The sequence below is a fragment of the Chitinophaga oryziterrae genome (assembly GCF_009758125.1).
In the GTDB taxonomy this organism is placed as follows: Bacteria; Bacteroidota; Bacteroidia; order Chitinophagales; family Chitinophagaceae; genus Chitinophaga; species Chitinophaga oryziterrae.
Genome location: NZ_WRXO01000003.1, coordinates 461374 through 519044 on the forward strand (window position 1 = coordinate 461374; position 57671 = coordinate 519044).

Consider the following 57671-nt stretch of genomic DNA (forward strand, 5'->3'; position numbering starts at 1 on the left):
CAGGTCACTCAGGTAGTTCGGCGACAGGTTCATCTGCGCAGCAATATATTGTACCGTGAGCAAACCCTGTACGTCGCTGTTAAAGTAGTCATCGATCAACTGCTCGAACCTGGTCAGCAGCGCTGAATTATTATTCTTGCGGGTCAAAAACTGCCGCTCATAAAAACGGTTGGAGTATTTTAGCAGGCTCTCGATCTGCGTCAGAATGATCTCCTGGGTATGCTTATCGATATGCTGGCACTCCTTATCAATTTTATGGAGGATCGTGATCAGGTCATCTTCTTCCTCGACCGACAGGTGCAGCGCTTCGTTAACCGCGTAATCGAAAAAACTGTAGTGATGAATGCTGTTTGCCAGAGTATGCTGTAAGAGGAAGTCCGGGTGAAAGATCAGGAGATAACCGGACCCGCATTCCATATTTTGCAGGTCCAGTTGTTGCACCTGGTTAGGCGCGGTAAAACTCAATACTCCTTTATCGTAATCATAATGCTGCTGTCCGTACCTGATCTTGCCTTTGGCTTCGCGTTTGAGCGCCACGCAATAAAAGCGGTTAACGAAACCTTTCCAGATCTCGTCTTCCAAAAAAACACTTTCCGCCAGATTGATCACGCTCACCAGCGGGTGGCGAGGTTCCGTTAAAGACAGCAAACGGTGAAATTCCGATATGGAGTTAATAGCGTTCATAAACAAAATTAATCAATTAAGCCCATACTGAACTCATCATAAGGTGCGCCGGTATCCGTGCCTAAAGGCACGATGCTTTCCAGTTGTGATAGATCCGCCTGAGTTAATACAATAGTTGTTGCTGCAATGTTTTGCTCCAGGTACTTCCGGCGTTTCGTTCCCGGGATCGGCAGGATGCCTTTGCTCATGATCCAGGCCAAAGCCAGTTGCGAAGAAGTGACGTGCCTGGCTTCAGCCATTACTTCGATAGCTTTCACCAATTCAATATTCTTGTTGAACTGTACGCCCTGGAAACGCGGGATTGCCCTGCGGAAATCATTCTCAGGCAGGTCATCGATGCTTTTGATCTGTCCGGATAAGAATCCACGGCCCAGCGGTGAGTAAGCTACAAAACCAATACCCAGTTCCTTTAAGGTTGCCAAAACCCCACGTTCTTCCACCGTCCGCTCGAACAAAGAGTACTCGCTTTGTACGGCAGTGATCGGGTGCACGGCATGCGCCCGCTTAACCGTTTCGGACGAAACTTCCGACAATCCGATATACCCCACTTTACCTTCTTGAACCAGTTCAGCCATCGCCTCAACCGTTTCCTCGATCGGCGTATTTTTATCCAGGCGGTGCAGGTAATACAGATCGATGTAATCCGTATTCAGATTTTTGAGCGAACGCTCCAAAGATTTCTTTACATAATCTTTCTTACCATTGATGGCCCAGGTTACCTTATTGTTATCATCGATCTCCCAGCCAAACTTGCTCGCCAAAATATACTGATCACGTTTACCACTGATCGCTTTAGCGATCAACTGCTCATTCTTCAGTGGTCCGTACAGATCGGCGGTATCTAAAAAATTACCACCTAACTCAAGCGAACGTTGGATCGTCGCGATGGCTTCCTGCTCATCTGCAGGACCATACATATGCGCTTCTTCAAAACCTGTCATGCCCATACAGCCCAGGCCGATTACCGGTACAACCAAACCCTGGCTGCCCAATGCTATTTGTTTTATTTCCATGGTCCAAAGGTCGGTAAGCCAAATCGCGCGCATGTATGCAAACCCCTGAAGCTTGTAAGCAAATCAAGGAATGATTTTTTAAACGTCTATAAACGTTTTGACTTACGGGAGGATCTGACTTACTATGAAATAGAGTTATCTCAATATCCTGAGGGTAAAATTGGGTTAGAGATAATATTGATAAACGTGAGCGGTATGCCTTTCTAAAGCAAATTGAGCTGGATGAAAAAAGAACGACCACCTTCTCTCCGCAAGCTTTAAGTCTTCAAGTCGAAAGATTTGGAGGCTTTGTAGTTATATTACCGTCAAATTTTATGATTTTACCGGAGGAAATACTTTGGGCTTCTTCATCCTTGTGTTGCTGCTGAAATACTGGATCTGAATCCATTTACGTTGAAACCAAAAATGAATTAATCGTGTTAAGTGAATCTCTCAGGTGGGGCCTTCATTTTCTTACTGACGTTTTGCTTATCTTCGTTACAATACGTAAATAATTCATACATATGAAAGTAGTTGCCTTATTGCTGGTAATGGCTTTTGCCGTTGTAGCCCGTTCACAGAATACCATTAATAATTACAAGTATGTTTTAGTACCTGAACGATTTGATATTTTTAAACAGGATGATCAGTATGGGATAAACACGCTTACAAAAGATTTGCTGGAAAATGTAGGGTTTAAGTGTTTCATGACTAATGATGTATTGCCGGCGGATGTTGCCAACAATAAGTGTAATGCATTAAGAGCAGAGCTTGTAGCGAAAAAGAAATTCTTAGCCACTGATTTAAGCCTGGTGCTAAAAGATTGTCAGGGCCAGATTATCTATAAAAGCGAGGAAGGGATAAGCAGGGAGAAGGAGTGGAATACAGCGTATACAGAGGCGTTAAAAAATGCATTTGTGTCTCTAAGGGGTGCACACTACAAATACGATAGTACCGGGGCTATTCAGGCTACACAATCGACTGAGAGCACTACACCTGTGCCGGTTGCTGCCATCCCCGCTACGATTACTGAGAATAAGGACGTTTTATATGCACAGCCTAATGCCATTGGCTACCAATTGATTGATACCTCTCCTAAAAAGGTAATGACATTACTGAAAACTTCAATGCCGAACTATTTTATTGCAGAAAATGGTGTAGAAAAAGGTGTTGTTTTTAGTAAAAACAATGAATGGTATTTTGAGTATTATAAAGATGATAAACTTGTTTCACTGAAACTTAGTATTAAATTTTGACAGGCCTTAATGATTCCAGGTCCGTTGTCTCTTTACTAGCCATGCATCTATATATTCCGAATGTCAGCAGTAATTATTTTTACTAATGAATTCCTGAATTTCAGATAAATCATCTTCATATCGGTTCGAACTTCGTCTCCGGTAGCCCGCTAAAAAAAACGCGGGGTTTAGCAAGAAAATAGAAGCCCTTAGATGTAAAAATCCAAGGGCTTTCCGTTTTGATACCGGGATGGGAGGTGGTGTGGATGACCAGGGAAAATTTTCTTCAGAGCGCCAGTTTTTTATTAAATAAAACATATATATCATAATGAATAAATTCCAATCACCGATACTTTCTAGTATGCTCACCCGCTTTTTCTTGTGTGGCCACCCACTTTTTTGTTTTCGCATAATGGAAACCTGCTAATTTCCATTAAAAAGAACTATGGCAAAATTTAACAACTCCATTCTTGCAGCAACAAAGGGCATGAGGGGAGCAATCGGTAAGCAGATAGTATTCAGAAACCGTGGAGATAACACCTTCGCGAGTAAGTATCCTGATATGAGCAATGTGATACCGAGTGAACTGCAACTGGAATCAAATGACATATTTGGAGATGCAGTCAGATTTGCACTGGAGATCATACATGATCCGGCTAAAAAAGCGGCTTATAAGCATCCAAAGGGTAGATCAGTTTACCATACAGCTATCAAAGATTATATGAATCTTCATAGAAAAAAGGAATGAGATAGGTTGTAGACAGGCTTATCCTCCGTTTATCCTCCGTTCAAAGACGGAGGATAAACGGAGGATAAGCCTGTCTACAACCTGTTCGTAAGCTGTTTAACCATACTTCCTATAGTAGTATAAGCTGTTCTATTTGATCTTTTTTGCTTCCTGCTGTTGCCCGTTTTGATAAAGTATTAAGGCATTTACTTTACCTGTGGTGTCTTTTGTGAACTCCAGGTATGCGGGAAATTCTCTTGGGAAAAACTTAGTCTGTGTTTCGGGGACCATTTCAAAACTCCCCTGCCTGGTGGCTTGCGCATATATCACTTTACCTTCTTTGTAAATTGTTATAATAAAAGCAGGGGACAGCGCATATTGTCCAATATAGGTTTGTAGTACTGAATCTGGTACGGTCACTGATTTTTTAATAGTGGAATGATACAACCCTTTAAATCCATAGACCTTTGAGACGCTATTTATCACTTCCGGTAAAATGCTACTGTTGTCAGAGTTCACCATCACCACTACGCCATTCCCGTCTTTCAGGCTTCCGTAATACTGACAGCGAAATCCTTCATTCGCGCCTCCATGCTGAAAGTATCCGGTACTATCAAGGTCAATAAATACACCTAAAGCCGCGCTTTTATCGAGGTAAGGTGTTAGTCTGAGTGTGGTTGTTGCCTGGTTTAACACTTTGGCAGATTTGCCTTCATAAGCCAGCTGTGTTTCGATGATATATTTTGCAAGGTCAGTTGGATTTGTCCATAAACCTGCAGGAGCTTCTTCGGGATAGACATGGTAATTTCCCTCTATTGGTTTCCCATCTCCACGATGACCAGTAGCGAGGAGTGCCGGATTAATATCCACAGGTGGTTGGGAAAAGGTGCTGGCAGTCATGCCTAAAGGCTGTAATACTTCTTTTTTCATGTAATCAGCATATGGCAGATGTGTTACATCCATTACAATCAGCTGGGATATCGTGGTGCCACCGCCTGAATATTCCGATTTTATGCCCGGTTCATACATGGAACGTACAGGTGCCGAATTTGCCGGTTTCACACCATCCAGAATCTGTACTACCGTCGGTAAGGGAGCTCCTTGCCTGTAGCCTTCAAAACCATGTACTGTCAATCCTGCGGTATGGCTTAACAGGTTGGCCACGGTGATCTTTTTCCCTTTAGCCAGGCTGTCATAAGGGAAGTGCCAGCTGGTGAGGTAAGTATTGATATCCGTATACAAATCCAGTTTTTTATCCTGTACCAGTTTGAGTACACCTACCCCATTCAGGGATTTACTGATAGAGGCTGCCTGGAAAAGAGTTTGTGTTGTAACTGGTACTTTCAAACTATCATTTGCCCAACCATAACCTTTTGCCCAGATTAGCTTATAATTCTGTATAACGGCTATACTTAGCCCGGGTATTTTGTAATGAGCCATTCGTTCAGCTATCGTCCAGGGTCTTTCGCCGGTTAATTGTATCGTGCCGACCAGGTTCTTTTCCACCTGTAGTATTTTTTCTTTGTCGGATTGAGCGTAAATGGTTAACTGAATTAACAGGAGTAAGGGTAAAAGGAATCGTTTCATTATTGGGAATTTAGGTTAATTGTATGGATCCTCTAAGATATGGCAAAGGTTGGCATTTTTGGGAAGAACTTGCCTAAGTTCCTTTTTAGATTCTATTTTGGTGGGTCTTCTCCAGCGGGGGCATAAATTTAGAAAGGAGTTTGTTTTAAAAGACTACAAAACCACGCATGTTCCCGATTACATTTAAATGCTGTACCTTGTATTCAAAGATATAATATGAATAAAAATGGCCCCTTGGTAGTGATTGAGGATGATGAAGATGACAGGGAGCTGTTTACCAGCGTTTTTAATGAACTTGGTTATTCTAATGAGATTGTATTTTTTGAAGATGGCCAGGCGGCACTTGCGTATATTCAAGGTGAGGATATCTTTCCGTTTCTTATCTTATCCGATATTAACCTGCCTAAACTGAACGGTTTTGAGTTGAGGAAAATGGTCCATACAAATGAAGGACTCAGTTCAAAATGTATTCCCTATCTTTTCTTTTCCACGTCTGTAGAGAAGGAGGCTGTATATGATGCCTATACAATGTCTGTTCAGGGCTTCTTTAAGAAGCCTTCAAGTTATGAACATCTCAAAAGTACCATAAGAATTATAATAGAATATTGGCGGGAATGTTATTCTCCTAATCATTTCGAAGACTTGTAACAGATTTCCGGCGATAAAAATGAAGGCAATCAAAGCTCTATTGCAATATCATTGATGTTTTTGGTTGAGTCAAATATGGGAAACCCGGTCGCCCAACGGCAAAACTAAGCCTTCAAACCGAAAGATTTGAAGGCTTAGTTTTGATAGTCTTTCATGATTTTATTTGGTGAGGCTCAGATTTTTCTCGTTCTCTGTTTGTGGTTTGCCGGTTGCATTGGGCTTTCCTATACCGGTAGTAATTAAACCGCGTAAACTATTTTGAATATAGCCCGTCCAGGCATCCCGGCAGATCTCATAACATTCGTATTGAGGCACCAGCCCCTGGTGAGTAAAACGAATTTCCGTTTGTTTACCATTTTGAGCGATCTCAAAAATGATCCTGGTCCCGATCCATTCACTTTTATCGCTGGTGAATTTAAAGTAGTTGTCCATCACCAGCCAAACCACTTTTTTGTCCGGAATAAATTCTACGATTTTCATCTGGCAGCGATGCACATCCTCGAAATGATACTTAAACACGGCGTTGAGTTCGTTCGTACTGCCTTCTATTTCTTCCGACCACCAGCCGCGCACATTATTGATAGCATCGAAGGCCTGTTTTGGAGTTTGGTCTGCTAATAGTATTGTCGTAAAATCAAGCGTAGTCATTTTTGTATGTTTTTAATGATCATTGATCAAAATTACCGTCTCTAAACCAGAGTTAATGGGGGTGAAATAGACATTGTTGCGGGTTGATTTGGACAATACTATCGCGTATCTTTATAAAAAAAACATGAAACAGGTGACGATTTTAGTTCCTTCGGGATACGCTAATCTGGCCAGCATCGTGGGTACGTTTCAAATCCTGACCCGGGCCAATGAATATTGGCAAAAGATAGGGAACAAGTCTATGATGGAGGTCCGGATCGCCGGTTTCGTAAGTGAGCTGAAACTGGATGGTGGTTTCTTTTCCATTTTTCCCATTGATCTCAACGAAGTGGAAAGTACTGATCTGGTGATCATACCTTCTGTTTCTCATGAGTACGATCGTGTGATTAGGGAAAATGCAGCACTGATTAGCTGGATCCGCGGACAGTATAAAGACGGTGCTGAAATAGCGAGTATTTGCACAGGTGCATTTTTACTGGCTGCTACCGGGTTACTGGAAGGAAAAGCCTGTTCAACACATTGGAATGCGGCGGCGGCTTTCCGGCGATTGTTCCCCAATGTAACCCTCCATACGGATCAACTGCTTACTGCCGGTCTGGGTATCTATACAAATGGCGGAGCCTATTCATTCTTAAATCTGGTGCTTTTCCTGGTTGAAAAATATTTTGACAGGGCTACAGCTGTGTTCTGCTCAAAAGTTTTTCAGATTGATATGGACAGAACTTCCCAATCACCCTTTTTTATTTTTCAGGCGCAGAAAGCCCATGGTGATGAACTGATCAGCAAAGCACAAACGTATATCGAAGAAAACCTGACCCAAAAGATCTCTTTCGAGCAAATCGCCTCAGAGCTGGCGATCAGCAGACGCAATTTTGACCGCCGTTTCATTAAAGCTACCGGTAATACTCCGCTGGAATACATGCAGCGGGTTAAAGTGGAAGTGGCCAAAAGTAACCTGGAAAAAGGCAGAAAAAGTGTTTTTGAGATAATGGACGAAGTGGGCTATGCCGATGACAAGTCATTCCGGGAAGTTTTTAAAAAGATATCCGGTTTGTCGCCCCTGGAGTACAGGGCAAAGTATAACAAAAATGCTTCACAAATGAGTGACCCGTCAAGGCTTGATTGAATTTGCCACGATATTCCAGTGGCCTTTGACTCGGAAAATAGTTTTTAATGGAAAGTCAGAACCCCCTCTTTCCTTATTTCTATAATATACAAGTTATATGTTAATCAATAGTTAAGATATGAGTTCGCACGCTACAAATAGTCATAAACAGGAACAATTGGGATTGCTTGTATGTTATAACATGTAAACAACTGTTATGAAAGCTTCTCTTTTTTTCAGGAAACAATCGCTGGTTTACAGTTTCCTGATAATAACCGCATTGCTGGCCTCCTGTAGTAAAAATGACGGGTATGGCGGCGGCGGTACTACACCTACCACTTATACCGTTAGCGCCACTCTTAACAGCGGGTCGGAGGTTCCTTCGAATACTACCACAGGTACGGGTACGCTTACAGGTAGTTATAATTCATCCACTTATATGATTACTTACAAAATTACCTGGACAGGCCTTACCGGGGTAGCCACTGCGATGCATTTCCACGGTCCTGCCATTGTCGGACAAAGTGCCGGTGTTGAGGTAGGTATTACAGGGTTTACTTCAGCCGCAGCAGGGAGCTATTCAGGCTCAGCAACATTTACCCCAAGTCAGGGTACCGACTTAACAGAAGGGAAAATGTATGTAAATATTCATACTGCTGCCTATCCGAATGGTGAAATAAGAGGGCAGCTATCGGCCACAAAATAAAATTGTTTACAAGGCATAAGTCGCCTGCTTATTACTGAACTAAGGTAATAAGCAGGCGACTTATACCTTGTATGGAATAATAGCATTAATTTAATATAGAAAGAAGCTATTTTATTATAAACTTGCGGCTATTGATAATTGAAGACTATGAGGAGCATTCTTATTATTCTTATTGCATTATTACCTTTTGCAGACAGTTTTGCCCAAACCACAGCACAGCTCGAAGCCAGCCGTATTCATTTGCCCAATGGCTGGTCACTGACGCCTGTAGGTGAACACCTGCCACTCGGAGATCTCCCATTGAATATAGCCGTTTCATCTTCTAAAAGATATATCGCAGTAACCAATAACGGACAAAGTATACAAAATATCCAGCTCATTGATGTGAAGGCACAAAAGGTGCTGGATGAAGTGATAATCCCGAAAAGCTGGTTTGGCCTGAAGTTCAGTGCAGATGAAAAATTCCTGTATGCTTCAGGTGGAAATGATAACAGGATCCTGCAATATGCTGTGCAGCAAAACAAGCTGATACTGAAAGATAGCATCAGACTGGGTGATAAATGGCCGGTAAGGATCTCTCCTTCAGGTATCGAGATCGATGATAAGAAGCAAATCATGTATGTATTGACAAAGGAGAATGATTCACTTTACATCATCGACCTTACTACAAAAAAGATTAAACAACAATTGTCCTTAGGCGGAGAAGGTTACAATTGTTTATTGTCATCCAATAAAAAAGAATTGTATATCACCTGCTGGGGATGTGATAAGGTGCTGATCTTCGATACACAGCATAACAGCTTCAGCGGAGAGATAAAAGCAGGGGACAACCCGAACGATCTGTGCCTCTCAAAGAATGGGAAATACCTGTATGTTGCCAACGCGAATGATAATTCTGTTTCCGTGATAGATCTTCCGCAAAAGAAGGTAATCGAAACATTGAATACCGCACTTTATCCGGATGCACCGAATGGTTCTACTACAAATGGGGTGGCATTAAGTGAGGACCAGAAAACTTTATACACCGCCAATGCCGACAACAATTGCCTGGCCGTATTCGATGTAAGCAAACCAGGTTTCAGCAGGAGTAAAGGATTTATTCCGGTAGGATGGTATCCTACAAATGTGAAAGTGATCGGTAAGAAGATATATGTGGCTAATGGCAAGGGATTCTCATCCATGGCCAATCCTTACGGTCCTAATCCTTTGAAGAAAAAGGAAGAGGTGGAATACCAGGCAGGAGATAAGAACAGGCCCAAAGACGTACAATATATAGCCGGATTGTTTAAAGGTAAGCTCAGTATTATCAAAGAACCCACTGAAGAACAACTGGCGATATTCTCACAGCAGGTATATAAAAATACACCTTACACCAAAGAAAAAGAAAGTATCACGGCAGGAGAAACCGGCAATCCTGTTCCGATGAAAACGGGAGCGCCTTCTCCTATCAAATATGTATTTTATATTATCAAGGAGAACCGCACTTACGACCAGGTACTGGGAGATATGAAAGAAGGGAATGGGGATACCAGTCTTGTGCTCTTCGGTGAGCAGGTGACCCCCAACTTACATAAACTCTCAAGAGAATTCGTACTGCTGGATAATTTTTATGTAGATGCAGAAGTGAGTGCGGATGGTCATAACTGGAGTACCGCTGCTTATGCTACCGATTATCTTGAAAAGACATGGCCTACCAGTTATGGCGGACGTGGAGGTGTTTACGATGGAGAAGGCAACCGCGCCATTGCCAATGCGCCTAAAGGGTTCATCTGGGACCATTGTAAGCGGGCAGGCATATCTTATCGTACTTACGGGGAATTTGCAGATAATTCCAAACCGAATATACCTGTGTTGAAAGATCATGTTTGCCCGTATTATAGCGGATGGAACCTGAGCATCTACGACACTACCCGTTTTACGCAATGGAAGCATGAATTTGATTCGTTACTTTCCATCAATATGGTTCCGCATTTTAACTCCCTGCGAATGGGAAATGATCATACGGAAGGGCTGCGCAAAGGCAAATTATCCCCTATTGCGCATGTGGCGGATAATGACCTGGCAGTAGGTCTGTTCGTGGATTACCTGAGTAAGAGCCCGATCTGGAAGGAAAGCGCCGTATTTGTAATTGAGGATGACGCACAGAATGGGGCCGATCATGTGGATGCCCACCGCAGCACTGCATATGTGGCCGGAGGCTTTGTGAAACAGGGATATGTTGATCATACCATGTATTCTACTTCTTCTATGCTTCGTACCATTGAACTCATCCTCGGTATCCCGCCTATGAGCCAGTATGATGCCGCAGCAGTGCCTATGTGGAATTGTTTCTCCGCCACTGCCAGTCACCCGGCTTTTCAGTCAGTTCCTGCGCAGGTGGATCTCCTGGAAAAGAATGTTGCTGTAAATGAATGGCAAAGACGTTCAGAACGATTTGATTTTACAAAAGAAGATAATGTACCTGACCTCGAATTCAACATCGTATTGTGGAATGGAATGAAAGGCACACCCTTTCCTGCACCAAAACGGGCAGCCTTTGTGAATTTATTGAAGAAAGAGGATGATTGAAATGTTACCCCTGAAAATATTTCTTCCCTAAATAAATGTCAAATTGACGATTAATAGGAAAAAAATTATTAGTTTTCACCCCGAAAAGATCCTGGTATAATTCTAAATCTGAATTACAGGACGCAAATTCCAGTTATGAAACATTTTCCTCTTTTCCGCATGCGGATATATTGAACCTATAACTTTTCCATATGAAAAAGATACTTTTATTATTGGGGGTTTGTGTGGCGACCACCACATTGGGACAGGTAAAGGATTATCCCTTTAAAGCAGTCAGCTTTACAGCAGTACGGGTAACAGACAGTTTCTGGCTGCCTCGTCTGCGCATTAACCACATGGTTACTATTCCGGCTTCATTTGAACGGTGTGAAAGCACTGGCAGAGTGCGTAATTTCGAAATGGCGGCCGCCCATTCGGGTAAATTCTGCACTACCTTCCCGTTCGATGATACCGATATCTATAAAACCATCGAAGGTGCATCCTTTTCATTAAGCCTTTTCCCTGATAAAAAGCTGTCTGCATATATTGATTCACTCATTATTAAGATCGGGAAAGCCCAGGAGCCGGATGGTTACCTGTATACAGCAAGGACCATCAACCCGGCATCGCCGCATGAATGGGCAGGTACAGAAAGATGGATAAAAGAGCGGGAATTAAGTCATGAACTATATAATGCCGGACATCTGTATGAAGCTGCTTTTGCCCATTATTATGCCACCGGTAAAAGGTCTCTCCTGGATATTGCGCTTAAAAATGCAGACCTGGTATGTTCCGTATTTGGCCCTGATAAAAAGCATGTGGCTCCGGGTCATGAGATCGTTGAAATGGGCCTGGTTAAGCTGTACCGTATTACGGGGAAGAAGGAATACCTGGAAACCGCAAAGTTTTTTATCAGCGAACGTGGTCATTATATGGGCTATGACACCAATAGTAAAGATCCCTGGAAGAGCGGGGCCTACTGGCAGGATAATAAACCGGTAACAGAACAATATGAAGCAGAAGGGCATGCGGTCCGTGCAGGCTATCTGTATGCTGCCATGGCGGACGTAGCGGCATTAACCGGGGATGAAGGCCTGCTGCATGCCATCGATACCATCTGGATGAATATGGTAAGCAAAAAAATGTATGTACAGGGTGGATTAGGAGCTGTCCCATCAGGAGAACGTTTTGGTGATAATTATGAACTTCCCAACGCTACGGCCTATAATGAGACCTGCGCTTCCATTGCAAGCGTGTACTGGAATTACCGGATGTTCCTGTTGCATGGGGATTCAAAGTACATGGACATTCTGGAAAAGACACTGTACAATGGGTTGATCTCCGGACTGGGACTGGATGGAAAATCATTTTTCTATAGTAATGCGATGGAAATCAAAAATTCCTTCTCACATAAGAACCTGGAGCCGGAACGCTCGGGCTGGTTTGATTGTTCCTGCTGTCCTACCAACCTTACAAGACTGATACCTTCCATTCCAGGCTATGTATATGCTCAAAAGGATGATAATATATACGTAAATCTGTTTATAGCCAGTAATGCAACGCTCACCTTGCAGAACAGGGCTGTAAACATTGAACAACAAAACAGCTATCCCTGGGACGGGGACCTGGTATTTAAAATTTCACCGGAAAAAACACCAGCTGCATTTAATTTACTGATACGTATACCAGGATGGGCACAAAATGAAGCAGTTCCTTTAGATCTGTATAAATTTACTACCAGTTCTGATAAGAAACCGGTCATTAAAGTAAATGGACAACCGGTGGAATATGAAATGAAAAAAGGCTATGCCTCCCTTACGCGCACCTGGAAAAAGAACGATAGGGTAGAAGTGCTGCTTCCAATGGAAGTGCGGAAGATAAAGGCGAATGAAATGATAAAGGATGATATAGGTAAAGTAGCCTTACAGCGTGGCCCTGTCATATATTGTGGTGAATGGGTAGATAATAATGGTAAAACAAGTAATATCATCATTCCTTACGACGCTGTTTTTACATCAGCATATGAACCAGGTATGTTAAATGGTGTAGAAGTAATTAATAGTAATGTTCCGGTAGTTGTAATTGATGAAAGCGGGCAAACAGTTTCCACTGTACAGAGAAAATTTACAGCTATCCCTTATTATGCCTGGGCAAACAGAGGTAAAGGCGAAATGATGGTCTGGTTCCCCGGGAAGATAAATGATATCGATCTATTGACGGACAGGCCTGTTAGTAATACCATTTCAAAGTAAAAAACACATGATGTATTATAATCCGAAAATACCGGTAAAATCGATTTGTTTATGCCTGGTACTGGGAATGTTGGCACCGGCAATGGCTCAACAGGCATCAAAAAAGAAGCCGGTTAAGCATTATAGTGCTTATTTATTTGCCTACTTTACTGGCGCCGGAAAAGATGCGGAATCTATTCGTTTTGCAATTAGTAATGATGGCTATAACTACAAAGCGCTTAATAACAATATGCCGGTCATAAATTCGGCTCAGATAAGTACTACGGGGGGTGTAAGAGATCCACATATACTGCGTGGCACAGATGGGAAAACGTTCTATATGGTGGCTACCGATCTTCATGTTGTAAAAGATGGTTGGGGCCCCAATCAGGCCATGGTATTATTGAAATCAAAGGACCTGGTTAACTGGAATAGTCATATCGTAAACATAGCGGAAAGATTTCCCGGATTATCAGATGTAAGTAAGGTTTGGGCGCCGCAAACCATATTTGATAGTCAGAAGAAAAAGTACATGATCTATTGGTCTATGAGTTTTGGTAAGGGCCCTATCAAAATATATTATGCCTATGCTAATCCGGACTTTACCGGATTGGAGACTACTCCCAAACAGCTTTTTTTTAGCCCTGACAGCACTACCTGCCTTGATGCAGATATCATTTTTAAAGATGGTAAGTATCATTTATTCATGAAAGCTACAGGTAAGACACCAGGTATTAAAGAGGCCGTTTCTGATAAACTGACAGAAGGTTATGTGTTATCAGATAAACGTTTGGAACAGACGGATGAAGAGGTGGAAGGTTCAGGTGTATTTAAGTTAAACAATTCCGATACCTGGATATTGATGTACGATCTTTTCAAAAAAGGGAAATATCAGTTTACAGAAAGTAAAGACCTGGAAAATTTTAAAGTTATAGATAACGAGATCTCCATGAACTTTCATCCCCGTCATGGAACCGTTATTCCAATAACCGCGAAAGAAGCACAGGTATTAACAAACAAATGGCCCTCATCTGATGAAAGAGCAACACATAACCCGGTTTTAAAAGGGTATTATGCTGATCCGGATATTTTATATGCTGAAAAAACGGGTAAGTTCTATATATATCCAACCAGTGATGGTTTTGATAATTGGTCGGGTACTTATTTTAAAACGTTTTCTTCTAAGGATTTAACTGACTGGAAAGATGAAGGTGTTATACTGGATTTAGGTAAAGACGTAAGCTGGGCAAAAAAGAATGCCTGGGCTCCATGTATTATCGAAAGAAAGATCAATGGGAAATACAAGTATTTTTACTACTTCACCGCAGCCCAGAAAATTGGTGTAGCGGTAGCGGATGATCCCACCGGCCCGTTTGTGGATTCAGGTAAACCTTTAATTGATAAATATCCTGAAGGAGTTACCAGAGGTCAGCAAATTGACCCCGATGTTTTTTCCGATCCGAAAACAGGGAAGAATTACCTGTATTGGGGAAATGGGTATATGGCTGCTGCGGAATTGAATGATGATATGGTTTCTCTGAAACCGGGAACTACAAAAATATTAACACCTGCTGCCAGCTACAATGAAGGCTCTTATGTGATTTACAGAAATGGCATTTATTATTTTATGTGGTCGGAGAATGATACCCGTAGCGAAGATTATCAGGTGCATTATGGAATGTCTGATTCCCCACAGGGAAAAATAAATCTTCCGGAAAATAACCTGGTAATTGCAAAAGATAAAACGGCGGGTATTTATGGTACCGGTCATCATGCTATTATTCAGATTCCTGGTAAAGATGAATGGTATATTGTATACCATCGCTTCAAATATCCAGAAGGAATTACCATGGGAAGTGCAGCGGGATACAACCGTGAAGTTTGTATCGATAAGCTGGAGTTTAATAATGATGGTACTATAAAGCAGGTAACGCCAACTCATGAAGGTGTGAAGGCAATCAATAAAGCCCGCCAGTAATGACGGGCTTTATATCTTAAAAATGGATGGCTGTTTTTTTGCCGGAATATTTAATAACCCTGTCAGCTTTTTCGACAGTCTCAATTCCATTACCATGACCTTTACCTACCAGTATAATATTAAAGGTCCTATGTAAAAGCATACCTGGAAAATTACCTTTGCGATCTTCTATAGTGAGTGTTTTTGTTTTATCATTCCACTTTATCGTAATGGTCGAATAAATATTCCGCTCATAATTATAATTATCGTTTTCGTCTTCATACAGTGTGAAGGTCCCGTTGGCTCCTTCATATACTCTTAACTCCAGGTTGCTGGCATCTTTTTCACCTGTATATTGCTGAAAGGGACCCATTGGCAGAATAGCACCGGCTTTCACGTACAGAGGCATAATATCGACAGGCACTTCTTTTTTAATTTCCTGTCCTCCGGTTGTTCTTTCACCTGTCCAGAAGTCAAACCAATCAGTGCCTTCAGGTAAATAAATTGTACGGGTTTTCGTTTTGCTGAAATCGGTAAAGGTTTCACCATTAACTCTGCCGGTATAAAGAGAGTCAGTAACAGGAGCTACTAAAATATTTTTACCGAAGAGGTATTCGTTGTTGATGTCCCGGACTTTTTTATCTGCAGCGAAATCCATCACCAATGCACGCATCAGGGTACCTGATTTTGAAGTCACCTCCCAGGCATTGGAATAATTATATGGAAGCAAACGGTAACGAAGCTGAATGAATTTCACTATCGCATCATAAGCCCAGTAGCCTTTTTCTCCAAACTGGTAGATCTCCCTGGGTGTATCAGTGCCATGAGACCGGAACATAGGCGTGAATGCCGCAAATTGTAACCAGCGAACATATAATTCCTGGAAAGCAGCGTCTTTAACGCCTTTGGGATAATTACGCCAGGAGAAGAAGCCGCCAATATCAGTGTTCCAATATGGAATACCACTTAAAGAAAGATTAAGTCCACCGGAAATCTGCTTATTGAATACATCCCAACCGGATACAATATCCCCCGACCAGTTGGTGGCAGCATTACGCTGCTGACCCGCAAATGCTGAGCGGGTAAGGATAAATACGCGTTTATCAGTGTTTACCCGGCGTTGATGTTCATATACACCACCGGTGGTCATCAATGGAAAGGCATTACGAACTTTTCTGAAGGTACCCAGGTAGGTGAGGTTCTCATCATCACCTGGTTTAGGTACGATCTGGTCGGGCTCGGTGGCATCCATCCACCAGCCGTCCATGCCGAGAGAGAAGATGTTTTTGCTCAGATATCTCCAGTAAATATCCCGTGCTTTGGGGTTAAATGCGTCATATACCTGTACTTCCGGCACTGGTGGCCAGGTAGTAAAGTCATATAGCATGTGCTGTTCTTTTAATTCCTGGTAGATCTTTGTTTTGTTCCCAAAAGAAGGCCATATTGAAATAATAATATGTGCATTTGCCTGGTGCACACTGTCAATCATGGCTTTAGGGTTTGGGAATGCAGGATTACCAAACTCCATGGCGTTCCATTCGTTATCCTGTACGCCCCAATATTGCCAGTCCTGTACAATCCCATCCAGCGGTACTTTTAATGCCCGGTATTTTTTTACTACGTCCATCAGCTCATATTGGCTCTTGTAACGTTCCCGGCTTTGGGTGTATCCATACAACCACCTGGCATACATCGGTGCCTCACCGGTAAGCCAGCGCATGTGAGCAATCACCTTATCTGCATTGCCGCCATTAATAAAATAATAGTCGGCGCAGTTACCAATTACAGATTCAAAGGATGCGACGTTCAGCGTATCATTGAAAATAGTGGTTGAATAGTTATCCCAGAACAGTCCATATCCTTTCACTGATTGAAAGAAAGGTACTGCGATCTGCATGTTTCCCTGCTTCAGTTCCAGTTTTTGGTTACGTTGGTTCATCAGTCCTTTCTGATGTTGCCCCAGTCCATAAATAGCTTCCTCTTCTTTTAACCGGAAAGACTGGTTTACGCTATAGGCACTGTCTGTTCCGTCTTTTACAGGTTTGAATTGAAGGCCGTCTTCTTTTTCTTCCAATAAAGCTACTGCTGCTGTATTGTAGAAGCTGATCTGTCCTGTTTGAAGATTGATCCTGGTTTGCAGGGAAGCACTGCTTACAGATAATACATTACCGTCCTGATGTACATTTAGTGGAGTGCTTACAGGGGTCTTTATCACTGATAAACTTTTCTTCTCATCTGTAACACCTACGGGGGATTTTAATACCCGCACAATATCTGCATTAAAAAACCGGACCTCAATGTTTATTGAGTGAATGGTTGTTCTTATGCCTCCGTTTGTCCGCTGGTATTGCTGTGACCATGCGCTTGCTGTAAACAGCAGCAGCCCGGAAAAAAATAATGAATTTTTTACATTTATCATGGCTTGTTTTTTCAGTACGTTGGAATTTATAAAGTATAAGTGGATTGCTAAATTAAGCGTCAAATTAACATTTATTATTAAAATAGATGTCAAATTGACGATTAATAATAAAAAATCATTAATTTACCTTCTGAGAAGATTCCACGTAGATAATATAAGTTAGAGAAAACGTATTCCAGGTTATGAAATGTACAGAGCATGGTTAATATTTACCTGAACTAAGAGATAAGCATCTTTCCCAACGGAAGCTTTTTAATGGCCTGGAATGTCACCAGAAGCAGTACGTTGTGATTTTCTTGTACAATATGACAATGGCATAATTTTAAAGTGATGCCAATACTTTATTTAAATCTGTTATAAAAATGGGCTTTATTAAATATATAAGGAGTAATTCATTTTACGGAATTACTATACTTCTATTCACGCTTTTCTGTTTATTGTCAACCGGCAGTATCTATGCTCAACGCAGTGTGGGTGAGACTAATAAAAGAATACATGCAGATGGAAAACCGATCTCTCCAAATTTGTTTGGGGTCTTTTTCGAAGATCTCAGTTATGCAGCAGATGGTGGCCTGTATGCAGAATTGATTCAAAACAGATCATTTGAGTATGCTCCGGACGACCGGAAAGACTGGCAGCCATTTACTGCATGGGAATATCTTACAAAGGGCTATGGATATGGAACAGTTTCTGTGGAAACCAGGGAGCCGGTCCATCCAAACAATCCTCATTACATTGTTCTGAAGGTAGAGGATGCAGGCCAGGAGGGCGTTGGTTTAATCAACTACGGTTTTGATGGGATCGTGATCAGAACTGGTGAAAAGTATAATTTTTCAATTTTCACCCGCCTGATTTCGGGGCAATCCATGCCATTATCCATACAGTTACGAAGTAAAAAGGGGGATGTTTATGGTGAGGTTACTGTAACTGCGGATACAAAAGAATGGAATAAGTATTCCGCTGTCATTGAAGCCACACATAATGATGACAGCGCTGTTTTAGCCATTACTGCAAAAGATAAAGGTACCCTGGCAATAGACATGGTTTCGCTGATCCCGGACAAAACTTTCCATGGAAGGGTAAATGGTATGCGATCTGATCTTGGACAGGCAATTGCAGATCTGAAACCTGCATTCATGCGCTTCCCTGGTGGTTGCCTTGTTCACGGTGACGGATTGGAGAATATGTATCGCTGGAAAAACACTATAGGACCGGTGGAACAGCGTAAGGAGCAACGGAATATCTGGAATTATCATCAGTCTGTTGGCCTTGGATATTTCGAATACTTCCAGTTCTGCGAAGACATAGGTGCTAAACCATTGCCGGTTGTGCCGGCTGCAGTGAGTTGTCAGAATTCGGGAGGTACCTGGAAAATAGGAGGGACAGGACAGCGGGGATTACCTATGGATGAAATGCCTGATTATATTACGGAAGTGCTGGACCTTATTGAATACGCCAATGGCCCGGTTACCTCCACCTGGGGGGCAAAAAGAGCGGCTGCAGGTCATCCTGCGTCCTTTCACCTGGAGTTCCTGGGCATCGGCAATGAAGACAAACAAACGCCGGAATTCAGGGAGCGTTTCAAGCTGATTTACGACGTGGTTAAAAGTAAACATCCTGAAATCACGATTATAGGAACAGTAGGGCCTAGCCCGGCTGGAGAAGACTACGAACTGGGATGGAAATTTGCCAATGAGAATGCGTTGCCGATGGTAGATGAGCATTATTATGAAAAACCAGAATGGTTCCTGGCGAATACAGGCCGTTATGATAATTATGACCGCAAAAAAACAAAAGTATACCTGGGGGAGTATGCCTCATGGGGCAATACACTATTCAATGCGCTTGCTGAAGCCGTTTATATGACTTCGCTTGAGCGTAACGGGGATGTGGTTAATATGGCTTCTTATGCGCCTCTTTTAGCAAGGATGGGGCATACATCCTGGAATCCCAACCTTATTTATTTTACGGGTACTGAAGTTACTCTTACCCCTAATTATTATGTACAGCAATTGTTTTCAAACAATAAAGGGGACATTTATTACCCGGATATCGTTTCGTTTAAGGGGACTAATGTAGCAGCATCTTGTGTAAAAGATAGTAAAACAGGAGATCTGATCCTTAAACTGGTAAATGGGGGGGAGGCCACTGTACAGGCTCAAGCCGATCTTTCCGGCTTCAGGTCTTTAAATAGGGATGCCACACTTACTTTTTTGAGTGGCCGGAATGAAGCGAAAGAAAATGTAGTTCCGGTAAAAACTGTTTTAAGGCTGGAAAAACGATTCACATACAATATGACACCGCATTCGTTATCTGTCATCAGGATAAAATCAAAAAAGATAATATCCACATATGAATGATATGCATCTTCAACAATATGCAGACGATGTCCTTTTAAATTTGCTTAAAGAGGATAACAAGGAAGCATTTGATGTTATCTATATGAGGTATTGGGAGCGGTTGTACTTTTATCTTGTAAAAGCAATTAAGAATACAGAAGAAGCTGAAGATATCCTTCAGGAGGTATTTGTTTCATTATGGAAGCGCCGTAATAATCTGGAGGGTATTGAGTCCCTCTCTGCCTACCTTTTTTCCTGTGTGCGATACAGTGGCTTCAGGTATATTCGTAATGAAATTAAAAAGAATGATTTCAGGAAATCATGGAATTCCCTCTTTCATGAGGAAGATAATCTACCTGAAATGCAACTCGCTGCAAATGAGTTGTCAAGGATGTTAAATAAGGAAATTGATAAGCTACCCATTAAAATGCGGGAAGTATTTATCCTAAGTAGAAAAGAGGAACTCTCATATAAGGAAATTGCTCATAAGCTTAACATCTCTGATAAAACGGTTAAGAAACAAATTAGTAATGCCTTAAAGTATTTGCACCTAAAGCTGAACGGGAAAGCATTCCTCCTCTTATTTTTTCTCATTAAGTTATTCTGACCCCAATTATAAATTTTTATCATTGAGATTCAATTAATTGATAAAAATTTTATTTTCTCCTACTACCAAGCGCTCTTTTTGTACACTTCTTTATTATCCACATGAAATGATTGATTTCGTATTGAACTTTAACTGTTATGAAAATTGTACTTGTCGCTGATCTGATGTTCCTCAATTCAAGTCGCTTCTAATGGAAGAAAAAGAGATTAAAAATCTGCTGGACCTTTATTTTAAAGGGGAATGTACACCCGCTGAAAAAAGGTACCTCGAATCAATGTTTGATCAGCTTTCCATGCACGGAGAATTTGATGAGAAAACAATTGACAGGGAGGCTGTCATGCATAGGTTAAAGGGAAAAATAGACAGGCAGATCAGAAGGGAAAGATTTATTACGCTTCCTGTTATGCTAAGGGTGGCTGCTGCTGTATTCCTGATTACTTCTGTTGCTGCATTCTTTTATTATAAAAGCACCGGGTTCAGTCGGGTTCAGTACGTAATTACTACCGTCCCAAAGGGGCAGAGAATGAAACTGACTTTAAGCGATGGTTCTACCGTGATGCTAAATGCCGGCTCACGAATCCGGTACCCGGAAAAATTTAACCGCGAAACAAGGAGTGTAACATTATTAGAAGGAGAAGCTTTTTTTGATGTAAAACGTAACGATGAAAAACCTTTCGTGGTAGAAACGCCGGGAACACAGACACAGGTATTGGGAACTGCTTTCAATGTGCAGGCATACCAGGCATTTAAAGAGGTGAAAGTGACCGTAATGCGTGGTAAGGTGGCCGTAAAAGAAGCAGGGACAGGGGAACAAAAGCCTGTTTTACTGTTACCTGATGAGCAGGTTATAGTAAATACAGCTACCGGATATCAGACGAAAAAGCACATAAATGCAAATGAAAGTATAGGCTGGATGCAGGGCAAATTCCTGTTCAGAAATGAGACACTAATGAACGTTGCGCTGATTTTAGAAAATAGCTATAATGTTAAAATAGAATTTAACAAAGAAACAACTAAGGAAATCCGGTTCACTGCAAATTTTAATTCAACGGATTCACTGGAAAAAATTCTTTTTGCTATTGCTAAAGCAAATGGGATCACCTATTCAATTAATGATAAGATTGTTCGATTCTGATACAAACATTCATCAACCAAACAGAAATTATTATGCGCTGAAAAATTACCACGAGATAATCTGTATTAGCAATGAAAAAAAAGATCAGTTCATAAACATCACTTCCTGATCTGATCAGCCGATTTTAGAAAAAGCTTCCATTTATTAAACCAAACCACGCAAATGTTATGAAAAAATTCATTTGGTATAATCTCTATGCCTTCCGGAAAACGATGAGTATTAGTTGCAAAATATTCTTAATCATTACGTTAGGGACACAAATATTATTTGCCGGTTCTTCAACAGGACAAACTGCGAAAGAGATAAAAATAAACCTGCAGTTTGAAAGCACAACATTACAGGATGTTTTAACTGCTATGCAGAAAAAGAGTGGTTTAGGATTTGTTTTCAATGACAAATTGGTTTCTAATTACAGGAATGTATCCGTTTCTGCTAACAGGGAATCAGTTACTGCTATCCTGGATAAGATCCTTAAGAATACCAATCTGGACTACCTGGAAAAAGATAATCTGATCATTATAGTTGAAAAGAAAGCAAAGGCTACTACTCAAAACGCAAATACCTCCAAAGAATTCTTTGAGCAAATTACCATAAAGGGTAAAGTAACGGATGAGAACGGGACACCCTTAATTGGTGTAAGTGTCAAAGTAAAAGGAGGACATGCCGGCACCTCTACGGATATTTCCGGACAATATACGCTTACAGTGAATGAAGGGACTGTAGTACTTATATTTTCTTATATAGGATTTCAGGATAAAGAGATACCTGTAGCAGGCAATTCATCTATGGATGTTGTGATGAAAGTAACGGTAGAGAATCTCCGGGAAGCTGTAGTAATTGGCTATGGAACACAGAAAAGAGCAGATGTAACCAGTGCTGTTGCTTCCGTAAAGGCGGAGAATTTTGTTAAAGGGCCGGTAGTTGATGCTGGTCAGTTATTACAAGGTAAGGTTGCTGGTTTAACTATTTCAAATACCAGCGGTAACCCTACCGGTGGATCGCAAATTTTACTCCGGGGCAACACCACCCTATATGGCGCTAATACTAATCCTTTAGTAATCATTGACGGGATTCCGGGTGATCTCAAAACGGTATCTCCGGAAGACATCGAGTCTGTAGATGTGTTAAAAGATGGTTCATCTGCCGCTATTTATGGCGTAAGAGGCTCTAATGGTGTAATTATCATCACCACTAAGAGAGCAAGTGGAAGGATCACCAACAGCGTTGACTATAGCGTTTATGCAACTACCCAGGTGATCGCGAAAAAACTGGATATGCTTACTGCACAGGATTACCGGGACCAGATTAAAGCTGGAACAAGACTCGCCTCATGGGATGCCGGAAGTAATACCGACTGGCTGAAAGAAACGACCCGTACACCGTTAACACACGTGCATAACCTGACTATAAGAGGTGGTAACAGCACAACAAACTACCTGGCTTCCGGAAATTACCGTGCAATGGAGGGCATTTTCAGGAAGAGCGATAACAATACATTTACGGGAAGAATAGATGTGAACCATAGCATGTGGGATAATAAGCTAAAGCTTAATATCGGAATACTTAATCAGACCAATAATTATACACGAAATAATAATGGGGATAACAGCTTTAATGGCTGGATATACAGACAAACGATCATACGTAATCCTACAGAGCCGGTACGCGATTCTGCCGGTAATTTCTATGAGCAAACGGGCAATTTTGATTACGAAAATCCTATGGGATTGCTGTATGAAAGTGATGGGGAATCTAAAAATGTAAACTCCCGTATGAATGCTACTATTAGTTACAAGCCTGTTAGTAATTTAAAACTGTCTGCCCTTTTTTCCTACTCAAGGTTTAATGGGAACAATGGATATTCAGAAAGCAAAAAGCATATTTCTACCATTAAAAGCGGTTTAAATGGTTTTGCATCCGTAAGTTCCAGCATGTCTATTGACCGCTTGACAGAATGGACTGCGGAATATTCCAAATCCTTAAAAGACCACCACTTTGTAGTTTTAGGCGGTTATGCTTACCAGGAAAATGTCTCTTCTGGCACGTATGCGGACAACCAGGATTTCCCGACTGATCTCTTTAGTTATAATAACCTGGGATTAGGCGAAGGGATAAAGAATAAACTGGCCAATATGAGCAGTTATAAAACAGAGACAAACCTGATCAGTTTTTTTGGAAGACTAAATTATAGCTATAAAGATAAATATCTGCTGTTGGCAAGTTTAAGAAGAGAGGGGGCCAGTCAGTTGTATGGAGCCCTTAGTCCCTGGGGTAATTTCTGGGCTGTTTCAGGAGGCTGGAGAATTTCCAATGAAAACTTCATGAAAGATCAGAAATTGTTTGATGATATAAAACTGCGTGCAGGTTATGGAATAACAGGAAACCCACCATCAGCAGGTTTTCTCAGTCAGCCGTTAATAAACTACGGTGACTATGTATATTCTAATGGTCAGTGGACAAGGATCCTGGTCCCTGCCACTAATGCGAACCCGTATATCAGATGGGAAGAAAAAGCAGAAGCAAATATTGGCCTTGACTTTAGTTTATTAAAAGGAAGAATAAGTGGTAGTGTGGATGTTTATAATCGCCGGATCACAGGATTGCTTTATAACTATGCAGTGCCAAGTCCTCCGAATTTATACCCCAGTACAACAGCTAATGTGGGTAAAATGGAAAATAAAGGCTTAGAAATAATGCTGAATTTCGTACCGGTAAAATCAAAGGATTTTGTCTGGACAACAAGCGTTAATTTCTCTACCAATTCAAATAAATTAATCAGTTTATCAAACGAACTGTACCAAACCACCACTCCGTATTTCACTACAGGATTTGCAGGTATCCCCGTTCAGACTTTTACCAATATTGTAACCGTCGGCAAGGGTATTGGCGATTTCTACGGATATAAGGTTATTGACATTGATGCTAATGGGAAGTGGATCTATGAAGGCAGAGATGGCAAACCTGTTAATTACGATAATTTCGCACATAGCTTTGAAGACAAAAAAGTGATTGGTAATGGCCTGCCCAAATATTATGCAGGTTGGAATAATAGTTTCTCCTATAAGAAATTCGATGTAAGTATTACAATGAGAGGTGCTTTTGATTATCAGATCATCAACTCTCAAAGGATGTATATGGAAAACCCCGCCATCCAGAATTATAATATCCTGAAATCCGCTTACGATCCTGTTTTTGGTAAAACAACATTGAAAGTAAATGCATTAGAGTTTAACAGCTACTATGTAGAGAACGGGAATTTCTGGAAGGTAGATAACATAACGCTGGGCTACACTTTCAATAACATAAAAAGCAATTATGTTAAGGGAGCGCGCATCTATGTATCAACCTTAAATACGTTTATCATTACCAAATACAAGGGATTGGATCCGGAAGTAAACCGGCTTGGCTTAAATCCGGGTATGGATGATCGTGATAAGTATCCTACTACCCGTTCATTTACCTTAGGAGTGAATGTGAATTTTTAACAATTGAAAAATCAAACGATGAAAAAGCTTGCAAAAATTCATTTATTCATTGCAGCATTTGTTGCTGTAATAACTATATCCGCCTGTACTAAATTAAAAAATACGCCCTATACCGCTATTATATCTACCGAATTTAATCCTACCAAATCAGATCTGGCGGCATTAGTAGGAGCCGGATATTCTCAGTGGCGATTTGTATTGCTGGACTGGAACGGTTTATGGCGGGCACAGGAAGTTACAGGAGATCAACTGGTAATACCTAAACGTCCCTGGGGCTGGTTTGATGATGGTGTGTATCAACGGTTACATAAACATACCTGGACTACAGATGACGATGTGGTGAATCAAACATGGTCAAGAACATATGCTGGTATCACAAACTGTAACAGGATCATTTACCAGATAGAATCCGGACTAATTCCAATTACAGAAGGGAAAGACGCGACGCTGGCGGAATTGAAAGTGTTACGGGCTTCGTACTATGCAATTTTGTGCGACTTTTATGGTAATGTTCCCATTGTAACAAAGTTTGATCTGCCATCCGGTTTTCTACCTGAACAAAGCACCCGTCTGGAAGTCTATAATTTTATTGTTAAAGAACTTACGGATAATATCCCTTTATTAAGCGCTGAAAATAATACAGAAACTTACGGGAAGTTTAATAAATGGGCGGCTTTTACATTACTTGCCAAGATGTATCTGAATGCCGGGATCTATACAGGAACAACAAAATGGACAGAATGTATCGCAGCCTGTGATTCTGTTATCAATTCAAATGCCGGTTATATATTAGAGCCTGCCCAGAAAAATGTATTTGTAACAGAAAATCAAAATTCCAAAGAGATCATTTTTGCAATACCAATGGATGAAGATTATACAAATAACTGGAATGCTTTTGATCTTCATATGCAAACTCTACAACAGGAGAACCAGGCAACATACAATCTTAAAAATACCCCATGGGGAGGTATATGTGCGATCCCTCAATTTATAAGTACATATGATGAGAGTGATGCGCGCTACCAGAATAACTGGATAAAAGGTCAGCAATATACTTCGGCAGGTCAGATGCTCTATGTTGCGCAGGGAGATTTTACCGGCCAGCCATTGGCTTTTGTCAATGAACTGCCCGGACTTGAAAAAGGGGAATCTGTGCATGGTTTCCGCCTGGGCAAATTTGAAATAAAAAAGGGAGCTACCAACAGGTTAAGTAATGACTATCCTGTTTTCCGGTACGCAGACGTACTGATGATGAAGGCAGAATCCCTGCTTCGCAACGGGCAGGCAGATGCCGCCGCCACAATTGTTACCCAGGTAAGACAGCGGAACTTTACATCAGATCCGGCTAAAGCGGTTGTTACAGGAGCCGAGTTACAGTTGGGTAGTTCATACGCATATGGCCTTAAAGACGCGGTAAACAATCAGTATACAACCGAAGGCGGGGCAGATATTCAATATGGCAGATTTTTAGACGAGTTAGGGTGGGAGTTTGACCAGGAAGGGCACAGGCGTACGGATATGATCAGATTTGGTGCATTTACCACAAAATCATGGTTATCACATGCTGCTACCAATAATATCAACAGAACATTGTTCCCGATACCAAGAACTGAAATACAGAAAAATGGCAACCTGAAGCAGAATCAGGGATATTGATATTTTGTAAGTAGAATATATTTAAGCTATTATAAAGGACCAGAGAAGTCTGATCCTTTATAATAGCTTAAATATTTTTAGCGGATATGCAACACCCGATCACTTAACTGATACCTGATGCTGGTTGTTTGCGACAGATTATCCATAAATTCTGTCAGCCCGTCTTTTTTAGTGAGTATGCCGGTAACTGTTATATTTTCTGTTGTCGCATCATCAAAAACAACGGGTATATCAAACCAGCGGGTAATGACGATGGCAATATCTTTAAGTGTGGCTTTTTTGAAATAGTATTTCCCTTCCATCCATGCAAGCGTATTCTTTGGGTTGAATTCGTCTACACTGAAATCATTATCGCAGGTAGCTTCATAGCCTGGCCGTAGTTGGATCTGCTTGCCGGCATTGCTTTTAAGGGAGACTTTACCGGAAGAAAGAGCGATCTTAGTATTGGCATTACTATAAGTATTCACATTAAATGCTGTTCCCAATACATTAATAGATACCTCCCCGGTATGTACTATAAAAGGATGATCAATATCTTTTTTTACGGAAAAATAAGCTTCCCCGCTAACAGATACTTCCCTTGTGCTGCCATTGAATGATAACGGAAAACTGATTTCGGACATGGAATTCAGCCATACTTCAGTACCATCTGTTAATGTGAGCTTATAATCCTTTCCGGCAGGTACATGCAGTATATTCATAGCTGCAGCCTGACTGGTACCGGTTGCTTCATATTGCAAACTCTTTGGAGAAAGATGCATTTGAATTGTTCCAACACTAAGTACCGGCGACTGACTGCTATCCGAGAGATTTATTTTTTGCCCGTTGGCCAGCTGAAGGGTGATACCCGGTGATTGCTTTGCAACAATAGACATTTGTTTATGTTCCCGGGGAAAAAGAATATACAGGAAGCCGCTTCCTATAAGTATCAGCAAACCTGCGGCAACCTTGTACAGCAGATGTCTGTTACTACGTTTGGGAGGGAACAGGTGTTGTCTTTTTTGCCATAAAATATCTTCATCAAGTTCATTAAGATATTGTTTGGCTTCCGGATGGGCGAGTTGTTGCTGTAAATCGGTATATACCCGTTTAAGCTCCTGGTCGTCCTCCATTAATTGCCGGAGTTCCTGGTCATCTTCCCCGGAAATATATCCGGAAAGCTTTTCCAGCATTAATTGATCAATATGTTGTTTATCGGATATCATTAGTTGTTAACTTAAAGGATAAATTTCACTCTGATACTGGAAGATGCAGCTTGTTGCGCAATGTTTTAACAGCAATTTTCAGATGAGTTTTTAATGAGTTGACACTGATTCCCATATTGTCTGCAACTTCATGGTATTTTTTGTGTTGCATATATACAAGATTAAATGCACGCTGGCGTTGTGCAGGGAATTCATTTAACAGTTCATGCAGTTGCTGATGAAGTTTAGATTCATCTTCTATCTGATGTTTTCTATAAGTATCTGATTCTGGTAAATATGACTGGTCAACCGTTTCCACATATTTTTCAATCCTTTTATGGGTCCTTTGCTTCATTTTATGATAATCATTTACCTGGTTGCGGACAGCAGTGAACAGATAGGTCTTAAGATTGCCATTAATATTCTGATATAGTTTTCTTTCCCATATGTTGCTGAGGACAGATTGAACCAGATCATCGGCTTCAATAGGATCTCCGGTGCCTAAGTATGCTTTAGTCCACATTAACCGGTAATATTTCTTAAAAATGCACTCAAAAGCATTACTGACATTCCCCCTTTCTAATAAGGCAAGTATAACCTCATCTCCTGTATATTCAGGCATAAAAAATACTTTTTAATCTGGTTGATTAATAACGTGGATAGAGTAGTCTGGGATACTGACATTAAATATATATAAAGTAGTTCGTTTTTTAAAATGTTATTTTGACAATTATTTCGGATTTCTCTTCACCCGGTTTTAAAATCTGTCGTCTTTATATAGTAGCCATGTTATGAAGGGCAAAATAAGTTCCATGTTGTAGTTATTATCAACCAAATAAGGAAAATGAAAAGAATTATCCCGTTAATGAAAATTGCGAGTCGAGATTTTGCGCGCAAAAAAATCTGTATTACAGCCTTTTTATTCTTTTTTTTAAATTTTACGATGTATGCTCAGATTGTGACCCCAACAGTCACGATAAAAGGGAACAATATGACTTTGGAGCAAATATTCCAGTCTATTGAACGGCAGACGGACCTTACCTTTTTTTATAAAGAAACCCTCTTGAAAAGTGAAGTAATAAGTGGCCCGTTAAATTATACGGATACAAAGGTTACCACTGTCCTGAATGAGGTATTAAAGGGCCATAATTTAACATATGAACTGAAAAAGAATGTGGTCCTTATTAAAAGAGAAGAGAAAATTGCTGCAGAGCCGGGTAAACCGGCAGAAAAGAAGAATCAGGATATTGTACAGGATAAACAGATCTCCGGGAGGGTACTTTCTGAGGATACTAAAACCCCTTTACCAATGGCAACGTTACTGTTAAAGGGGACCACCAATGGTATTACAACAGACCAGAATGGGTATTTTAAATTAAAAGTGGCGGGGAGCAGCAAAGTACTGGTTGTCCAGTATGTTGGTTATATCGCCAGGGAAATAACCATTATAAATGGTGTGAATGATTATGAAATATTGCTTTCTCCCAAGGATAATACTATAAAAGATGTGGTAGTAGTTGCTTATGGCACGCAGAAAAAAACAAGCCTGGTCAGCTCTATCACCAGCATTGATCCCAAAGAACTTAAAGGACCTTCTTCCAACCTTACCACTATGCTGGCGGGAAGGATAGCCGGTATTATTTCTTATCAGCGCAGTGGTGAGCCAGGGGCTGATAATGCGCAGTTCTTTGTAAGGGGAGTAGGTACTTTCGGTGCGGGAAAAGTTGATCCGCTTATTTTAATAGACAATATAGAATCGTCTTCCAGGGACCTGGCGAGGTTGCAGCCAGACGATATCGGAGGCTTCTCCATCCTCAAAGATGCAACAGCTTCCTCTTTGTATGGAGCAAGAGGTGCAAACGGAGTGATACTAATAACGACCAAAACAGGGGGTAACGGAAAAATGAGATTCAATGTACGTATGGAGAACTCATCTTCTTCCAATACCCGGAATTTTGCATTGGCAGATAATGTCACTTATATGAAGCTTGCGAATGAGGCTGTGTTAACAAGGAATCCGCTTGGTGCATTACCTTATTCTCAGAATAAAATCGATCATACGGCTAATGGGGATGATCCTTTATTATATCCCAACAATAACTGGATACAACAACTGATTAAAAATCACACCAACAATCAAAGAGTTAACATTAATGCCAGTGGAGGTTCTGATAAATCGAAGTATTATCTGGCCATGACATATAATGTTGATAATGGTATTCTGAAGGAAAATTCTCTTAATAATTTCAGTAATAACATTAAGCTGAGATCTTATTCGCTTTTATCTAATGTTACGTTAAACCTTACAAAAACAACAGAGGCGCTGGTAAGCCTTAAAGGACAATTTGATGATTATAACGGTCCTGTTGGTGGTGGTGCTGCTACATTTTATAATGCTATATGGAGCAATCCGGTGGCTTTTCCGGCAGTTTATCCGGCAAGTTTATTGCCTTATGCAAAACACCCGCTGTTTGGGAATGCACTAATACCCGGTGGAGGAGGTCTGTATGTTAATCCATATGCACAATCTCTTTCCGGTTTTCAGGCAACCAATACCAGCACCATGACGGCGCAATTGAGTTTAAAGCAAAACCTGGATGTTGTTACGCCGGGTTTGTCTGTGAGAATGATGGCCTATACCAGCCGGTATGCAAATTTTGCGGTAACCCGTCAGTACAGTCCTTACTATTATATGTCCAGCGCAATTGATGGGAAATTCAGTGGCTTAACGCTGATTAATGATGGGGCCTCCGGAAGCGTTGGTACAACACCCACTGAATATTTAACGTATAATCCCGGTGATAAAAATGTAAATACTACTACATACGGGGAGGCGGCTATTAATTATGCCAGGGTATTTAACGATAAACACAGTGTAGGTGCTATGGTGATAGGTACTATCAGAAATTATCTTACAGGAAATGCGTCCACCCTGCAATTGTCTTTACCAGCAAGGAACGAAGGAGTTTCCGGCAGGTTTACCTATGGATATGATAACCGTTATTTGTTTGAATATAATTTCGGATTTAATGGCTCAGAACGTTTTGCAGCCAATCACCGGTTTGGTTTTTTCCCTTCAATAGGTGGAGGCTGGATCGTATCTAATGAAAAGTTTTTTAAGCCATTAACAAATATGATTAACCAGCTTAAATTCAGATTCACATATGGCCTGGTAGGTAATGATCAGATAGGTAGTGCAACAGATCGTTTCTTCTATTTATCTGATGTGAATTTAAATGGCGCTGCGGCCGGATACTTTGGTACAAATTTTAACTATAGCAGGCCCACTGTATATATAAACCGTTACGAAAACCAGAATATTACCTGGGAACTGTCCAAACAGACCAATCTTGGAATGGATTTAATCCTTTTCAATGACCTGACAGTAACGGTAGATGCATACCAGCAGAATCGTAGTAATATTCTGATGGTAAGAAGTACGATGCCTACCTCAATGGGGTTACAGGTAGATATTTCGTCTAATGCAGGTAAGGCTACCAGTAAAGGAGTAGATCTTGCCCTGGATTATCATAAATCATTTAATAATTCTTTATGGATACAAACACGTGGTACTTTAACTTATGCAAAGAGTAAACTGTTGGTAAATGAAGAGCCACAATACGCTGCAAATAACAGAAACTTATCAAAGGTGGGTAATTCGCTGGGACAGATATATGGCCTTGTTGCGGAGAAGCTGTTTATTGATCAGGCGGAAGTGAATAATTCTCCTGTACAATATGGGAGTACCATGGCAGGAGATATTAAATACAGGGATATAAACGGAGATGGAAAAATTACGGATGCGGACAAGGTGCCAATTGGTTTCCCTACTACACCAGAAGTTATATATGGTTTTTTGTTCTCTGTCGGGTATAAGAATTTTGATATCAGCGGTGCTTTTCAGGGTTCTGCCAGATCATCATTTATTATCAACTCAGCAAATACGACACCTTTTTATCTGAATGGTGGTAATCAGAATGGCTTATTGCAGGTGATTGCTGATAATCACTGGTCAGAAGATAACAGGAACTCTTATGCCTTCTGGCCACGTTTAAGTAATACGCTTTCAGAAAACAATACACCAGTATCTTCCTGGTGGTTAAGAGACGGTTCATTCTTGCGATTAAAATCTGCCGAAATCGGATATAATATTCCCAATCAGTTTTTGAAACGGTTCCATTTGAGTAGCGGACGTATCTATGTAAATGGGATGAACTTATTTACTATCAGCGCCTTTAAACTCTGGGACCCGGAAATGGGTGCTTCAGGGTTGGGATACCCTATTCAAAAGGTATTTAATACCGGATTGACAGTCGGATTTTAAGTTTTAAATAAAGAACTAATTATATGAAGGATAATAAACTTGTTGGCAGGTATTACAAGATATGCTTCTTAATACTTTCAGTGTTATTGGCTATTTCCTGCAAAAAATCTTTTCTGGATGTAGTACCGGATAATGTGGCTACAATAGACAATGCTTTTACCTCTAAAACAGAAGCTGAAAAATATTTATTTACCTGTTATTCTTACTTGCCGGTCGATTATGACCCTACATATAATGTAGGTCTCTCTGCAAGCGATGAGGTTTTTGTGCTTGATCCAACGAATAATATCAGATCTACCAATGTTTTACGGTTAAATTATGGAGACCAGAATACATCAGATCCGATCGCTAATTTCATGACTGGCGGCAGAGATGGAATAGCGTCTTATAAAGCTATCAGGGATTGCAATATATTTTTAGAGAACGTAAGTAATCTAAGCAAAGTACCAGATCTTGATATAGACACCAGGAACAGATGGATAGCAGAAGCGCAGTTTTTGAAGGCGTTTTATCATTTTGTGATGTTCAGGGCATATGGGGCTATTCCGGTAATAGATAAAAATTTACCTATTAATGCTTCAATAGAGGAGGTGTATGTGAAACGTCAGCCGGTAGATAGTGTAGTGAATTATATTGCTAATCTGCTTGATATGGCCGCCGTGAATCTTCCTGCAAGCATCACTAATATATCCTCTGAACTTGGCCGCATTACAAAACCTGCGGCATTAGGGTTAAAGGCAAAACTATTAGTAACAGCGGCAAGCCCTTTATTTAATGGAAATTCAGATTATGGTTCATTTAGAAATAAAGATGGAGTGGCACTCTTTAATCCTGCTTATAGCGTAGAAAAATGGCAGAGAGCTGTGGATGCATGTAAAGCGGCTATAGATTTATGTGCTGCACAAAGTATACAGTTATATACTTTCCCTGCACAGACAATACCGCTTAGTACTACTACCATGACTCAAATGAGTATCAGGAACGCAATGAGTGAACCCTGGAACAATGAGTTGGTATGGGGATCTACCAGTGGTGTCAACTGGGGCTGCACTTTCTTACAACGGTGCGGAATAGGGCAGTTCGATTTTAATAATGCAGTGGCTTCAAAAACCGGCGGCCACCCTTTATTAGGACCTACCATAAAAATGGCAAAGATGTTTTATACGAAAAATGGTGTTCCGATCGATGAAGACAGAACACTTGATTTCTCGAATATTGCTGCACTGAGGGTAGCCACTCATGATGAAAGGTTTAATGTTAAAGAAGGTGAAACAACTGCAAGATTAAATTTTGACAGAGAGCCTAGGTACTATGCTGATCTGGGATTTGACAGAGGTATCTGGTATATGGCAAACAGCCCGTCTAAAAGTGATGAAAATACTTTTTGGCTGATGGCCCGCGGTAGTGAATTAAGTCAGTCTTCACCAGTACCTATTGCCGGGTTTTATATGAAGAAAACAGTGAACTGGCATATGGACTGGAATACACTCACCTATCCGCCTTATCCATATCCTGAAATGCGGCTGGCAGATTTGTATTTGTTATATGCTGAAGCTTTAAATGAAGTACAGGGACCCACTGCAGATGTATATGACTATGTTAACAGGATAAGAGCAAGGGCTGGTTTAGCAACAGTAGAAAGTTCATGGACAAACTATAGTAAAAATCCTTCTAAATATACGACCAAAGATGGTATGCGGTCTATCATTCAGCGGGAACGTTGCATTGAGCTTTGTTTTGAAGGACATCGCTTCTGGGACCTGCTACGCTGGAAAACCGCAGCACAGGAACTGAGCGGGAATATAACAGGTTGGGTCGTAAGCGGACAAACGCCTGAACTGTATTACCGTGAGGTGTCTTTTTTGTCGAGACATTTTGTATCTCCCCGTGATTATTTGTGGCCAATACAGGAGAACGATCTGCTCGTGAACCCAAACCTGGTGCAAAACCCTAACTGGTAAAATAAAACATTAAAGGATGAGACTAATAAAATTATTGTATATAACGCTACTATTAATAGTAGCTGGCTGTAAGAGAGACGAATTAAACAAACCGGTTGTGTCTAATACAAACCCTCCGGGGCTTATATCCGGTATAACAGTGGTAAATCTGAATGGAAAGGCAACGCTCACTTATACATTACCGGCAGATGAAGATCTTTCTTATGTGAAGGCAGTGTATGAAACTTCTCCGGGACAAACCAGGGAAGTGAAAGCTTCTCATTATGTGAATACATTAACCGTAGATGGTTTTGGAGATACCCTGGCACATACTATAAAATTGTATGCCGTGAATTCCAGTGAAGTTGCATCTGCGGCTGTCACTACAACTGTAGATCCTTTAACACCTGCCGTAGATCTGGCTCTCAGGTCACTCCAGGTGACGACTACTTTTGGTGGGTTTAACCTTACCTGTAATAATCCTACATTGGAAAATTTAGCCATTATCCCTTTAGTGGATTCTGCCGGGAAAGGACAATGGGTACAAACCCTTGGGATGGATAATGTGTATAGTAACAACCCGGTTATCACCAGTGCTGTAAGAGGACAACCTGCGGTAGAAAGAAAGTATGCTTTTGTGGTAAGAGACAGGTGGCTAAATTTTTCAGATACATTATTTGTAATGCTTACGCCTATATTCGAACAACTGCTGCCGAAATCCGACTGGAGCAATTATGTATTACCAAGCGATGCCGGAATTCTTAATAATGGGGGCCGTACTGATGTACCATATATTTATGATGGTGACCTCCACCCGGGCTGGCCCCATTGTTTATTTACGCTGGAGCAGGCGGGCAGTTCACAAATGGTAACACTGGACCTTGGCAAAGCACACATTCTTAGCAGGATGCAGGTAAATCCGTACAAGGAAGTTGGGAATAATTATTATGTAAGAGGAAATGTAAAAGATTTTGAGATATGGGGATCTAATAGCCCGGATTTAGATGGCAGTCTGGATCCCAGTTGGACCAAACTAACAACCTGTCATGTAATGAAACCTTCCGGATCTGCTTATGGAACTGAAACAACAGCCGATCAGACTTTGGCGTACAATGGCTGGCAGTTTGATTTTCCTGCCGGACAAATCGCCTATCGCTATGTAAGAATAAGAAGCTTGTCCAATTGGCAGGGATCTTATTTTATAAATATAGCAGAGTTTACATTATGGGGTAATTAGTAATTGTGCAAACTGATAAATGATAATTTAAAACAGATGAAACAACATAAAATCACAACTTACTATATAATAGTATCGCTGGTATTAATAATAAGTGCCTGTTCTAAAATGGATGACTACAAGGACAAATACATGGCGGGAGGAGCTATCACTTATCCCGGGAAAATGGATTCAGTTATGGCATTTTCGGGTAAAAGCAGGGTAGAGATTACCGGACTTTTTACATCCGATCCGAAAATCGTTAAATATAAGGTGTTCTGGAATAGCAGGCAGGACTCTTTAGAGGTGCCTGTTCAAAGAACTTCCGGCGTAGATACCGCTAAAGTAATCATCCCAGGTTTACCGGAAGGGTTGATGAATTTCGAAATCAGGACTTTCGATGCAAAAGGGAATATCTCTATACCTGTGAATACCTCAGCGAATGTGTATGGTGATCTGTACCAGAGTGCACTTATCAACCGCGGGATCGTGAATGCTGAAATGCAGCTCGACGGTTCCGCGTTGATTAGCTGGGCGGATGTAAGTAAAGATGCAGGTATAATAAATATGCAGATTATGTATTCAGATAATGCGGGTATGACGCATGATACCCTGATTACATCTGATCTGACCGGCCTAACCACCTCATTGCCTGCTTTTAAATCAGGGAATACTATTAGTTACCGCACGGCCTATCTCCCCAATGCCACAGCTATTGATACATTTTATACTGCTTATGAGGTACATACTGTAAAAGCTGATGTAACCAGTCTTTATTTATCTAATACAGGCCCTTTTGACAGAGCTACTTATGATGGCGGCAGATGGGGAACACTGGCTGCTCCCTGGATTACAAGCACGAATGTGATCAATCATTCGGGTTATGGCGGATATGCTTCTGAACCCTGGTTAAATATAGGAGGATGCCTGGTGATGGAATCAGGGTGGGGCGGAACTGCTAACATTGTGAATGGGAAAATTTCTCAAACAACTACTCTTCCGGCTGGGAATTACATTTTTCAGGTTAATTGCTACACGGAAGCGCTGGATCCGGTTTATATCGTAGCTGCTGCCGGTACCACATTACCTGATATCAGTGATCTTTCAACAGCGTTGGGCTACACTACATTTCCAACTAAAGTGGGGACAACTGCAACTATCCAGTTTACGTTTACCCTGACGCAGCAAGAGCAGGTTACATTAGGGTTTTTGGCTACGATGGTATCGGGTAACCAGTATTGGAGGGTCCCTTCTGTGAAACTTATTAAAAATTAGATAGTCCCGTTTCTGACTGTAATTATATAGGAATCTGGCTTCTTCCAGGCCAGTTTCCTGTATAAATTACAAAAGGCTCCTTCCAACCCGGCTTTCAGGGCATTAAGGCCGCAATTACAAAGCTTAAAAACAGAGTAATATAATCTTTGTATCTTATGCCCAAATCGCGGTAATCGTGTCATTAAATCAACTTTTATCCAGTATCGGCAATATTATTCCACTCAATAAATCAGAAAGAGAAGAATTATCTCAAAGAGTGGTCGAAAGGAAGATTAAGAGAAAACAGTTTATTTTGCAGGAAAGTGATATCTGCAAACATTATACATTTGTAGCGGAAGGATATTGCAGAAAGTATAAGGTAGATGATAAAGGAGCGGAACACAATCTGCAGTTTATAGCCGAGAATGACTGGATAACAGAAATAAACAGTTTTTATTTTGAAACCCCCAGCCGTGTTTTTATTGAGGCAATGGAGCCCGCGGTCATCCTTCAGATAAGTAAACCGGACCTGATTTATTTGTATAGTAGTAGCCCCAAATTCAACCGGATCTTCCGGGTCATCATTGAGAACAGATTCGCAGAACTGGAAGACAGGGTATTGCATAATATCAGTTCTACAGCCGAAGAACGGTATCTTGCCTTTATCAAAACATATCCTCAGCTTTCATCAAGAATACCCAACACGCAAATAGCTTCCTATCTGGGCATCACTCCGGAGTTTTTAAGTAAAATAAGAAAGAACCTCTCACAGAAACCTTAAACTAGTTTAAGTGTAATTATTAAAATAGTTTATTTTCTGAGTGCCCGATCAGGGGGATCTTTACGGTCTTATGGAACTACAGATCGCGCAAACAGTCTTCAGAACGGATATAATAAAGGGATTATCATCTCCTCAGAAGTTTTTGTTACCCAAATACTTTTATAATGCAGAAGGAGATAAAATCTTTCAACAGATCATGCAATCCCCGGAGTATTATATAACCAATGCAGAAGATGAAATACTGACTTACTAAAGCCAGGATATCTTAAAGACCAGCATGCAATTATTCCCTACATTTGATATTGTTGAACTGGGGGCCGGTGATGCTACCAAAACGATACATCTGCTACAGGAAGCCGTAAGATCAGGTGCCAGTGATCATTATTACCCCATTGATATTTCACGCAATACTATCGATTACCTGCATACCGCTTTGCCATCACTGGTACCGGGAATGCAGATAACAGGTTTGGAAGGGGAGTATATCTCTATGTTACAGCGGGTACCTGTAACAAAACCGAAACTGGTCTTATTCCTGGGGGCAAACATTGGAAACATGCTGCCAGATGAAGCCCTGGCGTTTTGCAAAAGGATTTTAAATAAAGGAGATATGCTGCTGACCGGCTTCGATCTGAAAAAGGACCCGCAGAAGATCCTGGCGGCATACAATGATAAAGATGGCTTTACAAAAGCATTTAACCTCAATTTACTGGTGCGTATCAATGATGAGTTAGGTGCCGATTTTAATACCGCTCATTTTACGCATTATCCTGTATATGACCCGGTAACAGGCGCTTGTAAAAGTTATCTCATCAGCAGGATAAGACAACAGGTGACACTCGATGATGGCACTACTTTTAAATTTGATAAGGACGAACCCATTTATATGGAAGTATCGCAAAAGTATAGTGAAAAAGAAATAGATAAAATGGCGATACAGGCAGGCTTTAAAACAGTCAGTTCTTTTTACGATAGTAACCGCTTATTTGTAGATACGCTTTGGCAAAAATTATAATTATGAAAGCAGCTGTTTTATATCATCCGGGAGCCGCAGAAAATTTCGTCATTGAAGAAAGGCCAATACCTCAGCCAGGGGAAGGACAGGTATTAGTGAAGATAAAGGCATTTGGATTAAACAGGTCGGAACTAATGACGCGTAAGGGATTATCTCCCAGTGTGCAGTTTCCCCGCGTATTAGGGATTGAATGTGTGGGTGAGATTGAAGAGGACCCTTCAGGAGAATATAAAAAAGGACAGCAGGTGGCCGCTTTAATGGGAGAGATGGGCCGCGCTTATGATGGGGGATATGAGGAGTACGCCGTATTACCTGAAAGCATCATTTATCCTTTTAAGAGTACGCTGCCCTGGCAGCAACTGGGTGCTTTCCCGGAAATGTTTCAGACTGTCTATGGCTCATTACACCTGTCTTTAAAAATAAAGGAAGGAGAAACGCTGCTGATCAGGGGAGGTACGTCTTCTATTGGGATGCTGGCTGCGCAACTGGCTAAAAATATGCATGTGACCGTGATTGCAACAACCCGGAAAGAAGAAAGCCGGCAATTGCTGACAGACAACGGGGCCACACATGTACTGATTGACAATGGACACCTGGAAGAACAACTGAGGGCTATCTACCCCGCAGGTGTTGATAAGGTATTGGAACTTGTGGGTACGGTTACCCTGGCGGACTCTTTAAGATGTGCAAATGAAGGAGGGTCTGTCTGTATGACAGGCATGCTTTCTGAAACATGGTCAATGCCCAACTTTGTACCAATGGATGTAATACCATCTACAGTAAATCTGACGACTTACAGCTCCGACCAGATCAGCCTTTCTACTCACACTTTTCAGAACTTTCTGACCTCCGTTGAGACTGGCCGGGTTAACCTGAACGTAAGCAGGGTATTTCAACTGGAGGATATCGTTGAGGCACATAAATTTATGGAAAGTAACAAAGCAGGAGGCAAAATTGTTGTACTGACTTCCCATTCATGAATGAAAACGATAACGGAGTGATTATTAGCTTTTTACTTCAAGCACAACCAGCAACGAATATCATATTATCGTCATGGTTTTTCGCCCTTTCCCCAACTTTTTTTCATATTTTATGAGAATTCGTTTCTTAAATATGGATTTAAAACTATATTTAAGGTATGGATACCAATGCGAACGACTTTACATGGAGTCAAGAACCGAACCCACATCACGTTCGGGTGAGACAAATACTTAAACAACATCCTGAAATGAAGGAGCTGATCGGTAAAAATCCCTATACGATTTTTATGATTATTGGCCTTGTTTCAGCCCAGGTTGCCATTTCGTATTTTGTTAGTGATGTTTCCTGGTGGATTGTCTTTTTGGCAGCTTATGCAGCAGGCGCTTTTATCAGTCATGCTTTATGGGTAATGATACATGAAGCAAGTCACGGTCTTATATTCCGTGGAAAAGTGCCTAACCTGATGGCTGGGATCATTGCTAATCTTCCGCATATTTTTGCCAGCTCCGTTTCTTTTCAGCGCTATCACCTGAAACATCATGCTCACCAGGGTGAACATGATCTGGATGCTGATCTGCCTGATTTCTGGGAAGCAAAACTGGTAAGCAACAATCCATTTAATAAAATGCTCTGGTTCCTCTTTTTCCCGGTATTCCAGGTAACAAGAACGGCCAGATTGAATATTGACCTTTTCGATCGCTGGGTATTACTCAACTGGATCATCCAGTTAAGCTTTAATGTGGCGCTCTTTGTATTCATCGGCCCTAAAGCCTTTGTATATATGCTGGCCAGCTTCTTTTTCTCTGTAGGGCTTCATCCTCTTGGCGCCAGATGGATCCAGGAGCATTATCTGACCCTCGATCCTATACAGGAGACTTATAGCTATTACGGGCCACTGAATAAAGTTGCCTTTAATGTAGGGTTCCACAATGAACACCACGATTTCCCTTCCATTCCATGGAATAAGTTACCACTGATCAAGAGCAAAGCACCAGCTTATTATGATACGTTGTTATCGCATCAATCCTGGACAAAACTCTTCTTTAGCTTTATTTTCAATCCGAAACTATCGCTTTATTCACGTGTGTTAAGAAAAGAAAAAGTGAAGATTGTAAAAGAAAGTGAAGTAACTGCTTAAATAGAAAGAAGGCGATTCAATACCGAATCGCCTTTTTTTATTCCTGTTTTTTGAGTTTTAACCAGTTACTGTCTGCTTTCATAATCAGCGCTTTCTGGTCCTTAGCCCACATCTCCTTTACCTTACTATTATAATTAAAATATAGCTTATCGTCTACGATTGTCCACGTGTCAATCTGCGAAGGAGACTGATGACCATCTGCTGTTCCATAAGCACAGTACCCACCATATTGTGGTATATATTTTTCAGGTGATTCCTTAAAGGCATTCATATTTTCTTTATCAGAGAAAAGCCAGGTAACCCCTTTCCATTGATAAAAAAGACTATCAGCCCCTTTAACTGCTTTAGATGATTTAAAGAAAGCAACAGGATCATAACCATTAATAGCTTTACCAGCGGTTGCGAAGATCTGAGCATTTACCTGCAAAAAAGTACAAAAGATAAATACAGTAAAGATAAGTGTACGTTTCATTATTATGTTTACTGCTTGGTCGTAATCAGATGATAAACCTTACAAAAAATATGACTTTTGCTTTTATTGGTTTGTTAATTCCTCATCAATACGTTGTTGCAGTTGTTTCTTAAAATCATCTTCGAGTTTCATTTGTCTATGTTGAAAAAGTTCTTTTACAGTACGGTTAATAAGGATGCTTTGTTGCTGAAAGATGCGGCAGATTACACAACCTGCCAGATGAATTTTTAATTCTATCTTTTCGCGAAGTGTAATAGTCCCTATCTGCTTCTTTTCAATCAGAAAGGTAGCCTTGTGACAGTTGTAAACTATTTTCTTTAATCTGTTCATTTACATCCAGTTTTTTTGAAGACAGGCTCTCAGATTAACTTTAGTGCGATGAATGATTACCCAGAAATTAGCCGGCGTAACATTTAATTCGCTGCATATGGTTTTGGTTGATTCATCATCCATATGTTTCATTGTAAATACGGATAACCATAATGAAGGTAACTTCTGCATACACATTTGCAGAAAGTGTATAAACTCCTTATTAAGAACAGGATCTTCATGCTCTATACCAAATAATTGGGGCCTGTACGCATCATTCCAGTGACCATCTTCCTGATCAAAGAAATTATGTTGTTCAAACTCTGCATCCTTTCTGTTAATAAGACCAGATGATTTCCTGCGGTAAACATCTATAATCTTGTTCTTTAATATTGCCGTAAGCCAGGTGCTTTCAGTACTTCTCCCTTCAAATTTATTCATACCCTGTAATGCTGCCAGAAAGGTTTCCTGTACCAGGTCGCGTGATAACTCTTCGTCATTGGTCCTGTTAAAGGCAAATGTATACAGATAGTCAGCATACTTATGTACCCATTGTTGCGGTTCTACGAGGTTATTAACCGCCGGAATCTCCTTATTGTTTTCGAGTTGCATGATTGATTTAAATGAGAGCAACACCCTCCGGTTTTAGTGCTTAGTCGGTCCATCCCCGGAAACCTTACAAACTTTTTTTAAATAATTATCTGTAAGGTTTTTGCTAACACCCCGACCAAAGGAGAAGTGAGTGATTTATCATTATAAAATACAAAAAATAACGTATGAATTTCAGTAGAAGAAATCTTTTATGGTTAACAGCAGTGGTTTTTCCTTTGGCCTTTACCGCTTGTAGCAAGGATAAAAATGATACCCCGGCTTCGGAAAGCGCTACCATTACCGTAGAAAATGTCCTGAATTCCCAGCCACTGGTAGAATCCGGCACTTTCAAAGGCACTGGTACTCCTCCTGTGATCCTGCCCGGTCAATCAGTTTCTATTCAGTTTTCAGCCGCAAAAGGAGAGGCCATCTCTTTTGCAACGATGTATGGCTGGTCCAACGACTTGTTCTTTGCACCTGCTAACCCTGGTATCCTGGTGTACGATGCAACAGGCAATCCCATAGAAGGAGATGTTTCTTCCCAGGTAAAACTGTGGGATAACGGAACCAGGATCAACCAGGTACCTGGCGCTACAGTAAATCATCCCGGAGTAGCTGATAACCAGAATATTGCAGAAGTAAATGGTACAGATGCACAGGGTAATACCTATCTGCCTGCTTCTTCCCTGGTAAAGGCCACTTTGAAATATAACGGAAACTCCGGCTTTACACTTACCCTGGAAAATACTTCCGGTGGTACTGCTAACGAAACGCCGTTAAGTCCGGGTGTATGGTCTGTTTCTTATATCGTAGGCGGTCAGTTACTGAATGCGGCTCCATTATATGCCGCTGGTAAACCTACTGCAAACGGGCTGACAGGCATTGCTGAATCTGGTGATAATACAACGCTGAGCGCTTATATAAGTGGCATTACTGGCGTTTTTACGCCATTATCTCCAATACTGGTAGTCGTGTATAACGGTATAGATAACCCCATTTATAAAACGGGTGAGAACGACAGGGGCGAAGGTTTAAAGTTAATAGCACAGCAAGGTAATGCGGATGTGCTGGCAGCAGCTTTGAAGACTAAAGCCGGTGTAAAAGCGGTGTATGTGCTGGCAGCAGCTACCAGTAAGGTATTATTGCCTGTTATCAATGGTGCGGCAGGTAGCAGTGTTTCTCAGGCGATTACAGTCACGCAGGGAGACCGTATTGCTATTGCTACTATGTATGGATTTTCGAACGACTGGTTCTTTGCTTCTTCCGGCAACGGTGTTGATGCTACTCAGAAGGGAGATATTTCAACCAGTATAGCGTTATATGATGATGGGACGGCTATCAGTCAGTTCCCCGGCGCTGGCATTACTCAGTTTAACCTGGCTGGTACACCGCTTGCCGAAAGCAAAGCTATCGCGGCAGTACCCAATCCCAATGAGTTTACCACCTTACCAGCTATACAGAATTTTATTCGTGTAACGATTAAATAGCTGATTTAACTCAAAAGGTAGACCCTTACAGGGTTTACCTTTTGAGTATTTGATTAGTAGATATTAATATGTATGTTTATGCTCCTATTGAACTGTAGCTGAACAAATATATTATGAGTATTGCCAACGAACAGGATGCCACTGTTTCTTTTTTTACGAATTGCTATGAAAACGATTGGGAACGGGTACTGACAGAGAATCGCTTAGAGACCATGATTAAGCGCTGCAATTATGATTTCCTGGAAAGAGTACTGATCATAAATAATGTGAAGGATAGAACTAAAGTAGAGCAATACGCTATTGAAGCTGTCAGCAAAAATATTATCGACGCTTATTACTTTAGTGAAGATTACAGTGAGAAGGTCCTGTCTGCATTTTCAATAAAACGGGATAGCTTCGTTTTAGATTTTTATGATGGATACTGGTACAGTATGGGCCCGCTGAGCGCCGTTTATTTCTGTAAAGGAAAATACCTCTTATACTTTACCTGCGATTGTATCATGGAGCCCAAGGGGACCTCCTCTCACTGGATAGCGGAATCAATAACTGCATTGCAAAACGACTGTTCAATATTTGTAGCGAATCCTTTCTGGAATGATAATATAGTAGAATCCAGACACGATAAATTTAAAGAAGAGAATAATTTTATCCATGTCTCTGCATTTTCTGATCAGTGTTTTATGGTAGAGAACAGCCGTTTGCATGGTGATATTTATAATACCTATCATTACGCTTCTGAGAAATACCCTATCTACGCCGGTAACCTGTTTGAGAAGCGCGTGTACAGTTATATGTGCAACAATAAGTTTACCAGGATCACAAGAAATGATGTTTACTATATTCATGAGCGGTTATTAAATCATGATCTGGAAGGTAAAAAACAACATATAGATCTCTTAAAGGAATTTAAAAAAATAGCTTCTGTCTGCTCCAGAAAATTAAGAAAATTTGTGTACAAGAAATTCATGGGGCATCAAAATGTAGATTATAGCAATGCAAAAAACGGGTGTCTTGATTTCCGGATCAAAGCAATTCGTTAACCCTATATGGAAGCTGCGTCTAACAGATGCTCCAGTACACATTCTTCGGGAATAACACGTGCTGCATCTTTCCATTTAATGAGCCTTAGATTTTTTGCAACAATTTGCGCATAGGGAAATAAAGATAATTTAAATGTCTCATTTCTGAGAAATTTGTCTAAATTTGCAATTCATGTTAGAGGATACCAGGCAAAATATCATCAATGCTGCCATCTTCATTTTTAATGAAGACCTATCTGCACCGCTGGAAAAGGTGGCAGATCAGGCAACTGTGACGCGCAGAACGCTTCACCGGTATTTCAGCAACAGGGAAGAACTGCTGGCTGCCTGTAATGAGGAAATGCAGAAAAGCTGTGGTCTGGCGATGAAAGCCGCGGAACAGCGTTCCGATGATCCATTGGTACAACTGGAATATTTACTGTATGCCGCTATTGATTGCGGTGTTAAATATGCCTTTTTGCATAAACTGCATCATATGCACGGACATCAGCATGTACATAAGGATAAAGATTGTGCCAGGTATGACAGGACATTTGGTAAGATTCAGCACATCATAGAAAAATTAAAGGATAAAGGAATTATCAGTAAACTGATCACCGTAGAATGGATTGCAATATTTTTTCCTGGTATTGTAACGGCTTCTATTAATTCACATGCTTCAGGTAATATGGATAATGAGCACCTTAAAAAGCTTGCCTGGTTCTCCTTTAGCAAAGGAATAGGTGTGTAAAATTTTTTGTATATACATGTCTCATTTGTGAGACTTAATTAAAGTGATATGAAAGAAAATAACGATGTTGATGTAGTTATTATTGGTGGTAGTTATGCGGGTTTAGCTGCTGGAATGTCTATGGGGCGTGCCTTACGTAATGTGCTGATTATTGATAGCGGGAACCCCTGTAATAAACAAACACCTCATTCTCATAACTTCCTTACCCAGGATGGTCAAACGCCGGCATACATTACGGAAACGGCATTAAGCCAGGTATTGGCATATCCTACTGTTAAATTCACAAAAGACACCGTAACGGATGTTACGGGATCCGATAATCAGTTTGTAGTTACCACGTTATCAGGAACAGTTATCCATGCGGGAAAGATCCTGTTTGCAACAGGTATTAAGGATATTATGCCTGCCATTGAAGGATTTTCTGCCTGCTGGGGAATATCTGTGATCCATTGCCCGTATTGCCATGGATACGAGTATAGAGGTCAGTATACAGGTATCTTGCTGAATGGAGAGACGGCTGTGGAATTTACGACGCTTATTAGTAACTGGACGGATAAACTGACTGTTTTTACGAATGGGAAATCTACTATTCCTGCGGGATCAATTAAGGCAGATATAGTAGAAAAGGAGATTGCACGTATTCATCATACGAACGGGCGAATGGAGTACCTGGTATTTACAGATGGCAGCACTCAACACCTGAATGCGTTGTATGCAAGACTGCCTTTTGTACAGCATACTACTATTCCTGCAGCTTTGGGATGTAAGCTGACTGAACAGGGTTATATTGAAGTCAATGAATTTAAGAATACCAGTATACCGGGTGTATTTGCCGCCGGTGATAATACAACGCCTATGAGGTCTGTAGCAGGCGCTGTTGGTGCGGGCACTTTAGTCGGGGCAGTCATCGTGAGGGAATTACTGGGGATGTAGTCTTTGTGTTATATTTGTGATATCTGACCATTAATGATATAACCCATGATCTACAAGCTCTTCAAAATGCCTTTCGTCGGCTCCTTCATGGTAAAGTGGAGAAGCCCTTTATCTGATGCAGAGAGCCTGGAATGGCAGCCTGTTTCTGCTAAAAGTAAATCAGGCGGTATTATACAGGGACTCTTTGCAAAAGCTAAAACAGAGGACGTAAAAGCGACTATCGTATTAGGGCATCCGATGGGAAAAGAGGCCAAAGGTTATTTTCTAAAAAATGGCTATGCTGAGTTTTTAAGGAATAATGGCTTTAATACACTGGTGTTCGATTTTAATGGTTTTGGAGAGAGTACGAACGGAAGCTTTTCTTATTTTGAAGATGTACTGGCAATTGCTGCCGAGGCAAAGAAGATCACTCCCTCATTGCCTATGGGGTATCATGGCGTGTCTCTTGGGGCGCAATGGGCGATCATCTCATTTACAGATGCCTCTCATCCTTTTACATTTGCGATAGTGGAAAGTCCGTCTGCTACAACAGAAGAGTTCTGGATTAAATATCCTGCTGCATATAAAACATTAAAATTCCTGAATTTCCTTCTACCCGGGTACGCAAAGAAAATCCGCCCTGTTGAAAGAATAAAGGAAATAAAGAATCTGCAGTCTATGTTATTGATTTATTCTTATGCAGATGAATGGACTCCTGTTGAAATGGGGGAGAGATTAAAAGCGAATAGCGCTGTACCTACTGAGTTATGGACAGTGAATGATGCCGGGCATACGCTGATTATGAAATCTGATGAACAGGAAGCCTATAAGCAGAAGATATTGGAATACTTTAATACAGCTATCCTTTCAGGGAAATAAAAACCGGGCCGTCTCAGGCATAGGAACTCAATAGCAACTAATATACCTTCTATATGTATTCAGCAAAACGACTCCGTTAGAGTCCCCTAAAACTACTAATTACTGGCTTATTGTTTGCTGTGTATCTGACTAAACTGTATGTACAATGAGTTTAAGAGCGATTATCCCCATTCTGCTATTAAGTACATCAAACGCATTTCCCCAGCAAAAGACAACCCTGACTTATAGTGTGAAGGGCAGTGATACATTGAAGATGGATATATACAGCAACCAGGATATACAGGAGAAAAAACCTTGTGTATTATTTGTATTTGGTGGAGGTTTTTTTATGGGACAACGGGATGCTGATTATTATGCTGTTTACTTCAATGAACTTGTTCAGCATAATTATAAAGTAATTACTATTGATTACAGACTCGGATTAAAGGGTAATAAGAAGAAGATTTCTCCGCTGAACACCAAACCTTTGAAAGAGGCTATTGAAATGGCTGTAACAGATCTTTATGATGCCACGGCTTATCTGATTAAAAACGAGGATAAACTGGGGATAGATACTTCCATGATGATGCTCTCCGGATCCAGTGCAGGTGGTATTACTGTTTTGCATGCAGACTGGGAAAAGAGAAATCATACAGATATTACATCACAGTTGCCGGAAGATTTTCAGTATAAAGCGGTACTCTCTTTTGCGGGCGCTATCTTAAGTTATAAAGGCAAGCCTTCCTATAAGATCCCTCCGGCGCCTACTATGTTGTTTCATGGTACCGAAGATAAAGTGGTTATTTATAATAAAATAAGACTTTTCAATAAAGGATTTTTTGGATCTAAGGCGCTGGCTAAAAGATTCAGACAGAAAAAATACCCTTATTATTTTGAGCGGGTAGAAGGGATGGGACATGAAGTAGCAGGTTCCCCAATGAAGGAGAACCTGGATGATATTTTGTGGTTTATTGATGCGTATGTTTATAAGAAGAAACAGTATCTGATTGAAGTTGATTTCAATGATCTGCAGAGAAAGCGGACGTTTAATATGAGACCGGTGCAGTAAAATTATTTAAACAGATCATTAAAGGCACTATAAGTGACTGCGCCAGATGCAAAGCTGAAAGTACCCTGCTGATGAATTTCTTCTGCGGCGTGAAGGAAAGAACTATATGCCACACGTGCCAGGGTAGAACCCAGACTAACCCTTTTTACGCCAATGGCGGCCAGATCAGCTATTGTGAAGGTAGTCTGTGACAGGCCGGCTACAATATTCACAGGCCGGGGCGCTACAGCCTTTACAACGGCCGTGATCTCTTCCAGTGTTTTTAGCCCTGGTGCAAAGAGAACATCAGCTCCTGCATCAGCGAAGGCTTCCAGTCTGCGGATCGTATCTTTCAGGTCTGGTCTGCCATGGATGAGGTTCTCTGCCCTTGCTGTAAGGGTAAAGTGGAAGGGAAGGCCTCTGGCCGCTTTAACAGCAGCTTTCACTCTTTCTACGGCAAGCCCGAACGGAATGATAGGATCTTCAGGGCGGCCCGTTGTATCTTCTATAGAACCACCAACAACACCAATACCGGCGGCCAGCAAAATTGTTTCAGCACAGGTTTCCGGATCGATACCGTAACCGTTTTCCAGATCTGCGGAAACAGGAAGGGTTGTAGCATTGACAATGTCCTGTGCGTTCTTCAAGGCTTCTTCCCGGCTAACTGCACTTTCCCCGTCTCTTTTTCCCAAAGAAAAGGCGAGTCCTGCACTGGTAGTAGCTAAGGCTTCGAAGCCTGTAGCTGCCAGCATCTTTGCAGATCCTGCATCCCAGGGATTAGGAATAACGAAAATACCTTCACGTTCGTGGAGTGTTTTAAATACCTGGGCTAAGACTTGTTGTGATATCATTGTATGAGGTTATACTGCAAGGTAAAAAATATTATAAGGATGGTACCAGTTTCGCCGATAAATCCGGTTCTTTCATATTCTTATCCAGCGGGAACATCGGGGTTTATTCTTATGCCCTGAAGTAAAAGCCATGCCCACTATCGCGCTGCAAAATAGAATTAGAAAACACGCACGCTTCATAGGTGATTTTTTAGATATTAAATACGGTATTCGACCTGTTGATTGAAAAGTACTAAAAAAATGTATTATTTCTTAGTATATATAAATAAGATAATTTTTCTTCCTTGTTAGATACAGCGCGCTTTTTTGTGGGTATTAAAATCCGGTTTTTGTATTGTAGCTTGCGTGAAATATAACCATAGACACAGACACAAATAGCCCGGAGGCAGCCCTACAACTGTCTTTGAATTACGTGTATCCCCGTCGTGTTAGTATTGCCACAGTTTACAACCAGTCCCATGTCTATCTACAACCAACCCAGAAAGAGGGTGATCCAGTTAATTATTGCAGCAGGAGTATTCGTTATTGTCGGCAGGTTATTCTTCCTGCAGGTAATGGAGAAGAAATATTCCAGGTTATCAGATGCCAATTCGGTATTGAGGAAAGTCGTGTATCCCGGCCGTGGCATTATTTATGACCGTAAAGGCAGGAGCGTACTACAGAATGATGTGATGTACGATCTGATGGTCACACCGTCCGGCCTGAAAAACATTGATACCGGTTATCTGTGTAATATATTGGGCATAGATACGGTGGAGTTCAAAAAGCGCATTATTGCAGCTGTTATTAAAAACGGCAGGGTAAGGCAATCCGTATTTGCATCTTTATTATTACCCGCAACTTTCAGCAAACTACAGGAGAGCATGTATATGTTTCAGCCTGGCTTTGAACTGATACAGCGGCAGATCCGTTCTTATCCTTACCATGCGGCAGCCAACATATTAGGTTATATAGGAGAGATATCCCCGCAAATGCAGGCGAACCCTGTTTTCAGCGCGTATCAGATGGGCGATTACCTGGGTATGACCGGATTGGAAAGGACTTATGAAAATGTGCTGATGGGGCAGCGCGGTACACAGTACCTGTTAAAGGATAATCTGAACCGCCCGCAGGGAGCTTATGAAAGGGGAGTGTTTGATACGGCCGCTGTTGCTGGTAAAAACCTGGACCTGTCGCTTGACATTGATTTGCAGGTGCTGGGGGAAAGACTGATGCATAACAAGATAGGCAGCATTGTAGCCATCGATCCTCAAACGGGAGGTATACTGGCGCTGGTGAGCGGCCCTACCTATAATCCTAATCTGCTCACCGGTTCTTACCGGGCCAGGAATTTCAGCAGGCTGTTTGCCGATACGACCAAACCATTGTTCAACCGTGCGATACAAGGCACTTATTCCCCCGGGTCATCTATAAAGCCATTAACGGCCTTAATTGCCCTGGATGAAGGGATTATCACCCCCGACTATGGCTATGCCTGTAACGGGGCTTATTGGAGCTGCGGACGCCGTATAGGCTGTGAACATAGTGATGCCGGTCATGCTGCCAATCTGCGGCTCGCTATCTCTCATTCCTGCAACTCATATTTTGTAAACCTTTACCGCATGGAAGTAGATGCCCGAAAATGGGGTAGTGTAAACGAAGGGCATCAGAAGTGGCATGAATACATGACAAATTTTGGATTGGGACATCGCCTTGGCATTGATATTCCGGCAGAAAATCCGGGTTATGCTATTGATACGGCCGGGATGAACAAACGATACCATGGTCAGTGGAATTCCTGTACAGAACTATATGTAGGAATGGGGCAGGGGGCTGTGGTGGTTACGCCTTTGCAAATGGCGAATGCCATGTGTATCATTGCCAATAAGGGATATTATTACCCGCCACATTTTGTGCGGCAGATTGAGAATGATAGTTCTGGTTTGCTGGATAAATATAAGGAGCGTCATGTGGTGGCACATATTACGGACACCGCTTACAAATCAGTGATATACGGGATGGAAGACGTTGTAGAGAGAGGGTCCGGACGTAATGCACAGGTGGAAGGAGAGATCATTTGTGGTAAAACAGGGACGGCAGAGAATAACGCTATCGTGAATGGAGTACTTAAAAAGATGAAGAGCCATGCATTCTTCGTAGCCTTTGCTCCGCGGGATAATCCTAAAATAGCTATTGCGGTAATTGTGGAGAATGTTGGTTTTGGTAACACTTTTGCTGCACCTATAGCCTCATTGATGATGGAGAAATACCTGCACGACACTATTTCGGTAAAGAAGAAAATGATCGTAAAGAATATTCTTGATAACAATACAATGGATCCCGTTGTACAGGCGAAATCCAGGCTGGATTCCCTGAACGGAGCTACGGCCAGACTAACCACTGATCAGATACTTAATTTCTACTTTCATAATTAATTTTATATTTACAGGCATATCCCATAAATAAGTATTATGTCCTTTTCCTATGCCCTTCTGAGTGTACCTCCGGTATTACTGATGTTGCTGATGCTTCTTGTTTTCGCTTTCACCGGCGGATTATCTACCTGGCTTTTCCGGAAATTCATACGGGTAAGAGTACTGAGATCGCATAATGAGGTAACGGGTAATATCTTTGCCTGTGCAGGAGGGTTGTATAGCCTGCTGCTGGCCTTTGTGGTTTTCCTGGTATGGGATGGATTCAATGATGCCGGTTCACATGCTGATATGGAATTCAGTGTGGCGAAGGGTTTATATCGTGATATTCAGTTTTATCCGGATACAGCGGAATCAGGAAGAATAAAAAGAGTATACCTGGAATATATCAACAAAGTGATAACAGAAGAATATCCCGCCATGGGGCGTCTGGAGCCAATGCCTTTGTCAAGTAAAAAAGCATTTGATAATGTATTCATTGCGATAGAACAGATGCAGCCACAAAATATTAATCTGAATGCCAGATCAGATGAAATGTTCCGGCATCTGAACGAGTTAGCTACTAACCGTAGTTTACGACAGTTATCTGCTAACACCGGTATCCCTTTTGAATTATGGTTACCCATATTAATAGGTGGTTTGATCACACTTATTTTTGTTACCATGCTGGATATTGAAAATATGCGTTTACATATTTTCCTGAGTGCCATGCTGGGTGCTTTTATCGGTTTAGTGATATACCTCATTGTTATTCTTGATTATCCTTTTTCCGGATATCTTAGCATACAGCCGACAGGTTACCGGGAGATCTTACAATGGGAAAAAGCTTTGTAATTAAAAGCTCCGTTAGAAACTAAATTGAATAGAACTTTAATTAAACTTTTATATTAGATCTTTACAAACTTAATCGTCGCAAGCTTTGCATTTGTTCCTCTCAATACCACAATATATACACCGTTTTCCAGGTTGCTTACGGGGATGTTTATGCTTGTCTGGTTTTTTATTTGTGTAGAGATGTATAATAGTTTCCCGTCCACACTGCGTATCTCTAAAGAAGACCAGCTATCAGTTGGTTTCAGGGGCGCTAACGTAAGTACGCTGCTCACCGGATTTGGATATAAACGGATACCATATTCGGAAGCCGGTACAGGATCTACTGCTGTTATCAGTTGTACGGTGAAAGTAAGCGGCGTACTGAATGCAATGTCGCTGCTGAGACATCCTGCATTGCTTGTCAGCTTACAGAGAACTTTATCTCCTGTTTTTGCCGGTAAATAAGATAAGGCAGTTGTTGTTGCGCCGGAGATGTTAGTCCAGGTATGATTGCTGGTGCTGTCCATCCACTGATAAAGCGGGGATGTACCTTCATGTGTAACAGTGGCAGTGAGCTGCGAAGCTGTTGACATGGGAAGGACTACCGGGCCTTTTATGACGATCGTTGGCGTAACGATACTATCCACGTATACTGTGATGATATTACTTGTTGCGGTTTGTGTGTTACAGGTATTGGTACTGGTGAGTTTTACCTGTACAGTGGAACGGTCTGTCAGTATACCTGAGAACGTGCTGCTGTTAATGCCTGCTGCTATCCCGTCTACCAGCCATTGATACACAAGTGTATTCCCTCCATTTTCTGTTTTCGCTGTAAAGACGAAAGATGTCCCATAACAACCAGTAGGATCTGTTGTACTGATAGATACAGCAGGTGGGGTATTTATTGTTAATGTTACAAAGAAGACCTGGCTGGTATCGTTCCCTATTTTACACCGGTATAACGATGCCGCCTGTATGTTTGTTAATGAAAGTGACTGCGCTGTTTGTCCGGATATATCGGTATACCCGTTGCCGGTATTCTGCTGCCATTGATAACTGGTACTGGAGAGGGCAGAGCTAAGGGTAAGATCACTGCCTGCGCATACCTGTGTAGTATCTATGGTAACGGGATTTATAATATTGATATCAACCAGACTAAGAGACGTGAATGTACTGCCTGTACCTACTCTCATATAAATATCCAGGGAATCTAATCCTGTGATGCTGTCGTATACAATAGCCCTGTTGTAATCGGGCGTATCAGTAGAGGAATACCTTGTTTCCATTGTTTTGGCGCTGGTCCATGCCTGACTGCCAAGACGTGTTTCCATGATCCTTGGTGTGGTGGTATTATCTACACGTGCGCCCCATAATTTGAAACGGTATGTTTTCTTAGCGGTTAATCCGGTGATATGCAGTATCACTCCATTAGGATTGATAGAGCTATACAGGAACATGTTATCAGATAAGGCAGTCGCCGGGTAGTCATTGGAAGCCACGGTAAAGCCGTTGAAGTTGATGCCCCTGGTGGTCGCTGTTGTATTGTAAGTTCCGTCCGGCTGGCCTGTGATCTTCATGGAAATACCTGTAGCGCTGTTATTCGTTGTTACAAGTTTAGAGATAGTGGCACCGTCCCTGAATCCCGAAGAACCACCACTGCCAAACCAGTTATTCCAGTAGTCGCCATAAGCATCGGGAGAAGCAGTAGCCAGACCAGCAGGCGTGCCATTCGGCAGTACAGTATTCACGCCATCACCACCCAGGTCTACCAGTATACGATTAGGGCTGCTGATGTTAACAGGAGCGGTGCTGGAAGCCGAAGCAGGTAAAACGACGGTATTGGAATAAGCGGAATACGTTGTATTGGTATAGAGCGCTTTTACGCGGAAGTATTGCAGACCGGTACCGGTATAAGTCTTTTTTACAAGGGTAGGGTCGGAGATCACATCCAATTGTGTCCAGGTGCTGCCATCTGCAGATGTTTCTACAACATAACCGGCAACGCCCTGTATGACCGTGAAGTAAGATTTCCAACGGGCAAAGAGGCTGTCAGCGATCTGTTGGTTGCCTGTAGTATTCAGGTGTACACCATCACCTGCCCCATAGCCTGTTTTTATCCGGGCAGCGGTGGTGGCCGTTGAATCGACGGTATTGCTAAAACCTTCTACATATCGTTTGGGCCATATTACCCGGATACTGTCTGCGAGTGTTTTCAGCTGTTGTTGCTGTGCATCTGTAAAAGTATTCCGTGGCTGTGTTGTTTCCCAGAAAACAGGAATGCCTCTGTTGAGGGCCATCGTATCCAATTTCCTGAAATTAGCCAGGATTTGATTAATCGTTAGTCCGTTGGCGATATCGTTAGTAGGAAGAGATATAAAGATAAAATCAGGATTGCTATTGAGAGCGCTGTCGATATTGGTACCGGCATTGCCGCCCTCAGTAGCAGGCATAAGGTTCGCACTGGCATAGCCGGCAACAGCCAGGTTGATCCAGACAGGATTTGTTGTATTGTTGTTTAACCAGATGGAGATCTTGTCTCCTAATCTATCAGGGTATGTGAGTAAATAACCTGCCAGGGTAGAGGAGCCTAATCCTGCCACACGAGGGCCTGTACTTAATGTTTTGTCATTAGTTGCCCAGCGTAAAGTGTAAGTATTATCCCCGTTATTATATACTCCCGCGTTTAGAACTGTTTGTGAAAAAACAGGTAAAGAAGCCAGCCAGAGAACCAGCACACACATATACTTTTGCATAGGGACTAATACATTGTTCACATGATATGGACCTCGAAAAATTTCGTATAATAGGGCCCGTTGGGACGAAGTTAGTATATCTGAAATAAAGTAATAAATGATAAAAGTGTGAGTTATTTATTAATTTCTATATATGATGTAGAATCTGGTGAAATATTTGTTGGAGATAATAGACTTAACCGGTCTGGCGGTATCCAGATGCATATATTATGAATATTTCAGGTAATGAAACAACGGGACTCGATATCCGTCAGGAAATTGCAGGAAGGGCTATGGAAGCGATCATTTCAGGAGCGTATGCCAATAACACGATTGTCACTCCCAAGGAGGCGGCAAAGCTGGCTTTTGACTTCGCAGAGGCGTTTATAGCTGAGAATAACAAACGTCTGGCATAGCTGACTGCTATAAGACCGGGGATATTATAACACGTTTGGTGTATCTCCGGTCTTATTCAAAATAATTAATAACCGTTCATCAATAATCCCCAAACATTCCATTCATTGGTTTATTTTAGGGTATATATCAAATATTACCATGAGATATTCAACCATACTTCTGCTACTGTTATTTCCGGGAATGCTGATGGCCCAATCTGTGAAATTAATTACCAATCATGTGGGATATGAGTACAGTAAATCCAAACGTGCTATTCTGATGGCTGAGTCCAAAGTGGCCGTGGATAATTTTGAGCTGGTAGATGCTGTAACCGGCAATAAAGTATATAGCGGCAAAGTGGTGTATAGTGGTCCGGTGAATAAATGGAAGCACTGGCTTTTCTGGACAATAGATTTCAGCGGATATAAAACGTTTGGTAACTACTATCTGAAGGTTACGGCAGCGGGCAAACCGGTTGTATCTTATCCTTTTATCATTAATAAAAATGTGCTTGAGCAGGCGACTGTCTCTGATGTGGTGTATTATTTCAAAGGACAGAGAAGTTCTGGTTTGCTGGATGAAGCAGATCATCACCTGTTATTATCGGGTAAAACTACGGATACCATAGATGCACATGGTGGATGGTATGATGCTACCGGTGATTATGGTAAACATCTTTCTCATCTTTCTTTCTCTACTTATTTCAATCCTCAGCAGATATCTTTAACTGTATTTAGTTTACTGGAGACGTATGCCTTGTTGCAGAAAAAGACAGGAACAGATTATCGTCAGTATTTAAGAAGGATATTGGATGAAGCGATGTATGGAGCAGATTACCTGGTGCGGCTGAAGGCGCCGAATGGTTCTTTTTACCGTTCTGTTTCAGCGCCGGGGCCAGGTAAGATGGCAAAGGACCGTGTGATCCGTGCAGAAGACAAAGGGTATAGAATTAAGCAGTCGAAGGACCAGACGTATGGCGGGGCTGTTGAACAGAATGACTGGAGGAGTTATCAGTCGGGTTACCGTTCCGGTGCGGGGTTGTCTATTGCAGCACTGGCTATCGCTTCTACGTATGATACTTCGGGAGAGTTTAGTAATGCGGCTTATCTGAAAGCAGCGGAAGATGCGTTTGTTTTTTTGGAGAAAGAGAATAGTTTGATGACGAATGATAAGAAGGAGAATATTGTCGATGATTATTGTGCGTTGAATGCAGCAACGGAATTATACCGCGCTACTAAAAAAGATATTTATTTACAGGCAGCGAATAAGAGAGCCGATAATTTGATTTCCCGTTTGATGCCGAAAGGTTATTTCAGAGCGGATGATAAAGACAGACCATTCTTCCATCCTTCGGATGCGGGATTGCCTGTTGTAAGCCTGTTGAATTTTTATAAGATAGCATCTGCGGATATGCAGAGCAGAATAAAAGAGGTTGTTCGTAAAAATATGGTGTATGAGTTAGCTTTAACATCAGAAGTGAATAATCCCTTTGGCTATAGCCGGCAGTATACAGAAGATACGGCTGGTATTCGGAAAACTGCTTTCTTCTTTCCTCACGGTAGTGAAGCGTCTCCCTGGTGGCAGGGCGAAAATGCCAGGCTGGGATCTGTGGCAGTAGCAGCAAGAATGTCTGCGCAATTATTCAAAGAAGACAAAGATTTGCATGATAAATTAGAGGATTTCGCGCTTAACCAGCTTAACTGGATATTAGGTTTGAATCCCTATGATGCATGTATGTTACAGGGGACCGGGCACAATAATCCTGCTTATGGTTTCTTTGGAACGTTTGAGTATACCAATGCACCGGGAGGTATTGTAAACGGCATTACTTCCGGATTGGACAACGAAGATGATATTGACTTTAACTTATCGTATGCCAGCACAGGGAAGGACTATGACTGGCGGTGGGCGGAGCAGTGGTTGCCGCATGCTGCGTGGTATTTGCTGGCGGTAGCGGTGAATGAATGAGTTGCAATATCACTATCGCTTTTCATACTATACCTCCTTAAGCTCCAACAGTACCTGTCTTGATATCATTTCCAGTTCGCTTGTAATTGGTTATAATAACCCCTTTTGATGTAACATGGCTTTCTGTTAGTGTAAATGCTGTCGGGATCGCGCCGTTTTCAAACAGCTTTTTTCCTTCACCCAGAATTAACGGGTAAATTTTGATCCGGAGCTCGTCCACCAGATCATGCTTAAGCAGCAGTTGAATGAGCTTACTACTGCCCCAAACCTGAATGTCAGCACCCTCGGAATTCTTGAGTTTTTCAATATCTGCCAGACTTTTGAGGAAAATGGTATTTTTCCAATCTGATCTTTCCATGGTCTGCGACAGAACGTATTTGGTGCCATCATTGATGCCTGGCCAAAAGTCAGCATGTTGGGGCCAGTAGGCCGAGAAAATCTCAAATGTTTTTCTGCCTAAAATATAATCTGCCGGTTTCAATTCTTCTTCCATAATCTTTCCAAAAAGCTCG

The 57671-nt window shown here is 41.4% G+C and carries 43 protein-coding genes and 1 pseudogene (2 of these 44 only partly in view); 31 read left to right on the forward strand and 13 right to left on the reverse strand.

What is annotated here, in order from left to right; translation table 11 throughout:
* Together GO495_RS13715 and GO495_RS13720 are read right to left on the reverse strand one after the other, a co-directional pair.
* Positions 1–582, reverse strand: the 5' portion of a protein-coding gene (locus GO495_RS13715; RefSeq protein ID WP_338075413.1) for a helix-turn-helix domain-containing protein. It extends 204 nt beyond the left edge of the window; 582 of the gene's 786 nt are visible here — the first part of the coding sequence; its start codon is at positions 580–582; its stop codon lies off the left edge, out of view.
* A 110-nt stretch (positions 583–692) separates the two neighbouring features.
* Positions 693–1697, reverse strand: a complete 1005-nt coding sequence (locus tag GO495_RS13720; RefSeq protein WP_157300273.1) for an aldo/keto reductase — start codon at positions 1695–1697, stop codon at positions 693–695.
* A 503-nt stretch (positions 1698–2200) separates the two neighbouring features.
* Here GO495_RS13720 and GO495_RS13725 point away from each other — a divergent pair.
* Entirely contained in the window at positions 2201–2932 is a 732-nt protein-coding gene (locus tag GO495_RS13725) for a hypothetical protein (protein WP_157300274.1), read from the forward strand.
* A 424-nt stretch (positions 2933–3356) separates the two neighbouring features.
* Positions 3357–3659, forward strand: coding sequence for a hypothetical protein (locus tag GO495_RS13730; RefSeq protein WP_157300275.1), 303 nt, complete (start codon positions 3357–3359; stop codon positions 3657–3659).
* A gap of 129 nt (positions 3660–3788) precedes the next feature.
* Here GO495_RS13730 and GO495_RS13735 read toward each other — a convergent pair whose 3' ends face one another.
* A complete protein-coding gene (locus GO495_RS13735) occupies positions 3789–5225 on the reverse strand; it encodes a serine hydrolase (protein WP_157300276.1) in 1437 nt (478 codons plus the stop codon).
* A gap of 216 nt (positions 5226–5441) precedes the next feature.
* Here GO495_RS13735 and GO495_RS13740 point away from each other — a divergent pair, with 216 nt between their 5' ends.
* On the forward strand, positions 5442–5873 hold the full coding sequence (locus tag GO495_RS13740) for a response regulator (RefSeq protein ID WP_157300277.1): 432 nt from the start codon (positions 5442–5444) through the stop codon (positions 5871–5873).
* Between the two features lie 159 nt (positions 5874–6032).
* On the opposite strand, the gene GO495_RS13745 is transcribed toward GO495_RS13740, so the two are convergent.
* Positions 6033–6521, reverse strand: a complete 489-nt coding sequence (locus GO495_RS13745) for an SRPBCC family protein (RefSeq protein ID WP_157300278.1) — start codon at positions 6519–6521, stop codon at positions 6033–6035.
* 124 nt (positions 6522–6645) lie between these two features.
* Between GO495_RS13745 and GO495_RS13750 the strand changes: the two genes are divergently transcribed.
* The 5 genes from GO495_RS13750 to GO495_RS13770 all read left to right on the forward strand — a co-directional run bounded on the left by GO495_RS13750 (position 6646) and on the right by GO495_RS13770 (position 15088).
* On the forward strand, positions 6646–7647 hold the full coding sequence (locus GO495_RS13750) for a GlxA family transcriptional regulator (RefSeq protein ID WP_157300279.1): 1002 nt from the start codon (positions 6646–6648) through the stop codon (positions 7645–7647).
* Positions 7648–7843: 196 nt separating this feature from the next.
* Positions 7844–8332, forward strand: a complete 489-nt coding sequence (locus GO495_RS13755; protein WP_157300280.1) for a CHRD domain-containing protein — start codon at positions 7844–7846, stop codon at positions 8330–8332.
* A gap of 147 nt (positions 8333–8479) precedes the next feature.
* A complete protein-coding gene (locus tag GO495_RS13760; protein ID WP_157300281.1) occupies positions 8480–10900 on the forward strand; it encodes a bifunctional YncE family protein/alkaline phosphatase family protein in 2421 nt (806 codons plus the stop codon).
* A 191-nt stretch (positions 10901–11091) separates the two neighbouring features.
* Positions 11092–13131 (forward strand): glycoside hydrolase family 127 protein, encoded by a 2040-nt coding sequence (locus tag GO495_RS13765; protein ID WP_157300282.1) that lies wholly within the window; start codon positions 11092–11094, stop codon positions 13129–13131.
* 7 nt (positions 13132–13138) lie between these two features.
* Positions 13139–15088: a glycoside hydrolase family 43 protein gene (locus GO495_RS13770; protein ID WP_240915219.1), complete on the forward strand. Its 1950-nt coding sequence runs from the start codon at positions 13139–13141 to the stop codon at positions 15086–15088.
* A gap of 16 nt (positions 15089–15104) precedes the next feature.
* Here the strand turns inward: GO495_RS13770 and GO495_RS13775 are convergent, their stop codons facing one another.
* Positions 15105–17486: a glycoside hydrolase family 31 protein gene (locus tag GO495_RS13775; RefSeq protein WP_157300283.1), complete on the reverse strand. Its 2382-nt coding sequence runs from the start codon at positions 17484–17486 to the stop codon at positions 15105–15107.
* Between the two features lie 362 nt (positions 17487–17848).
* Between GO495_RS13775 and GO495_RS13780 the strand changes: the two genes are divergently transcribed.
* The 5 genes from GO495_RS13780 to GO495_RS13800 all read left to right on the forward strand — a co-directional run bounded on the left by GO495_RS13780 (position 17849) and on the right by GO495_RS13800 (position 26708).
* Positions 17849–19846 carry an alpha-L-arabinofuranosidase C-terminal domain-containing protein gene (locus GO495_RS13780; RefSeq protein ID WP_157300284.1) on the forward strand — a complete coding sequence of 666 codons (1998 nt, stop codon included), beginning with the start codon at positions 17849–17851 and terminating at the stop codon, positions 19844–19846.
* Entirely contained in the window at positions 19839–20432 is a 594-nt protein-coding gene (locus GO495_RS13785; protein ID WP_157300285.1) for an RNA polymerase sigma-70 factor, read from the forward strand. Before GO495_RS13780 ends, GO495_RS13785 begins: the two co-directional genes overlap by 8 nt.
* A gap of 190 nt (positions 20433–20622) precedes the next feature.
* A complete protein-coding gene (locus tag GO495_RS13790) occupies positions 20623–21567 on the forward strand; it encodes a FecR family protein (protein WP_157300286.1) in 945 nt (314 codons plus the stop codon).
* 167 nt (positions 21568–21734) lie between these two features.
* A complete protein-coding gene (locus tag GO495_RS13795) occupies positions 21735–25052 on the forward strand; it encodes a TonB-dependent receptor (protein ID WP_205691259.1) in 3318 nt (1105 codons plus the stop codon).
* Between the two features lie 18 nt (positions 25053–25070).
* Positions 25071–26708: a RagB/SusD family nutrient uptake outer membrane protein gene (locus GO495_RS13800; protein ID WP_157300287.1), complete on the forward strand. Its 1638-nt coding sequence runs from the start codon at positions 25071–25073 to the stop codon at positions 26706–26708.
* Positions 26709–26785: 77 nt separating this feature from the next.
* On the opposite strand, the gene GO495_RS13805 is transcribed toward GO495_RS13800, so the two are convergent.
* Positions 26786–27913 (reverse strand): FecR family protein, encoded by a 1128-nt coding sequence (locus GO495_RS13805; RefSeq protein ID WP_157300288.1) that lies wholly within the window; start codon positions 27911–27913, stop codon positions 26786–26788.
* A 25-nt stretch (positions 27914–27938) separates the two neighbouring features.
* Entirely contained in the window at positions 27939–28514 is a 576-nt protein-coding gene (locus tag GO495_RS13810; protein ID WP_157300289.1) for a sigma-70 family RNA polymerase sigma factor, read from the reverse strand.
* Positions 28515–28883: 369 nt separating this feature from the next.
* On the opposite strand from GO495_RS13810, the gene GO495_RS13815 reads away from it, so the two are divergent.
* From GO495_RS13815 to GO495_RS13850, 8 genes and pseudogenes are all read left to right on the forward strand, one after another.
* Complete coding sequence (locus GO495_RS13815; RefSeq protein WP_157300290.1) at positions 28884–32216, forward strand: SusC/RagA family TonB-linked outer membrane protein; 3333 nt, start codon at positions 28884–28886, stop codon at positions 32214–32216.
* A 23-nt stretch (positions 32217–32239) separates the two neighbouring features.
* Complete coding sequence (locus GO495_RS13820) at positions 32240–34177, forward strand: RagB/SusD family nutrient uptake outer membrane protein (RefSeq protein ID WP_157300291.1); 1938 nt, start codon at positions 32240–32242, stop codon at positions 34175–34177.
* A gap of 16 nt (positions 34178–34193) precedes the next feature.
* Positions 34194–35393: a DUF5000 domain-containing lipoprotein gene (locus GO495_RS13825; protein ID WP_157300292.1), complete on the forward strand. Its 1200-nt coding sequence runs from the start codon at positions 34194–34196 to the stop codon at positions 35391–35393.
* A gap of 36 nt (positions 35394–35429) precedes the next feature.
* Positions 35430–36647 (forward strand): DUF4998 domain-containing protein, encoded by a 1218-nt coding sequence (locus GO495_RS13830; RefSeq protein WP_157300293.1) that lies wholly within the window; start codon positions 35430–35432, stop codon positions 36645–36647.
* A 175-nt stretch (positions 36648–36822) separates the two neighbouring features.
* Positions 36823–37407 carry a Crp/Fnr family transcriptional regulator gene (locus GO495_RS13835; protein WP_338075415.1) on the forward strand — a complete coding sequence of 195 codons (585 nt, stop codon included), beginning with the start codon at positions 36823–36825 and terminating at the stop codon, positions 37405–37407.
* Between the two features lie 70 nt (positions 37408–37477).
* Positions 37478–38422 (forward strand): annotated as a pseudogene (locus tag GO495_RS13840) (L-histidine N(alpha)-methyltransferase).
* Positions 38423–38424: 2 nt separating this feature from the next.
* Positions 38425–39402, forward strand: coding sequence for a zinc-binding alcohol dehydrogenase family protein (locus tag GO495_RS13845; protein WP_157300294.1), 978 nt, complete (start codon positions 38425–38427; stop codon positions 39400–39402).
* A gap of 158 nt (positions 39403–39560) precedes the next feature.
* Complete coding sequence (locus GO495_RS13850; RefSeq protein WP_157300295.1) at positions 39561–40541, forward strand: fatty acid desaturase; 981 nt, start codon at positions 39561–39563, stop codon at positions 40539–40541.
* 37 nt (positions 40542–40578) lie between these two features.
* Here the strand turns inward: GO495_RS13850 and GO495_RS13855 are convergent, their stop codons facing one another.
* The 3 genes from GO495_RS13855 to GO495_RS13865 form a co-directional block, all read right to left on the reverse strand.
* Complete coding sequence (locus GO495_RS13855; RefSeq protein ID WP_157300296.1) at positions 40579–41013, reverse strand: YHS domain-containing (seleno)protein; 435 nt, start codon at positions 41011–41013, stop codon at positions 40579–40581.
* A gap of 63 nt (positions 41014–41076) precedes the next feature.
* Positions 41077–41343, reverse strand: coding sequence for a hypothetical protein (locus GO495_RS13860; RefSeq protein ID WP_157300297.1), 267 nt, complete (start codon positions 41341–41343; stop codon positions 41077–41079).
* Positions 41344–41934, reverse strand: coding sequence for a sigma-70 family RNA polymerase sigma factor (locus GO495_RS13865; protein WP_157300298.1), 591 nt, complete (start codon positions 41932–41934; stop codon positions 41344–41346). It lies immediately after the preceding gene.
* Between the two features lie 164 nt (positions 41935–42098).
* On the opposite strand from GO495_RS13865, the gene GO495_RS13870 reads away from it, so the two are divergent.
* The 6 genes from GO495_RS13870 (at position 42099) to GO495_RS13895 (ending at position 48009) form a co-directional block, all read left to right on the forward strand.
* Positions 42099–43400 (forward strand): spondin domain-containing protein, encoded by a 1302-nt coding sequence (locus tag GO495_RS13870; protein ID WP_157300299.1) that lies wholly within the window; start codon positions 42099–42101, stop codon positions 43398–43400.
* Positions 43401–43513: 113 nt separating this feature from the next.
* Entirely contained in the window at positions 43514–44440 is a 927-nt protein-coding gene (locus tag GO495_RS13875; protein ID WP_157300300.1) for a hypothetical protein, read from the forward strand.
* Between the two features lie 172 nt (positions 44441–44612).
* The gene (locus GO495_RS13880; RefSeq protein WP_205691260.1) at positions 44613–45170 is read left to right on the forward strand and encodes a TetR/AcrR family transcriptional regulator; all 558 of its coding nucleotides are present in this window, start codon (positions 44613–44615) and stop codon (positions 45168–45170) included.
* Between the two features lie 48 nt (positions 45171–45218).
* Entirely contained in the window at positions 45219–46103 is an 885-nt protein-coding gene (locus tag GO495_RS13885) for an NAD(P)/FAD-dependent oxidoreductase (RefSeq protein WP_157300302.1), read from the forward strand.
* 45 nt (positions 46104–46148) lie between these two features.
* On the forward strand, positions 46149–46961 hold the full coding sequence (locus tag GO495_RS13890; protein ID WP_157300303.1) for an alpha/beta hydrolase: 813 nt from the start codon (positions 46149–46151) through the stop codon (positions 46959–46961).
* Positions 46962–47106: 145 nt separating this feature from the next.
* Positions 47107–48009, forward strand: a complete 903-nt coding sequence (locus tag GO495_RS13895; protein ID WP_157300304.1) for an alpha/beta hydrolase — start codon at positions 47107–47109, stop codon at positions 48007–48009.
* Positions 48010–48011: 2 nt separating this feature from the next.
* Here the strand turns inward: GO495_RS13895 and GO495_RS13900 are convergent, their stop codons facing one another.
* On the reverse strand, positions 48012–48839 hold the full coding sequence (locus tag GO495_RS13900; RefSeq protein ID WP_157300305.1) for an isocitrate lyase/PEP mutase family protein: 828 nt from the start codon (positions 48837–48839) through the stop codon (positions 48012–48014).
* A 458-nt stretch (positions 48840–49297) separates the two neighbouring features.
* Between GO495_RS13900 and mrdA the strand changes: the two genes are divergently transcribed.
* Positions 49298–51253 carry a penicillin-binding protein 2 gene (mrdA, locus tag GO495_RS13905; RefSeq protein WP_157300306.1) on the forward strand — a complete coding sequence of 652 codons (1956 nt, stop codon included), beginning with the start codon at positions 49298–49300 and terminating at the stop codon, positions 51251–51253.
* Between the two features lie 36 nt (positions 51254–51289).
* On the forward strand, positions 51290–52084 hold the full coding sequence (locus tag GO495_RS13910; RefSeq protein WP_157300307.1) for a bestrophin-like domain: 795 nt from the start codon (positions 51290–51292) through the stop codon (positions 52082–52084).
* Between the two features lie 53 nt (positions 52085–52137).
* Here the strand turns inward: GO495_RS13910 and GO495_RS13915 are convergent, their stop codons facing one another.
* The gene (locus GO495_RS13915; protein ID WP_157300308.1) at positions 52138–54816 is read right to left on the reverse strand and encodes an SGNH/GDSL hydrolase family protein; all 2679 of its coding nucleotides are present in this window, start codon (positions 54814–54816) and stop codon (positions 52138–52140) included.
* Positions 54817–55025: 209 nt separating this feature from the next.
* On the opposite strand from GO495_RS13915, the gene GO495_RS13920 reads away from it, so the two are divergent.
* Together GO495_RS13920 and GO495_RS13925 are read left to right on the forward strand one after the other, a co-directional pair.
* A complete protein-coding gene (locus GO495_RS13920; RefSeq protein WP_157300309.1) occupies positions 55026–55211 on the forward strand; it encodes a hypothetical protein in 186 nt (61 codons plus the stop codon).
* Between the two features lie 139 nt (positions 55212–55350).
* Positions 55351–57159 (forward strand): glycoside hydrolase family 9 protein, encoded by a 1809-nt coding sequence (locus tag GO495_RS13925; RefSeq protein WP_157300310.1) that lies wholly within the window; start codon positions 55351–55353, stop codon positions 57157–57159.
* A 37-nt stretch (positions 57160–57196) separates the two neighbouring features.
* Here the strand turns inward: GO495_RS13925 and GO495_RS13930 are convergent, their stop codons facing one another.
* Positions 57197–57671, reverse strand: the 3' portion of a protein-coding gene (locus GO495_RS13930; RefSeq protein WP_157300311.1) for a dihydrofolate reductase family protein. Its footprint extends 122 nt past the window's final position; 475 of the gene's 597 nt are visible here — the last part of the coding sequence; the start codon falls outside the window, past its right edge — the gene reads right to left on this strand; it ends in the stop codon at positions 57197–57199.

Excerpts from the sequence above, each read along its gene's own strand:
- GO495_RS13720 (WP_157300273.1), bottom strand. The coding sequence starts at position 1,697 with ATGGAAATAAAACAAATAGCATTGGGCAGCCAGGGTTTGGTTGTACCG.
- GO495_RS13725 (WP_157300274.1), top strand. The coding sequence starts at position 2,201 with ATGAAAGTAGTTGCCTTATTGCTGGTAATGGCTTTTGCCGTTGTAGCC.
- GO495_RS13730 (WP_157300275.1), top strand. The coding sequence starts at position 3,357 with ATGGCAAAATTTAACAACTCCATTCTTGCAGCAACAAAGGGCATGAGG.
- GO495_RS13735 (WP_157300276.1), bottom strand. The coding sequence starts at position 5,225 with ATGAAACGATTCCTTTTACCCTTACTCCTGTTAATTCAGTTAACCATT.
- GO495_RS13740 (WP_157300277.1), top strand. The coding sequence starts at position 5,442 with ATGAATAAAAATGGCCCCTTGGTAGTGATTGAGGATGATGAAGATGAC.
- GO495_RS13745 (WP_157300278.1), bottom strand. The coding sequence starts at position 6,521 with ATGACTACGCTTGATTTTACGACAATACTATTAGCAGACCAAACTCCA.
- GO495_RS13750 (WP_157300279.1), top strand. The coding sequence starts at position 6,646 with ATGAAACAGGTGACGATTTTAGTTCCTTCGGGATACGCTAATCTGGCC.
- GO495_RS13755 (WP_157300280.1), top strand. The coding sequence starts at position 7,844 with ATGAAAGCTTCTCTTTTTTTCAGGAAACAATCGCTGGTTTACAGTTTC.
- GO495_RS13760 (WP_157300281.1), top strand. The coding sequence starts at position 8,480 with ATGAGGAGCATTCTTATTATTCTTATTGCATTATTACCTTTTGCAGAC.
- GO495_RS13765 (WP_157300282.1), top strand. The coding sequence starts at position 11,092 with ATGAAAAAGATACTTTTATTATTGGGGGTTTGTGTGGCGACCACCACA.
- GO495_RS13770 (WP_240915219.1), top strand. The coding sequence starts at position 13,139 with ATGATGTATTATAATCCGAAAATACCGGTAAAATCGATTTGTTTATGC.
- GO495_RS13775 (WP_157300283.1), bottom strand. The coding sequence starts at position 17,486 with ATGATAAATGTAAAAAATTCATTATTTTTTTCCGGGCTGCTGCTGTTT.
- GO495_RS13780 (WP_157300284.1), top strand. The coding sequence starts at position 17,849 with ATGGGCTTTATTAAATATATAAGGAGTAATTCATTTTACGGAATTACT.
- GO495_RS13785 (WP_157300285.1), top strand. The coding sequence starts at position 19,839 with ATGAATGATATGCATCTTCAACAATATGCAGACGATGTCCTTTTAAAT.
- GO495_RS13790 (WP_157300286.1), top strand. The coding sequence starts at position 20,623 with ATGGAAGAAAAAGAGATTAAAAATCTGCTGGACCTTTATTTTAAAGGG.
- GO495_RS13795 (WP_205691259.1), top strand. The coding sequence starts at position 21,735 with ATGAAAAAATTCATTTGGTATAATCTCTATGCCTTCCGGAAAACGATG.
- GO495_RS13800 (WP_157300287.1), top strand. The coding sequence starts at position 25,071 with ATGAAAAAGCTTGCAAAAATTCATTTATTCATTGCAGCATTTGTTGCT.
- GO495_RS13805 (WP_157300288.1), bottom strand. The coding sequence starts at position 27,913 with ATGATATCCGATAAACAACATATTGATCAATTAATGCTGGAAAAGCTT.
- GO495_RS13810 (WP_157300289.1), bottom strand. The coding sequence starts at position 28,514 with ATGCCTGAATATACAGGAGATGAGGTTATACTTGCCTTATTAGAAAGG.
- GO495_RS13815 (WP_157300290.1), top strand. The coding sequence starts at position 28,884 with ATGACTTTGGAGCAAATATTCCAGTCTATTGAACGGCAGACGGACCTT.
- GO495_RS13820 (WP_157300291.1), top strand. The coding sequence starts at position 32,240 with ATGAAGGATAATAAACTTGTTGGCAGGTATTACAAGATATGCTTCTTA.
- GO495_RS13825 (WP_157300292.1), top strand. The coding sequence starts at position 34,194 with ATGAGACTAATAAAATTATTGTATATAACGCTACTATTAATAGTAGCT.
- GO495_RS13830 (WP_157300293.1), top strand. The coding sequence starts at position 35,430 with ATGAAACAACATAAAATCACAACTTACTATATAATAGTATCGCTGGTA.
- GO495_RS13845 (WP_157300294.1), top strand. The coding sequence starts at position 38,425 with ATGAAAGCAGCTGTTTTATATCATCCGGGAGCCGCAGAAAATTTCGTC.
- GO495_RS13850 (WP_157300295.1), top strand. The coding sequence starts at position 39,561 with ATGGATACCAATGCGAACGACTTTACATGGAGTCAAGAACCGAACCCA.
- GO495_RS13855 (WP_157300296.1), bottom strand. The coding sequence starts at position 41,013 with ATGAAACGTACACTTATCTTTACTGTATTTATCTTTTGTACTTTTTTG.
- GO495_RS13860 (WP_157300297.1), bottom strand. The coding sequence starts at position 41,343 with ATGAACAGATTAAAGAAAATAGTTTACAACTGTCACAAGGCTACCTTT.
- GO495_RS13865 (WP_157300298.1), bottom strand. The coding sequence starts at position 41,934 with ATGCAACTCGAAAACAATAAGGAGATTCCGGCGGTTAATAACCTCGTA.
- GO495_RS13870 (WP_157300299.1), top strand. The coding sequence starts at position 42,099 with ATGAATTTCAGTAGAAGAAATCTTTTATGGTTAACAGCAGTGGTTTTT.
- GO495_RS13875 (WP_157300300.1), top strand. The coding sequence starts at position 43,514 with ATGAGTATTGCCAACGAACAGGATGCCACTGTTTCTTTTTTTACGAAT.
- GO495_RS13880 (WP_205691260.1), top strand. The coding sequence starts at position 44,613 with ATGTTAGAGGATACCAGGCAAAATATCATCAATGCTGCCATCTTCATT.
- GO495_RS13885 (WP_157300302.1), top strand. The coding sequence starts at position 45,219 with ATGAAAGAAAATAACGATGTTGATGTAGTTATTATTGGTGGTAGTTAT.
- GO495_RS13890 (WP_157300303.1), top strand. The coding sequence starts at position 46,149 with ATGATCTACAAGCTCTTCAAAATGCCTTTCGTCGGCTCCTTCATGGTA.
- GO495_RS13895 (WP_157300304.1), top strand. The coding sequence starts at position 47,107 with ATGAGTTTAAGAGCGATTATCCCCATTCTGCTATTAAGTACATCAAAC.
- GO495_RS13900 (WP_157300305.1), bottom strand. The coding sequence starts at position 48,839 with ATGATATCACAACAAGTCTTAGCCCAGGTATTTAAAACACTCCACGAA.
- mrdA (WP_157300306.1), top strand. The coding sequence starts at position 49,298 with ATGTCTATCTACAACCAACCCAGAAAGAGGGTGATCCAGTTAATTATT.
- GO495_RS13910 (WP_157300307.1), top strand. The coding sequence starts at position 51,290 with ATGTCCTTTTCCTATGCCCTTCTGAGTGTACCTCCGGTATTACTGATG.
- GO495_RS13915 (WP_157300308.1), bottom strand. The coding sequence starts at position 54,816 with ATGCAAAAGTATATGTGTGTGCTGGTTCTCTGGCTGGCTTCTTTACCT.
- GO495_RS13920 (WP_157300309.1), top strand. The coding sequence starts at position 55,026 with ATGAATATTTCAGGTAATGAAACAACGGGACTCGATATCCGTCAGGAA.
- GO495_RS13925 (WP_157300310.1), top strand. The coding sequence starts at position 55,351 with ATGAGATATTCAACCATACTTCTGCTACTGTTATTTCCGGGAATGCTG.